We start from the raw sequence: 57,671 nt of genomic DNA, 5'->3' as shown, positions 1-57,671 counted from the left end.
GCCGCACCCTGGCCGACGGGCCGGTCGACAGCCACCGCCTGGCCCAGGTCGTGCGGCGCACGGTGGGCACCTGGGTGGCGACCACCCACCGCCGCCGCCCGATGATCGTCCCCACCGTGCTCGAGGTGTAGCACCGGCCGGAGGCCGTGTGCGACCGTCGGTGCGGGGGACGGAGTCCTCCCGCCGGCGGCGCACGTGCGGGCTCCGCGCAGCCGCCGTGGCACGTGGCCGCGGTGGGAGCGCGGAGCGCGACGGTGTGCTCAGGGCCGCACGACCTCGATCGGGACGATGCCCTCCTCGGGCGGCAGGTCGAAGCCGAGCACCTGGGCGTAGAAGGACAGCTCGCCGTCCAGGGCGGCCCGGATGTTCTCCGCCCGTCGGAAGCCGTGCTGCTCGCCCGGGAAGAGCAGGTAGGCGTGCGGCACGCCCTTCTCCCGCAGCGCGGCCACCATCATCTCGGCCTGCTCGGGGGGCACCACGCGGTCCTCCGACCCCTGGAACACCGCCAGCGGGGTGGCGAGGGCGTCGACGTGGTGGATGGGCGAGCGCTCGGCGTACACCGCCCGGCCGGACGGCCACGGGGCGATCAGCCCGTCGAGGTAGCGGGACTCGAAGGAGTGCGTGTCGGCGGCCAGCGCGGCGAGGTCGGCGACGCCGTAGTGGCTGGCGCCGGCGGCGAAGACCCCCGGGCGGAAGGTCAGCGCGGCCAACGTGGTGTACCCGCCGGCCGAGCCGCCGCGGATGACCGCCCGCGCCGGGTCGACCCGCAGGTGTGCCGGCGCGGCGGCCGAGGACAGGTGGCGTACGCAGGCCACGACGTCGTCGAGGTCGGCCACGCCCCAGCGGCCCTGCAGGGCGTCGCGGAAGGCCCGGCCGTAACCGGTCGAGCCCCGGTAGTCGACGTCGGCGACGGCGAACCCGCGCGAGGTCCAGTACTGCACCGCCGTGGACAGGACGGGGGAGGCGGCCGCGGTGGGTCCGCCGTGCACGACCACCACCACCGGCGGCAGGTCGCCCTCGGGGCCCCGGACCTCGGGGTTGGTCGGCGGGTACACCAGCGCGTGCGCCTCGGCGACGCCGTCCAGGTCGGTGCTGGGGAAGGTGACGAGCTCGGGGCGGGAGAACCAGGCCGCGTCGACGTCGGCCGGTGCGGGGCGCAGCACCTCGACCCCGCCGCCGTCGACGTCGACCCGCACCACCTCGGCCCTCGTGGTGGGGCCGCCGGCCACGCAGACCACCGCGGTGCCCTCGGCGCGCAGCTGGGCGAAGGAGGCGTAGCGGGTGGGCAGCTCCCGCGGCCCGTCGGCGTCCAGGACGGCGAGGCGGTCCGCGCCGTCGCGGCCGTAGGCCACCACCAGCCGGCCGTCGGCCAGCTCGGCGTACCGGCTGGCGCCGAACACCCACTGCGGGCCGGCCATGTCCGAGCCCGGGTCCAGCAGCAGCTCGGGCTCCCCGCCGGGCCGCCAGCGGTACAGCGCCCACACCCCCGTGCGGTCGGCGAAGAACAGCAGCGAGCCGTCGGCGGCCCACGAGGGCTGCACCACCGACTCGCCGGCGCCCCCGGCCACCACGGTCTCGGTGCCGTCGACGGCGCGGACCACCAGCTGCGCGGCGTCCCAGGGCATGTCCGGGTGCTGCCACTGCAACCAGCTGAGCGCACCGTCCGGGCCCAGGCGGGGGTCGGAGACGAAGTCCGGGCCGCTGACCAGCACCTCGGTCGTGCCGTCCGGGGCGACCACGACCACCTCGTGCACCACCTCGGCGGCCACGCCGGAGGCCGTGTGCGTCTCGCGGACGCAGAGCACCTGCCCGCCGGGGGTGACCGAGAGGTCGGCGAAGCGCACGCCGGCCGGGATGTCGGGGGCCGCCGTGAGCGGCTCGGGGCCGGCGCCGGGCACCACCCGGTACAGCCGCTGGTCCGAGAACTCCGTGCAGAACACCTGCCCGGCCGCCACGGTCCAGGCCCCGCCGCCGTACTCGTGCACCCGGGTGCGTGCGTTCCACGGCTCGGGCAGCAGGTCGGTCGTCGACCCGTCGGGCCCCCGGCGGACCAGCACGGTGCGCCCGCCCTCGCTGGCCCGCGACTCGGCCCACCAGACGTCGGCGCCGTCGACGGCGACCTCCCCGAGGCGGGCCGCGGCGCGCACCACCAGCTCGGAGGTGATCGGGGTCGGCCAGGATCCGAAGGGCAGCGTCCGCATGCCCCGTGACGCTAGTCCGCGGGTCAGACACGCTCTCCCGCCTGCCACACGGGCACCACGCGCGCGATTACCGTCGACGACATGCCTGCGCGCTCGACCACGTCGACCCGCCGGTCGACTGCCGGCGGCTCGTCGCGCAGCCGCCCGGCGACCACCGCCGCCAAGAAGAAGGCCCCCGCCAAGCGGGCGCCGGCCAAGCGGGGGAGCACCACCGCCGCCCGCCGTCCGGCACCCCGGCGCCGCTCGGTCGGCGCCGGCCTGTGGTCGGCCGCCAGCGGCACCTGGTCGCTGCTCGCGCGCGGGGCCGGTGGGCTGGCCCGCTCGGTCGCCCGGCCCGAGGAGGCCGAGCCGCTGGCCCCCGAGCACCGTCGCGACGGCGTCGGCCTCGCCGTGCTGGGCCTGGCCATCGTGCTCGGCGTCACCGCCTACGTCGGCGACGTCGGCCCGGTCGGGTCGACCATCGTCGAGGCCTTCCGCTGGGCCTTCGGCGCGCTCACCTACCTCCTCCCCGTCGTCCTGCTGCTGGCCGCCGTCCGGCTGCTGCGGCACGGACCCCGCCCGGAGGCCCGGGGCCGGCTGATCATCGGCTGGGTCTGCGTCGTCCTCCCCGTGCTCGGCATCGCCCACCTGGTCACCGGCTCGCCCACCGGCGAGGACCGCGGCACCGGCGGCGGGGTCGTGGGGTGGGCGGTCGGCAACCCCGTCGGCGCCGGCGTCGGCACCGCCGTGGGCGTCGCCCTGTTCCTGCTCGTCGTGTTCTTCGGCGTCCTGGTGGTCACCGCGACCCCGGTCCACCAGGTGCCCGAACGCCTGCGCGGGTTCGTCGACCGCGTCACCGGCCGCGGCGACGACGAGTACGACGAGGACGACGACGCCGAGGACGACGAGTTCGTCCCCGACCTGGGCGAGGACGCCGACCCGCCGAAGCCGCGGGCGGTCCGCCGCGGTCGTGCGCAGGCCGCGATGGACGCCCTGCAGTCCGCCGCCGACACCACCGAGACCGGGGTCATCGACACCGGGGACGTCGACGGCGCCGGGGACGCGGTCGCGGTCGAGCCGACGACGGGCACCGCGCTGCGCCGTCCGCCCGTGGTGGAGGACCGCACCCGCCGCGTCGAGCCCGAGCTGCCGCCGATCACCGAGCCCGAGCAGATGGTCATCGAGCCGGTCGAGGGCGACTACGTGCTGCCCTCGCTGAACTCGCTGCGGCCGGGCGACCCGCCCAAGGCCCGGTCGAAGTCCAACGACATCGCCATCGAGGCCATCACCGGCGTCCTCGAGCAGTTCAACATCGACGCCGCGGTCACCGGGTTCACCCGCGGCCCGACGGTGACCCGCTACGAGGTCGAGCTGGGGCCCGCGGTCAAGGTCGAGAAGATCACCGCGCTGACCCGCAACCTGGCCTACGCCGTCGCCAACGACAACATCCGCATCCTGGCGCCGATCCCGGGCAAGTCCGCGGTCGGCATCGAGGTGCCCAACGTCGACCGCGAGAAGGTCAGCCTGGGCGACGTGCTGCGCTCGGGGGCGGCCAAGCAGGACCCGCACCCGATGCTGGTCGGCCTGGGGAAGGACATCGAGGGCGGCTTCGTCTGCGCCAACCTCGCCAAGATGCCGCACCTGCTGGTCGCCGGTGCGACCGGCGCCGGCAAGTCCTCGTGCGTGAACTCGCTGCTGACCTCGCTGCTGCTGCGGGCCACCCCCGACCAGCTCCGGATGATCCTCATCGACCCCAAGATGGTCGAGCTGACGCCCTACGACGGCATCCCGCACCTGATCACGCCGATCATCACCGACCCCAAGAAGGCAGCCACCGCGCTCGCCTGGCTGGTGGAGGAGATGGAGCAGCGCTACCAGGACATGCGGGCCACCGGGGTGCGGCACGTCGACGACTTCAACCGCAAGGTCGAGCGCGGCGAGGTCACCGCTCCGCCCGGCAGCGAGCGGGTCTACCGGCCCTACCCCTACATCCTGGCCATCGTCGACGAGCTGGCCGACCTCATGATGGTCGCGGCCCGCGACGTCGAGGAGTCCATCGTCCGGATCACCCAGAAGGCCCGCGCCGCCGGCATCCACCTGGTGCTGGCCACGCAGCGGCCCTCGGTCGACGTCGTCACCGGCCTGATCAAGGCCAACGTGCCCTCGCGGCTGGCGTTCTCCACCTCGAGCCTCACCGACAGCCGGGTCATCCTCGACCAGCCCGGCGCGGAGAAGCTGATCGGCATGGGCGACGCCCTGTTCCTGCCCATCGGGGCCGGCAAGCCGCTGCGCGTGCAGGGCGCGTTCGTCTCCGACGCCGAGATCGAGGCGGTCGTCGAGTTCACCAAGCGGCAGGCCGAGCCCGAGTACCGGGAAGAGGTCTTCACCGCGGCCAGCGGTGAGCAGAAGGAGATCGACGAGGACATCGGTGGCGACCTCGACCTGCTGGTGCAGGCCGTGGAGCTGGTGGTGACCAGCCAGTTCGGCTCCACCTCGATGCTGCAGCGCAAGCTGCGCGTCGGGTTCGCCAAGGCCGGCCGCCTGATGGACCTCATGGAGAGCCGCGGCATCGTCGGCCCGTCGGAGGGGTCCAAGGCCCGCGACGTGCTGCTCAAGCCCGACGAGCTCGAGGGCGCGCTGTACCTGCTGCGCGGCGGTGACGCCTGAGCGACGGCCCGTACCATGGACCGGTGCCAGCTGTGCCCGCTCTCCCTCTCGCCGACCTCCCCGCCGACGCCACCAAGGTGGCGATGGTGACGCTGGGCTGCGCCCGCAACGAGGTCGACTCCGAGGAGCTGGCCGGCCGGCTGGCCGCCGACGGCTACGAGCTGGTGGCCGACGCCGCCGACGCCGACGCCGTGCTGGTCAACACCTGCGGGTTCATCGAGACCGCGAAGAAGGACTCCGTCGACGCCATCCTGGAGGCCGGGGACGGCGGGGCGAAGGTCGTGGCGGTGGGGTGCATGGCCGAGCGCTACGGCAGCGAACTGGCCTCCGCGCTGCCCGAGGCCACCGTGCTCGGCTTCGACGACTACGGCGCCATCGGCGAGCGGCTCGACGACGTCCTGGCCGGTCGTCCGCTGGTGCCGCACACCCCGCGCGACCGCCGCACCCTGCTGCCGATCAGCCCGGCCGACCGCACCCGGGCGGCCGTCGCCCCGACGTCGCCGGCCATCCCCGGGCACGACTGGCTCAAGCGCACCCGGCTCACCACCGGGCCGACCGCCTCGCTGAAGCTGGCCTCGGGCTGCGACCGCCGGTGCGCGTTCTGCGCGATCCCGGCCTTCCGCGGCGCGTTCGTGTCCCGCCCGGTCGCGGAGGTGCTCGGTGAGGCGCAGTGGCTGGCCGGGCAGGGCGTGACCGAGCTGGTGCTGGTGAGCGAGAACTCCACCTCCTACGGCAAGGACGTCGGCGACCTGCGGTCGCTGGAGAAGCTGCTGCCGCAGCTGGCCGCGATCGAGGGCCTCGCCCGAATCCGCGTGGCCTACCTCCAGCCCGCGGAGCTGCGCCCGGGGCTGCTGGAGACCATCGCCACCACGCCCGGGGTGGCCCCGTACTTCGACCTGTCCTTCCAGCACAGCTCGCCCACCCTGCTCCGCCGCATGCGCCGCTTCGGCGGCACCGAGGACTTCCTGGCCCTGGTCGAGCGGGCGCGGGCGTTGGCGCCGACGGCCGGCTTCCGCACCAACGTCATCCTCGGGTTCCCGGGGGAGACCGAGGAGGACGTCGCCGAGCTCGAGCGCTTCCTGGTGGCCGCCCGGCTCGACGCGGTCGGCGTGTTCGGCTACTCCGACGAGGAGGGCACGGAGGCCGCCCGCCTCGACGGCCACCTGCCCCAGCACGAGGTGGACGCACGGGTGGCCCGCATCACCGACCTGGTCGAGGAGCTCACCGCCCAGCGCGCCGAGGAGCGCATCGGCTCCACCGTGCAGGTGCTGCTCACCGAACGCCAGGCCCCCGGCGTCTGGACCGGCCACGCCGAGCACCAGGACCCCGACGCCGACGGCACCACCACCGTCACCGGGGTCGGCCCCGACGCGGTGCCCGGCGAGGTGGTGCCCGCCGAGGTGACCGACACCGAGGGCGTGGACCTCGTGGCGGCGTGCCGGGTGCCGGTGGGGGCAGGTCCCGACCGCGCATGAGCAGCGTCCTGCCCGACCCGGCCGCCACTCCGCCCCAGACGGCGAAGCTGGTGAACCTGCCCAACGCGCTGACGGTGCTGCGGCTGGCCGTGGTGCCGCTGTTCGCGTGGCTACTGCTGGCCGACGGCGGCATGGACGAGGCCCGACGCTGGTGGGCGACGCTGTTCTTCGCCCTGGCGATCATCACCGACCGCTACGACGGAATGATCGCCCGGCGCACCAACCAGGTCACCGAGTTCGGCAAGATGGCCGACCCGATCGCCGACAAGGCGCTCACCGGGTCGGCCCTCATCGGGCTGTCGGTGCTGGGCCTGCTGGCCTGGTGGGTCACCCTGGCCATCCTCGTGCGCGAGCTGGGGGTGACCCTGCTGCGGTTCTGGGTGATCCGGCACGGGGTCATCGCCGCCAGCCGCGGCGGCAAGGCCAAGACCGTGGTGCAGGCGCTGGCCATCGGCCTGTACCTCATGCCGCTCACCGGGGTGCTGGCCTCGGTGCGGTGGTGGTTCATGGGTGGTGCCCTGCTGCTGACGCTGGTCACCGGTCTGGACTACGTCGTCCGGGCGGTCCGGCTGCGGCGCACCAGCGCCCGGGCCATGCGCAACGCGGCTGCCCGCCGGGCCGCGGCCGGGCACGACGTCGGCGACGCCGGACGCCGCACCGACACCGCGGCCTAGTCGGGGCCCGGTCGGGGCCTGGTCGGGGCCCGGTCGGGCGCGGTCGTGGGCGGTCGCGCGCCGCCGTGCGCGGCCGGCTCCGGGAAGGACGCACACGCCTCCGGCGTTCTGCCGTGAGCGGACGCGGGCCGCTCCGAGGGGTCCACTCGGCCACCCGCGCGTACCGTGGGACCACGATCACCGATCGGGACAGGAGACGGCGATGACGCTGCTGCGCACCCAGCTCGGCACCACCCTGCGCGGCCACCGGTTGAGCCAGCGGCGCACGCTGCGCGACGTCTCCGGCGCCGCCCGCGTCAGCCTGGGGTACCTCTCCGAGGTCGAGCGCGGGCAGAAGGAGGCCTCCTCGGAGCTGCTGGCCTCCATCTGCGACGCCCTCGACGTGGAGCTGGCCGACCTGCTCGCGCAGGTGAGCGACGAGCTGCGGGCCGGTTCGGCCCGTCCGGAGATCACGCCGCTGGTGCCCGCCGCGCCCGTCGAGGAGCCGGCCGAGCAGTCGACGGAGCCGGCTCTGGCGCTGGTCGGTGCACCCGCCCGCCGGCGCGACCCGGTGGCCCTCGCCGCCTGATCCCTCGCCGCGTGATCCCTCGCCCCTTGATCCCTCGCCGCCCGGACCCACGGCCGGGTGGTGCGGGTGGGGCGACACGAGCGCTGCTCACCGTCGACGTCCTTGACCCTGGGTGAGCGTGATGGGACACAGTGTGGGTGAATCCGCTGCCGCTGCCCGACCGGTACTCCCCGCGCACCATCGAGGACACCGGCACCGTGCTGACCGCGACCCCGCCGGCCGAGGAGACGGGCCGCCACTCCACGGTGGTGCTCGGCGAGCTCCCGTTGCTGCGCCCGCCGGCGGGTCAGGCGCCGCCCAGCAAGGCCGGGGCGACCGTCGCGCGCACCCGCCGCGGGCTGCTGGCCGGCGCCGCGGTCGCGTTCGCCGAGCACGGCCTCAAGCGGACGACGATGCAGCACGTGGCGTCGGCGGCCGGCGTCGCGAAGGCCACGCTCTACAACCACTTCCGCACCAAGGACGACGTCGCCGGCGCCCTGCTGGAGGCCGAGCTCGTGCGCCTGGCCGGGTTGGCCGCCGGCCTGCCGCGGGAGCGCGCGCTCCTGGCGCTGGCCGAGGAGGTCGGGGGGCACCCGGTGCTGCGCCGGTTGGCCCAGACCGAGCCCGAGGTGCTCGCCCGGCTGCTGCAGGCCGCCGACCAGGGCAAGGTGGCCCAGCGGCTGCGGTCGGCGCTCTTCCTGGACGAGGACACCGCAGCCGTCGTCCTGTCCTGGCTGGTCGGCCTGGTGCTGCGGCCGGGGACGCCTGAGCAGCGGGCCCGGCAGGCCGCCACGGTGGCACGGGTCGCGCCCGGACGGTGAGCCCGGGCCGGTAGATTCCCACCGCGTGCGCTACCTGTTCCGGCCGCCGGCCACCGAGGCGGCTGCGCTGCTGACGCTGCCGTGGGAGCAGCCCCTGGCCGAGTGGGACCCGGAGCTGCTGCTCGAGGTGCCCCAGCGGGGCATCTCCCGGCACGTGGTGCGGTTCGTGGCGGCCGAGGGGGCGGTGTTCGCCCTGAAGGAGATCGCCGAACCGCTCGCCCGCAAGGAGTACGCCCTGCTCGGCGAGTTCGTCGAGGAGGGGCTGCCGGCGGTCTCGGTGCTGGGCATCTGCGTGGACCGGCCCGGCGACCAGGAAGCCGTGCTGGTCACCCGGTACCTCGAGTACTCGATGTCCTACCGGCACGTGTTCTCCAGCCCGCGCACCCAGTACTCGACGTCCAAGCTGCTGGACACGATGGTCGTGCTGCTGGTGCGGCTGCACCTGGCCGGGGTCTTCTGGGGCGACTGCTCGCTGTCCAACACCCTCTTCCGCCCCGACGCCGACGGCCTGACCGCCTACCTCGTGGACGCCGAGACCGTCGAGCGCCGCCCGGAGCTGAGCCCGGGCATGCGGCGCTACGACGTCGACCTGGCCCGGGAGCGCGTGGGGGCCGAGCTGATGGACCTGCAGCACGGCGAGCTGCTCAGCCCCGAGATCGACCCCGTCTCCGTCGCGGAGTCCCTGCCCGGGCGCTACGAGGCCCTCTGGGACGCCGTCACCCGGGAGGAGGTCTTCCAGCGCGACGAGCAGCGCTACCGGGTGGCCGAGCGGCTGCAGTGGATCAACGAGCTGGGGTTCGACACCGGGGAGATCGAGCTCAGGCACACCCCCGAGGGCGTGCGCCTGCGGGTGCAGACCCGGGTCGCCGAGCCCGGGCAGCACCGGCGCGAGCTGTTCCGGCTCACCGGTCTGGAGGTGCAGGAGAACCAGGCCCGGCGGTTGCTCAACGACCTCCGCAGCTACCGCGCCTGGTTGGAGCAGGACAAGGGCGCCCCGGTGCCCGAGCCGGTGGCCGGCCACCGGTGGATGGCCGAGGTCTACCTGCCGGTGGTGCAGGCGGTGCCCCGGCACCTGGCCGGCCGCATCGCGCCCGCGCAGCTGTTCCACGAGGTGCTCGAGCACCGGTGGTTCCTCTCGGAGCAGGCCGGGCGCGACGTCGGGACGACCGCCGCGCTGGCCTCCTACCTGGACTCGGAGCTGCCGCGCACCCCGGCCGAGCTGACCACGCCCGCGGTGCTGGCCGGGGGCCCCGAGCCCGAGTCCTGACCCCTCCGGTCCGCGCCCAGGTCACGACCGTGCAACGGTGCCGGTCTCGTATTGCGGCTCGGCGTGTGCTGCGCCACAGTCGGCTCACAGCTGGTGATCATGCGTCACCGGACGTCCGCGGCTCTGCCGCCCGAGTCCACCGGAGGCGGTCGAACGGTGCCTTCCAGGGAGTTCCACCCACGACGAAGGGGAGCCGGCCGCTCACCCGGTCTGCGCGCGCTGGGCGCCGGGGCCGCGGCCGTCGTCCTGGCCTCGGGCCTGGCCGCCTGCGGCGGCGGCGACGGCGGCGTCCCCGTCCTGAACTGGTACACCAACCCCGACTCGGGCGGTCAGGCCGAGATCGCGGCCCGGTGCACCGAGGCAGCCGAGGGCCGCTACACGATCAGCACGTCGGTGCTGCCGCGGGAGGCCTCCGCGCAACGGGAGCAGCTCGTGCGCCGGCTGGCGGCCAACGACTCCTCGATCGACATCATGAGCCTGGACCCACCGTTCATCCCCGAGTTCGCCCAGGCCGGCTTCCTGGCCCCGGTGCCCGGGGACGTCGCCGAGCGGGTCACCGAGGACGTCGTGGAGAGCGCGGTCGAGGGCTCCACCTGGGACGGTGAGCTGGTCACGGTCCCGTTCTGGGCCAACACCCAGCTGCTGTGGTACCGCACGTCGGTGGCCGAAGCAGCCGGGCTGGACATGTCCCAGCCGGTCACCTGGGACCAGATCATCCAGGCCGCGCAGGACCAGGACGTGCTGATCGGCGTCCAAGGCATCCGTGCCGAGGCGCTGACCGTGTGGTTCAACGCCCTCATCGAGAGCGCCGGCGGCTCGATCATCGCCGAGAACTCCACCGACCCGGAGCAGATCCAGCTGGGCCTGACCAGCGAGGCGGGGATCCGCGCCGCCGAGGTCATGCGGGACATCTCGACGTCGGGCCAGGTGGGCCCGGCGTTGTCCACGGCGAACGAGGACTCCACCGCTACCGGGTTCGAGAGCGACCAGGGTGGCTTCATGGTCAACTACCCGTTCGTCTACCCGCGCGGGCTGGCGGCGGTCGAGGCCGGGACGCTGGACCAGGCCACGGTCGACGACTACGCCGCGACGGTCTACCCGCAGGTCGACGCGGGCACCGAGTCGGCGCCGCCCTACGGCGGCATCAACCTGGGCGTGGGTGCCTTCAGCGAGCACCCGGACCTGGCCTACGAGGCCACCGAGTGCATCACCACCACCGAGAACCAGTCGTACTACTTCACCACCAACGGGAACCCGGCCTCGGACTCCACCGTGTACGAGGACCCCGAGGTCCTCGAGGCGTTCCCCCAGGCGCCGGTCATCCTGCAGTCGCTGCAGCAGGCGGCTCCGCGGCCGCAGACCCCGTACTACAGCGAGGTCTCCGGCGGCATCCAGCGCGTCTACCACCCGACGTCGTCCATCGACCCCGAGCAGACGCCGCAGGACGCGACCGAGCTCATCGAGGCCGTCCTGCGGAAGGAGCAGCTCCTGTGAGTACGACGACCCTTCCGCCGGCGGGCAAGAAGACCGAACCGGTCTCGGCCCCCGAGCGGCACACCAGCGACCGGGCGAAGGCCGAGCGCAAGCTCGGGTGGCTGCTGGCCGGCCCGGCCCTGGCGGTCATGTTGCTGGTCACCGCCTACCCGATCGCGCAGGCGTTCTACGACTCCCTGTTCGACTACCGCCTCACCGACCCGGAGAACCGGTCGTTCACCGGGCTGAGCAACTACGGGGTCATCCTCAGCGACCCGCTGTGGTGGACGGCGATGGGCGTCACCGCGCTGATCACCCTCATCACGGTCGCCGTCGAGCTGGTCCTGGGCTTCGCGCTCGCCCTGGTGATGAACAAGGCGTTGCGGTCCATCCGACCGGTCCTGCGCGCAGCGATCCTCATCCCCTACGCGGTCATCACGGTGGTGTCGGCCTTCGCCTGGCAGTTCGCCTTCGACATCAACACCGGGTTCGTCAACAGCTGGTTCGCCTGGCTGCCGGGGGTCGACCCGTCGACCGACTGGTTCGGCGACTTCGGCACGTCGATCTTCGTGATCTGCCTGGCCGAGATCTGGAAGACGACCCCGTTCATCTCGCTGCTGCTGCTCGCCGGCCTGGCCCAGGTGCCCGAGGTGCTGCAGGAGGCCGCGCAGGTCGACGGCGCCACGTGGTGGCAGCGGATGCGGCGGGTGACGCTGCCGAACATGAAGGCCGCGATCATGGTGGCGCTGCTGTTCCGCACGCTGGACGCCTTCCGGGTCTTCGACTCCATCTTCATCATGACCGCGGGTGCCAACAGCACCGAGTCGGTGTCGTTCCTGGCCTACCGACAGACCATCTCCAGGCTGGAGATCGGGCTGGGCTCGGCGGTCTCGGTCCTGCTGTTCCTGGTGGTCGTGCTGATCGCCTTCAGCTTCATCAAGGGGTTCAAGGTCGACCTGGCCCAGGCTCGAGGGGAGCGCTGATGTCCACCAAGGAGCGGACCGGCTGGATCATCGGCGGCGTCCTGATCGTCGTCTACTGCCTGGCGCCGATCGCGTGGATCGTGTCGTTGTCGTTCAAGGCGCCCAGCGACCTGGCCAACGGGTCGTTCCTGCCCTCGGCGTTCACCGGGGAGAACTACGCGCTGATCCTGAACGGCAGCGCCAGCGACCTGTTCCTGCCGGCGTTGCGCAACTCGTTCGCGATCTGCCTGATCGCCACGTTCATCAGCTGCGTGCTGGCGATGTTCGCCGCCTACGCCATCGCACGGCTGGACTTCCCGGGCAAGAAGTTCATCCTCGGCACCGCACTGGCGGTGGCCATCTTCCCGGTCATCTCCATCGTCACGCCGCTGTTCAACCTGTGGCGCAACATCGGCCTGTACGACACCTGGCCCGGGCTGATCATCCCGTACCTGTCGCTGACCCTGCCGCTGTCGATCTGGACCATGTCGGCGTTCTTCCGCGAGATCCCCTGGGAGATGGAGCAGGCCGCCCAGGTCGACGGCGCGACCACCTGGCAGGCCTTCCGCAAGGTGATCGTCCCGCTGGCAGCACCAGGGGTGTTCACCACCGCGATCATCGCCTTCTTCATCGCGTGGAACGACTTCGTCTACGGCATCTCGCTGACGTCGACCGAGGCCTCCCGGCCGGTGCCCGCCGCGCTGGGTCTGTTCTCCGGCGCCTCGCAGTTCGAGGACCCGACCGGGGCGATCGCCGCGGCCGCCGTCATCGTCACCATCCCGGTCGTCGTGCTGGTGCTGGTCTTCCAGCGCCGCATCGTCGCCGGTCTCACCAACGGGGCCGTCAAGGGCTGACCCGCCCCCAGCCCACTCCGACCCGAGAACAGGAGACACCGATGGCCTCCATCGAGATGAAGAACATCGTCAAGAAGTACGGCGACGGGTTCCCCGCCGTGAACGACGTCAGCCTGGACATCGCCGACGGGGAGTTCATGATCCTCGTGGGCCCGTCCGGCTGCGGGAAGTCGACCCTGCTGCGGATGATCGTCGGCCTGGAGGACATCACCTCCGGCGACATGGTCATCGGCGGCACCCGGGTGAACGACAAGGCGCCCCGGGACCGCAACCTGTCGATGGTGTTCCAGAACTACGCCCTCTACCCGCACATGAGCGTGTACGAGAACATCGCGTTCCCGCTGCGGCTGTCCAAGACCCCCGACGCGGAGGTCGACAAGCTGGTCAACGAGGCCGCCGACGTCCTCGAGCTGCACGAGCACCTCGAGCGCAAGCCGGCCAACCTCTCCGGTGGGCAGCGCCAGCGGGTGGCCATGGGCCGGGCCATCGTGCGGCAGGCCGAGGCGTTCCTGTTCGACGAGCCGCTGTCCAACCTCGACGCCAAGCTGCGCGGCCAGATGCGCACCGAGATCGCCCGCCTGCAGCGGCGGCTGGGCATCACGACGGTCTACGTCACGCACGACCAGACCGAGGCCATGACCCTGGGCGACCGGGTCTGCGTGCTGCGCAAGGGCTCCATCCAGCAGGTGGCCTCCCCGCGTGAGCTGTACGAGCAGCCGGTCAACCTGTTCGTGGCCGGCTTCATCGGGTCCCCGCCGATGAACTTCCTCCCCGCGACCGTCAAGGGGTCCACCCTCGAGACCCCCTTCGGCCCCATCGAGCTCGACGAGAAGCGGGCGGCCGCCGTGGCCGGGCACGAGCTGCTGCTGGTCGGGATCCGCCCGGAGTACTTCGAGGACGCCTCGATGGTCGACGAGGCCAAGAAGCACGTGGGGACGACGTTCACCGCGAAGGTCGACGTCACCGAGTGGCTGGGCGACCAGCAGTACGCCTACATCCCCTACGAGGCCCCCGACCGCATCCGCACCCGGCTGCGCGACCTGTCCAAGGAGCTCGACAGCGAGGAGCTGCGCACCCAGGCCATCGTGTCCATCGACGCGACCAGCCGCATCCGGGAGGGCCGCGACGCCGAGTTCTGGCTGGACACCCGCAAGGTCCACGTCTTCGACCCCGAGTCGGGCGAGAACCTCACCCGCGACGCCGAGGCCGGTGCCGAGCTGACCCGGTTGGCCGACGAGGACCGGCAGGAGCAGGTGGCCGGGGCATCGGGCGGGCTCACCGGGGAGGGGTCGGCGGGGGCGGCGTGACCCCGGCGGCCCGGCCGTCGCCGCCGTGGTGGCGGCGGGCCGTCGTGTACGAGGTGTACCCGCGCAGCTTCGCCTCGTCCGGCGCGCACCCGGGGGGGCTCGGCGACATCGCCGGTCTGCGGTCCCGGCTGCCCTACCTGGCCGGACTCGGCGTCGACGCGCTGTGGATCACCCCGTGGTACCCCTCACCGATGGCCGACGGGGGGTACGACGTCGCCGACCACTGCGCCGTCGACCCCCGGTTCGGGACGCTGGCCGACGCCGAGGGGCTGGTGGCCGCCGCGCACGCCGCCGGGTTGCGGGTGCTGGTCGACCTCGTGCCCAACCACACGTCCATCGAGCACCCCTGGTTCGCCGAGGACCCGGGTCTCTACGTCGTGCGGCCCGGGCGCGGGGACGGCCCGCCCAACGACTGGATCTCGGCGTTCGGCGGCCCGGCCTGGTCGCGGCTGCCCGACGGTCGGTGGTACCTGCACACCTTCGCCCCCGAGCAGCCCGACCTCGACTGGTCGAACGAGGAGGTGCGCCGGCGGTTCGACGAGATCCTGCGGTTCTGGCTGGACCGGGGCGTCGACGGGCTGCGGGTGGACGCCGTCCCGGCCATCGGCAAGGACATGGCGCTGCCCGACGCCGGGCACGCCCCCGGTGCGCTGTTCGAGTCGGCGCGGTGGACCGACAGCCCGCAGTGGGACGGCGACGGCGTCCACGAGGTGGTCCGCCGGTGGCGGTCGGTGGTCGACGAGTACCCCGGCGAGCGGGTGCTGGTCAGCGAGTCGGTGGTGGCGGGCCCGGCGCGGGCTGCCCGCTACGTGCGTCCAGGGGAGATGCACACAACCTTCAACTTCGACCACCTGCGCTGCCCGTGGGACGCGGCTGCGTTGCGGTCGGTGGTCGACGACACGCTGGCGGCCCTGGCGCCGACCGGTGCGCCGGCGACGTGGGTGCTGTCCAACCACGACGAGACCCGGCACGTGACCCGCTTCGGTCGCGCGGTCACCGGGGCCGGCGTCATGGGCTTCGACTCGGGCGGGCCGGCCGACCTGGACCTCGGGCTGCGCCGGGCGCGCGCGGCAGCTCTGCTGATGCTGGCGCTGCCCGGCAGCGCCTACCTCTACCAGGGCGAGGAGCTGGGCCTGCCCGAGGTCACCGACCTGCCCGATCACCTGCTGCAGGACCCGACGTTCCGCCGCTCCGGCGGCGCCGTCCGGGGCCGCGACGGCTGCCGGGTCCCGCTGCCGTGGTCGGGCACCGCCCCGCCGTTCGGGTTCGGGTGTGCCCAGCCCTGGTTGCCGCAGCCACCGTCCTGGGCCGGGCTGACCGTCGCCGCGCAGGACGGGGACCCGGGTTCGACGCTCACCCTGTACCGGGCCGCGCTCGCGCTGCGCCGCGCGCGGCTGCGGGACGAGGAGTTCGCCTGGGACGACGACGCCGACCCGGTGCTGTCGTTCCGACGGGGCGGGGGAGTGCGCTGCACGGTCAACCTGGGCCAGGTACCGGTGCCGGTGCGCGGTGAGGTGCTGCTGATCAGCGGTCCCCTGCAGGACGGTCTGCTGCCTCCCGACACCGCGGCCTGGTCGGCCGCCGAAGGGTGCACGTAGGGGTGCAGCCGGCCGGCGGCCCCGGTCAGCCGCGTGCGGCGTCGAGCTCGGCGCGGGTCGGCGGGTCGGCCCCCACCCGGGTGCAGCACAGCGCAGCCACGAGGGAGGCGTCGGCGGCGATGCGCTCGAGCCGCTCGTCGTCCAGGGCGTCCAGGGCGGCGCGCGTGGTGACGCCGTCCTCGAGCAACCCGGTGAGGAAGCCGGCGGCCAGGGAGTCGCCGGCCCCGACGGTGTCGGCGATGGTGACCGAGGGTGGCTGCACCTGCAGCAGGGGCCGGCCCCGGCGGGCCACCCGCAGCGGTGCGCCGCCGTCGGTGAGAAGAGCGACGCCGGGTCCGCGGTCGGCCCAGCGCTGGGCCACCTCGTCGAGGTCGGTGGCGCCCGGCTCGAGCCAGGCGAGGTCCTCGGCGCTGACCTTCACGACGTCGGCGACGACCAGCAGCCGGTCCAGGCGGGCGCGGACCTCGTCGGCGGTGTTGCCGAACCCCTCGGCGAGCGCGACCCGGATGTTGGGGTCGACGCTGACCAGGGCGGTGCCGTCGGCGTGCAGCCGCTCGGCCAGGCCGGCGATGGCGTCGCACCCGGGGGCGGTCCACGAGGAGATGGAACCGACGTGCAGGGCCTGGCTGCCGGGGGGCCAGGCGGCGGCCAGCTCGTCGTCGGTCCACTGCCAATCGGCCGCGCCCAGCACGTGGAACCCGTAGTCGGCCGACCCGTCGGCGGCCAGGCCGACGACCGCCAGGCTCACCGGGTCCTGGCTGTCCACCGAGCGGGACAGGTCGACGCCCGACAGCTCGGCGTGCCGCCGCAGGTTGCCCGCCAGCGGCCCGGTGCCGAAGCGGGCGAGCAGGTGCACGGGGTGGCCCAGGCGGCCGGCGGCCACCGCGACGTTGAGCGCGTTGCCCCCGGGGCGGGCGACCAACCGCGGTGCGGTGCCCTCCGGGCCCGCGTCGGCGGTGGGGTCGGGGATGAGGTCGACGACCAGCTCGCCGAGGACGGTCAGCATGCCGGGGACAGTAGTGGCGCGGGTCCGACGCCCACGGGGCCCACCGAGCGGTGGCGCGGACTGGGTGGCCCCGCGTGCGGGGGTGCTGGGACGATGGACGACGACGATCAACCCGCCGTGCGCACCGGCCCTCCCCCGAGGGGCGTGCACCCGACCAGGAGGAAGCATGCCCAACCCGTTCGTGAAGCTCTGGAAGTACCTGACGGCCTCGGCCAACGCGCAGATCGACGAGCGGGCCGACCCGAAGATCCAGATCCAGCAGGCGATCGAGGGTGAGCAGCAGCGGCACCAGGCCCTGGCCAACCAGGCCGCGGCGGTGCTGGGCAACCAGCGCCAGCTCGAGATGCGCCTGAACCGTCAGCTGGGCGAGGTCGAGCAGCTGCAGTCCTCCGCGCAGCAGGCCCTCGCGCTGGCCGACCAGACCCGGGCGAGCGACCCGGCCAAGGCCGCCGAGTACGAGCAGGCCGCGCAGGCCTTCGCCACGCAGCTGGTCAGCGCCGAGCAGTCCATGGAGGACCTCAAGCGCAGCCACGACGAGGCGCTGCAGGCCGCCGAGCAGGCCAAGGGCGCGGTGGAGCAGAGCCGCATGCGGCTGCAGACCATCCTCGCCGAGCGCACCAAGCTCCTGTCGCAGCTGGAGCAGGCGAAGATGCAGGAGCAGGTCTCGGCCTCGCTGCGGTCGGTGAACGAGCTGTCCGCGCCGGGGAACACCCCCAACCTGGGCGAGGTGCGCGACAAGATCGAGCGCCGCTACGCCAACGCGCTCGGCCAGGCCGAGCTGGCGGAGAGCAGCGTCGAGGGGCGCATGGCCGAGGTGCAGAAGGCCACCCTCGACGTGGCGGGCGCGTCGCGGCTGGCCCAGATCCGCGCCGGCATGTCCGGCGGCGCGACCGGCGGTCAGCAGGCGGTCTCCGGTGGCAGCCAGCCGGCCGGCGCGATCGAGCAGGGCACTCCGCAGGTCCAGCAGCAGGTGCAGCAGCCCGCCGAGCAGCCCGCCGACCGCCCCCACCAGTGACCCGCCCGTGCGGCGCCACCCCGCCCGCCCCGCGGTGACCGTCAGCTGACGCTGGGGACCCGTTCCCGCTCCGGAACGGGTCCCCGGCGTCGTGTGACGCCGGCCGGGTGGGGCGTGGGGCCGTTCGATCAGTAGCGGGCGCGACGCGGCTCGGTGCCGGGCAGGCCGGTGCGGGCGCGGGGGTCGACCGGGACGGGCTCGGCCTGGCAGCGCGGGCACCACCACGTGACCCGCTCCTGGAGGTCGGGACCCTGGTCGCCGAGCACGATGGGGGTGCGGCAGCGGCGGCAGGGGCGGCCCTTGCGCCCGGCCACCCAGTGGTCCTGGCCACGCCGGGTGTCGCCCGTGGTGCTCTGCTCGGGTCGGTGCCGGTTGGCGAGCATGAGGGTCCGGGCACGTTCGACCAGGCCGGGCAGGTCGGGGACGTCGGCCACCCGGGCCCACGGGTTCACCCCGCACAGGAACAGCGACTCGACCTTGTAGAGGTTGCCGGGGCCGGCCAGGTTGCGCTGGTCGAGGATGGCGACGCCGATCTGCTCGTCGGGGTGCGACCGCAGGCGGCGCACCGCCTCGTCGAGGTCCCAGTCGGGGCCGAGCACGTCGGGGCCCAGGTGGCCGACCAGCTGGTCCTCCTGCGCGGTGGGCACGATGGCCATGTCGTGCAGGCGGTAGCCGACGCATTCCCACGACGGTGTGGCGAGCACAGCGCGGATGCTGTGCCCGGGGCCGCCCCGCCACCGGGTGCCGGGGCGGTAGACGTGCCAGCTGCCGTCCATCCGGTAGTGGGTGCGCATCGTGCGGCCGTCGGCCAGCCGGATCAGCATGTGCTTGCCGCGGGGGACGACCTCGGTGACCGTGGCGCCGGTGAGGTCGACCGCGGCCAGCTGGGGTACCCGCAGTTCGCCGCGGGTGAGGGTGGCGCCGTGCAGGGCGGTGTCCATGCGTTGGGCCGCCAGCCAGACGGTGTCTCCCTCGGGCACGGTCCCATCCTCCCTGGTGGGGAGGGGGAATGCCGGTCGGTGTGAGGCCTACGACATCGGGAAGACACACGAATGTCTCAGTGCTGAGATATGTCCGTGAGCACCAGGACGACGTCGAGCACCCCGCAGCCGGTCACCGTGACCGCGGCGCGCGTGGTGCGCCACGACCGCCGCGAGGCCTTCGAGGAGTGGGCCCGCGATGTGCAGGCGTTGGCGGCCACCTACCCGGGGCACCTGGGCTCCTCCACGCTGCGACCGGGTGCGGGCAGCGACGAGTACCACCTGGTCTACCGCTTCGCCGATGCCGACTCGCTGGCGGCCTGGGAGCGGTCGGCCGAGCGCGCGCAGCTCATGACGCGCCTGGCCGACCTGGTCGAGGACGAGCGCTACGCCCGGGTCGAGGGGCTGGAGGGCTTCTTCGGCCGCACGACGCCCGCGGTGCCCGTCTGGCGCCTGGTGGTGCTGACCGTGCTCGGCGTGTTCCTGCTGACGTCGTCGTTCCACCTCGTGGTGGACCCGTTCGTGGCGGACTGGCCCTGGCCCGCACGGCTGCTGCTGTCCGCGGCGGTGGTGGTCAACGGGCTGCGGTTCGTCGTCATGCCGGCCCTGACCCGGGTGTTCGGCAGCTGGCTGCGGTCCGGTCCCGGTCGCTGACCGCGATGCGCAGGTCGACAGGTCGACACGTCGACACGTCGACTACCCGCGCAGCCGCAGGCCGCGCGGGGTCGCGCTGAACCCGGCCGCCTGCAGGGCGGCCGACAGCGGGGTGGACTCGTGCACGGAGGCGCCGTCGGCCTTCTGCACGGTCATCCGACCCAGTGCCCCGGCCGCGACGGCTCCGGCGAGGGCGGTCGACGCCTCCTTGAGCGCGACGTCGTCCTCGGTCCAGGAGAGCAGGGTCTTGCCTCCCCGCTCGACGTAGAGGACCAACTCGCCGTCGACGAGGACGACCAGTGCGCCGGCCTTGCGCCCGGCCCGGTGGCCGCTGGCGCTCCGCTTGCGCACCGGGGCGCCGTCGTCGCCCTCGCCCAGGCCGACGGCGTCGGCTGCCGGGTTGCCGTCGGCGCCGGGGCGGTCGGGCCACGGCAGCGCCGCCCCGTACACGTTGGCCGGGTCGGTGGCGGCCAGCACGACGGCCGGGCTGGGCGTGCGGTCGGGGCTGGCGAAGCTGCGCAGGCGGTCGATCGAGCCGGGGGTGCCGAACTGGGCCGCGCCCAGGGTCTCCACGAAGTAGCCACGGCGGGCCCGGCCGTTCTCCTCGTAGGCCCGCAGGATCGGGTAGACCGCGGAGAAGCCGCCCAGCACCTGCTCGGCCATGACCGCGCCCCGGGTCAGGACGCCGTGCCGCTCCAGCAGCGACTCGGTGCGGGCGTTGTTCCGCTTGGTGGCGTTGGTCTCGAGCTCGGGCAGCCGGGACCAGCGGCCGGCCACCATCGGCGGGCCGGTGCGGCTCGGCATGGCCGGGCGGCCCACCCGGGTGCGTCCGTACCGGGTGCGGTCGAGCCGGGCGCGGGGTGCCGGCGCCGACTTCTTGTGGGCCCCGCCGCCGGCCAGACGTGCTCGCAGGGGTGCCAGCGTGTCGTTGGTCAGGGCACCGGCCCAGACCAGGTCCCACACGACCTCGGCGAAGGCCTGGTCGTCGGTGGCCCCGACCCGGTCGGACAGCCCCCGGAAGAACAGTGCCTGCCCGCCGGCGAGCTCGTCGAGCACCTGCTGGGCGACCCCACCCTCGTCGCGGGCACCCAGCGGGGGTTCGGGCAGCAGCAGCTCGGCCAGGTCGGCCGGCACCAGGGTGAGCCACCCGTCGCCGCCCGCCAGCCCGCCGGCGCCTGCCCAGAGCACCTCGCCGGCGCTGGTCAGCTCGTCGAGCATGCCCGGCTGGTAGCCCTGCACCCGCGAGGGCAGCACGAGGGTCTCCAGGGCCGAGGCCGGTACCAGGGCGCCGGCCAGCTGCTCGACGACGGCGAGCACGCCGTCGACACCGCGCATGCGGCTGCCGACCGACTGCCACGACGGGGTGTAGCGGGCCAGCGTCGTCGTGGGGACCGGTTCCACCTCCTGGCGCAGCTTGGCCAGGGAGCGCCGGCGGATGGAGCGCAGCACGTCGGCGTCGCACCACTCCTGGCCCACCCCGCCCGGTCGGAACTCGCCGGTCACGATGCGCCCGGTGCCCACCAGTCGCGCGACGGTCGTGGTCACCACGGCCACCCCGAGGCCGAGCCGGTCGGCGACCTCGCTGGGCACGAACGGGCCGTGCGTGCGGGCGTAGCGGCCCACGAGGTCCCCGAGCGGGTCGGCGACGGGTTCGGTGAACACCTCGGGGACCCCGACGGGCAGGGCGGTGCCGAGCGCGTCGCGGAACCGCCCGGCGTCCTCGATGGCGATCCACCGGTCCTGCCCGGCGATGCGGACCTGCAGCGCCCGGCGACCGGCGACGAGCTCGTCGAGCCACGCCTGGGGGACACCACGGGCGGCGGCCTCGGTGGCGGTGAGGTCACCGACCACCCGCAGCAGGTCGGCACCGGCGTCGACGTCGCGGGGGTGCCGGTCGGCCGGCAGGCGCTGCAGCTCGGCCTCGATCTCACCCAGGGCGTCGCCGTCGAGCAGCTCCCGCAGCTCCGAGCGGCCCAGGAGCTCGGCGAGCAGGCCGGTGTCCAGTGCCAGTGCCTGGGCGCGCCGCTCGGCCAGCGGGGCGTCCCCCTCGTAGATGAACTGGCCGACGTAGCCGAACAGCAGCGACTGGGCGAACGGTGAGGCGGTCTGGGTCTGCACGTCGGCGACCCGCACGCGGCGCGCGCGGACGTCGCTCATCAACTCGACCAGTCCGGGTACGTCGTAGACGTCCTGCAGCACCTCCCGCACCGCCTCCAACGTGATGGGGAACCCGGAGAACTCGCTGGCGACGCTGAGCAGCTGGGCGGCGCGCTGCCGTTGCTGCCAGAGCGGGGTGCGGCGTCGGGGGTCGCGGCGGGGGAGGAGCAGGGCGCGGGCGGCGCACTCGCGGAAGCGGCTGGCGAACAGTGCCGAGTTGCCGACCTCGGCGGTGACCTCGCGCTCGACGTCGTCGGGGTCGAGGATGGCGAGGTCGGCCTCGGGCGGTTCGCCGGTCGTGTCGGGCAACCGGAGCACGATGCCGTCGTCGGCGTGCATGGAGGCCACGTCGACGCCGTACCGCTCGCGCAGCCGGGCGGCGAGCACGAGGGCCCACGGCGCGTTCACCTGGGCGCCGAAGGGGGAGTGCACGACCAGCCGCCAGTCGCCCAGCTCGTCGCGGAACCGCTCGACCAGCAGGGTGCGGTCGTCGGGCAGGTGACCGGTGGCCGCCTTCTGCTCGGCCAGGTAGGCCTGCAGGTTGGCAGCGCCCCACTCGTCGAGGCCGGCTGCTCGGGCCCGCGCGAGGCCGACGTCGGCGGTGGCGCCACCGACCTCCCGCAGGAAGGCGCCCAGTGCCCGCCCCAGCTCCAGCGGGCGGCCGAGGGTGTCGCCGTGCCAGAACGGCATCTTCCCGGGCTGACCGGGGGCGGGGGTCACCAGCACCCGGTCGTGGGTGATCTCCTCGATGCGCCACGAGGAGGAGCCCAGGAGGAACACGTCGCCCACCCGCGACTCGTAGACCATCTCCTCATCGAGCTCCCCGACGCGTCGGCCACCGGTCTCGCCCCCGCCGGAGACGATGAAGACGCCGAACAGCCCCCGGTCGGGGATGGTGCCGCCGCTGGTGACGGCCAGCCGTTGGGCGCCGGTGCGGGCGGTCAGGGTGTCGGTGACCCGGTCCCAGGTGAGCCGGGGGCGCAGCTCGGCGAACGCGTCGGAGGGGTAGCGGCCGGCCAGCATGTCCAGCACGGCGTGCAGCGCGGAGTCCGGCAGCGAGGCGAAGGCTGCCGAGCGTCGCAGGACGCCGGCGACCTCGCCGACGGTCTTCGGCTCCTCCGCGACGATGGCAACGATCTGCTGGGCCAGGACGTCGAGCGGGTTGCGCAGGTAGCGGATGGACTCGATCTGGCCCGCCTTCATGCGCTCGGCGACCACGGCCGACTGCACGAGGTCCCCGCGGAACTTGGGGAACAGCACACCGCGGCTGACCGCCCCGACCTGGTGCCCGGCCCGCCCCACGCGTTGCAGCCCGGCGGCGACGTTGGGCGGGGACTCGACCTGCACCACCAGGTCGACCGCACCCATGTCGATGCCCAGCTCCAGCGACGAGGTGGCGACCACGGCCGGGAGCTGGCCCGACTTGAGCGCTTCCTCCACGACGGCCCGCTGCTCGCGCGAGACCGACCCGTGGTGGGCGCTGGCGACCGGTTTGGCGTCGGGTGGCAGCCCGCCGCCCCCGCCGGACTGGGCCATGAGCTGTGCTGCGTCCGCGCCGGCGGGGACGGTCTCGCCGGTGGCGCGTTCGTACGCGAGCTCGTTCAGCCGGCTGGTCAGGCGTTCGGCCAGCCGCCGGGAGTTGGCGAACACGATGGTGGACCGGTGGGCCTCGATGAGGTCGAGCACGCGTTCCTCGACCGCCGGCCAGATGGAGCTGCGCGGCTGCGACCCCGAGGCGGAGCCGTCGAGCTCACCGGTCGGCTGCCCCAGCTGGCTCATGTCCTCGACCGGGACGACGACGGAGAGGTCCCACTCCTTCTCCGACGGCGGGGCCACCACCTGCACCGGCCGGCCGCCGGCCAGGAAGGTGGAGACCTCCTCGATCGGCCGCACGGTGGCCGACAGACCGATCCGCTGAGCCGGCTTGTCCAGCAGCGCGTCCAGCCGGTCGAGGGAGACCGCCAGGTGCGCCCCGCGCTTGCTGCCGCAGACCGCGTGCACCTCGTCGAGGATCACGGTCTCGACCCCCCGCAGGGCCTCGCGGGCCTGGCTGGTGAGCAGCAGGAACAGCGACTCGGGCGTGGTGATGAGGATGTCGGTGGGGCGCCGGGCGAAGGCGCGCCGCTCGTCGGCCGGGGTGTCGCCGGACCGGATGCCCACGCTGATCCCCGGCCGCGGGAGCCCCAGGCGCGCGGCGGCCTGCCCGATGCCGGCCAGGGGAGCCCGCAGGTTGCGCTCGACGTCGACGGCCAAGGCCTTGAGCGGGGAGACGTAGAGGACCCGGCAGGCGCGCTTCTCGTCGGCCGGGGGCGTGCTGGCCAACCGGTCGAGGGACCAGAGGAAGGCGGCCAGGGTCTTGCCCGACCCGGTGGGGGCCACGACCAGCGCGTGCTCACCGCTGCTGATCGCCGTCCAGGCGCCCTCCTGGGCCGCCGTCGGGCGGTCGAAGGCACCGGTGAACCAGGCCCGGGTGGGCTCGGTGAACCGGTCGATCGCGGACGGCGCGGTGGGCACGGGACGAGTGTCCCCAGGGGGTCCGACATTTACGCAGGGGGCTAGAAACAGTCAGCGTTGTCTGCCACAGTCGCCGGCATGCGCTCCCACCTGTACGAGGCCGACCACGACGACTTCCGCGCCAGCGTGCGCACGTTCGTGGAGAAGGAGATCGCGCCCTTCCACGCCCAGTGGGAGAAGGACTCCATCGTGCCCCGTGAGGTGTGGACCGCCGGTGGCGAGCAGGGCTTCCTCGGCATCGACCAGGAGGAGCGGTACGGCGGCGGGGGCGTGCGCGACTTCCGCTACCAGGCGGTGCTGGCCGAGGAGATGGTCCGGGTGGGGGCGTCCGGCGTCGGGTTCGGTCTGCACAACGACGTCGTCAGCCCCTACCTGCGCGACCTGGCCACCGAGGAGCAGAAGGAGCGCTGGGTCCCCGGCTTCTGCTCCGGCGAGCTGATCACCGCCATCGCGATGACCGAGCCGGGCACGGGCAGTGACCTCCAGGGCATCACCACCACCGCCCGCCGTGACGGCGACGACTACGTGCTCAACGGCAGCAAGACCTTCATCACCAACGGCATCAACGCCGACCTCGTCGTCGTGGTCGCCCGCACGAACCCCGACGCCCCGGCGTCCAAGGGCACCAGCCTGCTCGTCGTCGAACGGGGCATGGCCGGCTTCGAGCGCGGCCGCAACCTGGAGAAGGTCGGCCTGAAGGCCCAGGACACGGCCGAGCTGTTCTTCACCGACGTCCGGGTGCCGGCGGCCAACGTCCTGGGCACGGTCGACCGGGGCTTCCTGCACCTGATGGAGAACCTGCCGCAGGAGCGGCTGTCGATCGCGATCGGCGCGGTGGCCGCCGTGGAGACCGTGCTGGCCCAGACGGTGGAGTACGTGAGCAGCCGGACGGCGTTCGGTCGTCCCGTCGGCAGCTTCCAGAACAGCCGCTTCACCCTCGCCGAGCTGCAGACCGAGGCGACGATCGCGCGCGTGTTCGTCGACGAGTGCATCCGGCAGCTGGATGCCGGCACCCTCACCGCCGTCGACGCCGCCCAGGCCAAGTGGTGGTGCTCGGACCTGCAGAACCGGGTCGCCGACAAGTGCCTGCAGCTGCACGGCGGCTACGGCTACATGGACGAGTACCCGGTCTCCAAGGCGTGGCGCGACGCGCGGGTGCAGTCCATCTACGGCGGCACGAACGAGATCATGAAGGAGATCATCGGGCGCTCGATGGGGCTGTGACCCTCACCGACGGCGGCGCCACATGATCAGCAGGGAGACCGCCAGCAGGCAGGCCAGGGCGACCTGCCCGACGGTGTCCCAGGTGGCCGAACCGGTGCTGGGGATCATGCGAGCACGCTAGCCGCGGGTACCGTCGACGGGGTGCGACTGCAGGAGTTCTGGGGACAGCTGCGGGAGCAGTTCGGCGACGTCCGCGGGGAGGCGATCGCACGCGACCACGTCTTCTCGGCGTTCGAGGGCCGCACCGCCGTCGGTGCCATCGACAGCGGGGTGCCCGTGCGCACGGTCTGGTTGGCCATCTGCGAGGAGTTCGACGTCCCGGCGCAGGCCCGCTGACCTGCGCCGGGACGTCGGCCCGGTCCGGCGGGTCAGCGGCCCAGGACGAGGGCGACGTGCTCGGCCAGGGTGCGGGTCGGACGCCCGGTGAGCGAGGAGATCCCGCCCTGCCCGGCGTCGAGCTCCCCCGCGGCGATGTTGCCGTCGAGGGCCACGACGAACCCGGCTGTCCCCTCGTCCAGCCCGGCCGCCAGCAGCGCTGCGCGGTGCTCGTCGGGCGTCAAGTCGGCGTAGGCGACCTCGGTGCCGGTCTGCCTGCCGACCTCGGCGGCGAGGTCGGCCAGGGTGAAGGCCTGGTCGCCACCGAGTTCGAGCACGCCGGTCCCCGGCTGCTCGGCGGTCAGGACGGCGACGGCCGCGGCGGCGAAGTCCGCCCGCGACGCCGGCCATGCGCGGCCGCTGCCCGAGCTGCCGGTGAGCTGCCCGGTGGCCGCCGCCTGCTGCACCTGGGCGTCGTAGTTCTCCCAGTACCAGTTGTTGCGCAGCACGAGCGCCGGAACCCCGCTGGCGGCGATGGCCTCCTCGGTGGCCTGGTGCTCGGGGGCCAGTACGAGCGTCGTGTCGTCGGCCTTCGGGGCCGAGGTGTAGACCAGCAGGCCGACCCCGGCCGCCGCCGCGGCGGTGACGACGTTGGTGTGCTGGGCCACCCGCTGCCCCACCTCGCTGCCGGACACCAGGAGCAACCGGTCCACGCCCTGCAGGGCGGTCTGCAGACCGGCCGGGTCGGTGTAGTCGGCGACGGCGACCACGACGCCGCGGTCAGCGAGGTCGGCTGCCTTGGCCGGGTCGCGCACGACGGCGGTGACCCCGGACGCCGGGACCCCGGCATCCAGGAGGCCGGTGACGACGAGCCGGCCGAGCTGCCCGGTGGCTCCGGTGACGGCGATCATGTGCTTCCTCCTCGTAGTGCACTAACCATTCGTTAGTGCTGCGATGGGGAACGTACACTGCAGGACGTGGACGACGACGTGCGGGGCGCGGGCGACGAGGTGGACCCGGTCGAGGCCATCGCCGCCGACGTCTTCTCCCGGGCCTGCACCTCGCGCGGTGCCCTGGAGCACGTCACCGGCAAGTGGTCCCTGCTGGCGCTCACCGCCCTGCTCGACGCCCCCCACCGCTTCGGTGAGCTGCGCCGCCGCGTCGACGGGGTCAGCGAGAAGATGTTGTCGCAGGGCCTGCAGGCCCTGGAGCGGGACGGCTGGGTGCACCGCGAGGTCCGTTCGAGCATCCCGCCGCACGTGGAGTACCGGTTGACCCCCGCCGGCGCGGACCTCGCCCCGCGGCTGCTGGACCTCGTGCGGTTCGTCGAGGACCGGATGCCCGACGTGCACCGGGCCCGCGAGGTCCACGACTCGCGCACCTGATCCGCGACACGCCGGTCGATCCGGCGTGTCGCTGGCTTCGAACACGTGTTCGTCCTACCGTGGCTGTCCACAGACCTCGTGCGGATCCACAGCTCCGTCGGTCCGACCGTTTTTGTCGGACCCCCGGCCTACCGTCGGGACCGACCCGCAGACAGCGACTCGAAGCGACCACAGAAGGTGGACACCATGGCAACCCTGGACCGCGACAAGGCCCTTGACATGGCCTTGGCCCAGATCGACAAGCAGTTCGGCAAGGGCTCGGTCATGCGGCTGGGCGACTCGCCCGAGGTGGCCATGAAGGTCATCCCGACCGGCTCCATCGCCCTGGACATCGCCCTGGGCGTCGGCGGTCTGCCGCGCGGGCGCATCGTCGAGGTCTACGGCCCCGAGGCCTCCGGCAAGACGACGGTCGCCCTGCACGCGGTGGCCAACGCGCAGGCTGCCGGCGGCATCGTGGCCTTCGTCGACGCCGAGCACGCCCTCGACCCCGAGTACGCCCGCGCCATCGGCGTCGACACCGACGCGCTGCTGATCAGCCAGCCCGACACGGGTGAGCAGGCGCTGGAGATCGCCGACATGCTGATCCGCTCCGGCGCGCTCGACCTGATCGTCATCGACTCGGTGGCCGCTCTGGTGCCCCGCGCCGAGATCGAGGGCGAGATGGGTGACAGCCACGTCGGCCTGCAGGCCCGGCTGATGAGCCAGGCGCTGCGCAAGATCACCGGCGCGCTGAGCAACTCGAACACGACCGCGATCTTCATCAACCAGCTGCGCGAGAAGGTCGGTGTCGTCTACGGCTCGCCCGAGGTCACCACTGGTGGTCGGGCGCTGAAGTTCTACTCCTCGGTCCGGCTCGACGTCCGCCGCATCGAGACGCTCAAGCAGGGCACCGACGCCGTCGGCAGCCGGGTGCGCGTCAAGATCGTCAAGAACAAGGTGGCGGCCCCGTTCAAGCAGGCCGAGCTCGACCTCATCTGGGGCACCGGCTTCAGCCGCGAGGGCGGTCTCATCGACATCGGCGTCGAGCAGGGCTTCGTGCGCAAGTCCGGCGCTTGGTACACCTACGAGGGCGACCAGCTCGGTCAGGGCAAGGAGAACGCGCGGGGCTTCCTCCGCGACAACCCCGACCTCGCCAACGAGATCGAGAAGAAGATCAAGGAGAAGCTCGGCATCGGTCCGCGGCTCGACGCGCCCGTCGACGCCGTGCCCGCCGACTTCTGAGCGGTCCGGTGAGTGGCCCGGTGGGTGGTTCCGCCGAGGTGCCCGACCCCGACGTCGGGGGTTCCGGTCGGCGACAGCACGTCCCGACCGGAACCCCGCCCGGGCCGTTCGAGGTCGTCGACTTCGATCTGCTGCACGCATCCCTCGCCGCGCGCACCACCGACGTGGTCGACTTCGATGCCTTCGTCGAGGGTGCCGAGGAGGTGGTGTCGGCGTCGCCGGGGCCCGGGGGGTCGGCGGGTACGGCACCGCCGGACCTCCTCGGGGTGGACGAGGTCGCGCGCGGGCGGTCGGTCCGCGGGACCGAGGTCGCTGACCTGGAGGGCGGAGACGACGTCCCCGCGCGGGTGGAGGTCGTGGACATCCGGTCCCTCGACCGCGACGGTCCCTCGACCAGGTCGCGCGCGGTCGGCCGCAGTTCGTCGCGGAGCGCTGCGCGGAACACCGCGGTTGCCGCCGACGTCGAGCGACCCCAACCGGCCGTGCCGGATGACGGCCCCGCCGACGAGGCAGCCGACGACGGGTCGACCGCACGCCGACGGTCGGGCGGTCGTGGTCGAGCGGGTTCGTTAGGTCGACCACGCCGGTCGGCCGGTGACCCCCCGACCGAGTACGACGACCCCGAGCAGGCAGCCCGGCAGATCTGCCTCACCGCGCTCACCGGGGCCTCCCGTACCCGGCACCAGTTGGCCGAGCTGCTGGCCTCCCGGGACATCCCGGCCGACACCGCCGAGGCCGTGCTCGAGCGGTTCGCCGAGGTCGGGCTCGTCGACGACGCCGCCTTCGCGGCGGCGTGGGTGAGCTCCCGGCAGTCCGGGCGTGGGCTGAGCCGGCGGGCGCTGGCCGACGAGCTGCGCCGCAAGGGGGTCGACAAGGAGGTGGCCGCGACGGCGCTGGAGGCGGTCGACCCGCAGGACGAGTGGGACGCCGCGCGGGCACTCGTGGCCCGCAAGGTCCCCGGGATGCGCCGTCTGGACACGGTCACCGCCACCCGTCGCCTCACCGCGCTGCTCGGTCGCAAGGGTTACGGCGCCGGGTTGGCTGCCTGGGTGGTGCGGGAGGCCTTGGAGGCCGACGGCAAGGCCGAGGACGCCGCCGCGGAGGCCGATGACGCCCCACCCGACCTGTCGGGTGGGTACGAGCCGCCTCGCCGGGGGCTGTGGTCAGGGCGCCCGCTGGAGGAACCGGGTGAGGTCGGCGAAGGCCTGACCGTTGACGGGTGGGCGAGGACGAGGCGACCCGGCCGCTCGCGGTGAGGCCGGGCGGTGAGGCCTCGCGGTGAGGCCGGGCGGTGAGGCCTCGGGGTGAGGCCGGGCGGTGAGGGCGGGCGGTGAGCCGGCGTCGGTCCACCACCCGTCGACGTCCCCACCCCGCGATCAGGTGGACAGCCAGGCCGCCACGTCGACGGCGGTGCCGGCCGGGGAGTCCTCGTCGGGGACCAGCCACAGCGGTGACTCCGGTCGGCCCTCGGTGAGCCAGGCCTGGATGGCCGCGTCGAAGCCGGAGGTGGTGACGGTCAGGGCGGCCGGCCCTCGACTGGGGTCCACCGCCCGACGCGCGGGCCCGAGGAACGTGACGTCGGACTCGACGCCGTCCTCCCACCGCAGCACCACGCGGCACCGCGACCGGCGGTGCCGCGCCGGCGGGACGGCCTCGCGCACCACCGCCGACTGAGCACCGGCGGCCGCCGCGAAGTGCGTCGCCGACGAGCGCAGCTGGGTCACGAACAGCTGCTCCGGGTCGTCACCTACCAGGTGCAGGTGGGTGGCGTCCGACGCGTCGGAGGGGTGAGCGGCGAAGGCGGCGGTGTCCATGGTCCCGCCAGTCTCGTACGTCCCGACTCGCAGTGCGCGAAACGGCACGCCGTGTCACACCCCGGTGATCACGCCGGGACGGCGACCCCGCAGCCCGGCCCAGCGGGACCGGGCTGCGGGATGGTCGGACCGCTCAGAGACCGGATCAGAGACCGGAGTTGTTGCCGCTGTCGAAGCGCACGGCCGCCACGCTCGGCGTGGGGGCACCGCTCGCCTTGGCGGAGGACCGGGTGCGCTTCTCCACCAGCTTGGCCACCTGCGAGAGCAGCACGTTGATGAGGATGTACAGCAAGCCGGCGCCGACGTAGATCTGCAGCGTGTAGATGTTCCCGAAGTTGAAGTTGAGGAACTCGACCAGGCTGCGCGCCTGCCTGAGCAGCTCGAAGTACCCGATGATGAAACCCAACGAGGTGTCCTTGAGCAGGACGACGATCTGGGCGATCAGCACGGGCAGCATGCGACGCGTGGCCTGGGGGAGCAGCACCAGCGTCATCACCTGCGTCTTGCGCATGCCCAGTGCGTAGGCCGCTTCGCGCTGCCCCTTGTCCACCGAGAGGATGCCGGCCCGGAAGATCTCGGCCAGCACCGCCATGTTGTAGAGCGTCAACCCCAACCCCAGCGCGGCGAACGCGCTCAGGTCCGGCCCGAAGGCCGGCAGCACGAAGTACAGCGCGAAGATGACGACCAGCAACGGGATGGCGCGGAAGAACTCGATCACGGTGGTGACGGGGATGCGCACCCACCGGTGGTCGGAGAGCCGACCGACGGCCAGCAGCACGCCGAGGACGGTGGCGGCGACCATGGCCACCGCAGCCACCCGGAGGGTCCGCACCAGTGCCTCACCGAGCGCCTGCGGCACACCGGAGTTCGGGTCGAAGAGGATGGCCCAGCGCGCAGGGTCGAGCTGACCGTTGCCGTTGAGCCGCACCAGCACGAAGGCCAGCAGCGCGAGCACCAGCAGGATCCCCACGCCGGTGCCGATGCGGATGCGTGCCATGGCCTTGGGGCCGGGGAGGTCGAACAGGACCGGCGCGCTCATCGGAGGATCGCCACCCGTCGCTCGAGCCGGTTGACCGCGTAGGCCATCGGCACCGTGATGATCATGTACCCGACGACGACGCCGAGCAGCACAAGGAGCAGCGCCCCCGCGTCGGCGTTCACCAGTCGGGGCAGGGTGGAGGAGAGCTCGCTGGTGGAGAACCCGGCGGCGATGGAGGTGTTCTTGACCATCGCGATGAGCACGCTGCCCAGCGGCGGGACCACGGTGCGGAAGGCCTGCGGCAGCACGACCTCGCGCAGGGACTGCCCGAAGCCCAGGCCCAGTGCGCGAGCCGCCTCGGCCTGACCCGGGCTCACCGAGTTGATCCCCGAGCGCACGGCCTCGGCCACGAAGGCCGCCGTGTACATGCCGACCGCGATGACGGCGCCGGTGAAGAAGGAGACCACCGTGTCGATCTGCGGCAGCCCGAAGATCACGAAGAAGAACACCACGGTCAGCGGGGTGTTGCGGAACGTCTCGACGTAGAACGTCGCCAGCCCGCGCAGCGGCGGGATCGGGCTCACCCGCATGGAGGCCAGCAGCACTCCCAGGACGAGGGCGAGCACGCCCGACAGCACGCTCAACAGCAGGGTCTGGCCGAAGGCGTCCCGGAGGACGTCGAAGTTGTCGATGAAGAACTGCACTGCGCCTCCCTCCGGGAGTGGTCAGGAGGTGCACCTGCCGGCCGGGGCGCGCCCGGCCGGCAGGTGCACCGGTGGTGCTGGGTCAGTAGCGGTCGACCGACGGCGGCTCGGGGGCGGGCTCACCGGTGATCTGACCGGCGGTGGAGTCCCAGGCGTCGGCCCACGAGCCGTCGTCGAAGGACTCCTCGAGGACGTCGTTGACGAAGTCGCGGAAGTCCGAGTCACCGAGCTGCAGGCCGATGCCGTAGGGCTCCTCGGTGAACGGGTTGCCGACGAGCTCGAAACCGTCGGGGTTGCCGGCGACCAGCCCGGTGAGGATGACGTTGTCGGTGGTGACCGCGTCGACCTGACCGTTGGTGAGGGCGTCGGCGCACTTGGAGTAGACGTCGAACAGGGTCAGGGTGGCCTCGGGGTAGTTGTCCCGGATGTTCTGCGCCGGCGTCGAGCCCTCGACCGAGCAGACGTTCTTGCCGGCGAGGTCGTCGGGCCCCTCGATGCCCTCGGGGTTGCCGGAGGCGACCATGATGTCCTGGCCCGCCTCGTAGTACGGGCCCGCGAAGTCGACGAGCTCCTTGCGGGTGTCGTTGATCGTGTAGGTCGCGATGACCAGGTCGACCTGACCGTTCTGGATGAAGGACTCGCGGTTGGCCGAGACGGTCTCGACGAACTCGATCTGGCCCTCGTCCAGCCCCAGCTTGGCGGCGATGATCTTGCCGATCTCCACGTCGAAGCCCTCGGGCACGCCGCTGGGGTTGAGCAGACCGAAGCCGGGCTGGTCGAACTTGGTGCCGATGGTGATGGAACCGGCGTCGGCGATCTCGGCCATGGTGGTGCCGGCCTCGAACTCGACGTCCTCGGCCACCTCGGGCGCGTTGTCGGACTCCTGGGCGGCCTGGTTGCCGGCCTCGGACGAGCAGCCGGCGAGCACGACGCCGAACACCGCGGCGGTGGCCGCGATCCGAGCGGGACGGGTGGTGAGACGCATGGGTCCTCTTCTCCTGGGGGGGGGTGCGGTCGATCAGTGGTTGAGGATCTTGGACAGGAAGTCCTTCGCCCGGTCGCTGCTCGGGGTGGTGAAGAACGTCTCGGGGGCGCTGGACTCCACGACGCGGCCGCCGTCCATGAACACGACCCGGTTGGCGGCCCGGCGGGCGAAGCCCATCTCGTGGGTGACGACGACCATCGTCATGCCCTCGCGGGCCAGCGAGGTCATGACGTCGAGGACCTCGTTGATCATCTCGGGGTCCAGGGCGGAGGTGGGCTCGTCGAAGAGCATCACCTTGGGGTCCATGGCCAGGGCGCGGGCGATGGCCACGCGTTGCTGCTGACCACCGGAGAGCTGGGCGGGCACCTTGTCGGCCTGGTGGCCGACGCCGACCCGGTCCAGCAGCTCGCGGGCGCGCTTCTCCGCGTCGGCCTTGCTCTTCCCGCGCACCTTGACCGGACCGAGCATGACGTTCTCGAGGATCGTCTTGTGCGCGAACAGGTTGAAGCTCTGGAACACCATGCCCACGTCGCTGCGCAGCGTGGCCAGCGCCTTCCCCTCGGCCGGCAGCGGGGTGCCGTCGATGGTGATCTCCCCGCGGTCGATCGACTCGAGCCGGTTGATCGTGCGGCAGAGGGTCGACTTGCCCGACCCGGAGGGCCCGATGACGACGACGACCTCGCCGCGGTCGATGGTGAGGTCGATGTCCTGCAGCACGTGCAGATCACCGAACCACTTGTTGACCCCGGCGAGGCGGACGAGGGGTTCTCCTGCGGCAGCGCTGGTCACGAGAGGGGACACTAGGGTCCCTCGGATACCGCGGACCCATCGCGGCCATCACGAAGCTGTAACGAACCTGTAGAGCGACCAGGAGTTCCCGGTGCGGGGCCTCGATCCGGTCACGATCGATGGGCCCGCTGGGCGCCGTACCCTCGCTGGTGCCATGACGAGCACTGAGAAGCGCACCTACCGCGTGCGCACGTACGGCTGCCAGATGAACGTCCACGACTCCGAGCGGCTGGCCGGCCTGCTAGAGGACGCCGGGTACACCGCGGCGCCCGAGGGCGACTCCGCCGCCGACGTCGTGGTGCTCAACACGTGCGCGGTGCGCGAGAACGCCGACAACAAGCTCTACGGCAACCTCGGGCACCTACGCCCGGTCAAGGACGCCCGCCCAGGCATGCAGATCGCCGTCGGCGGCTGCCTGGCCCAGAAGGACCGGGCCTCCATCGTCGACCGGGCACCGTGGGTCGACGTCGTCTTCGGCACCCACAACGTCGGGTCGCTCCCGGCGCTGCTCGAGCGTGCCCGGCACAACGACGAGGCGCAGGTCGAGATCAAGGAGGCCCTCGAGGTCTTCCCGAGCTCCCTGCCGGCCAAGCGCGACAGCGCCTACGCGGGCTGGGTGTCGATCAGCGTGGGGTGCAACAACACCTGCACGTTCTGCATCGTCCCGGCGCTGCGCGGCAAGGAGGCCGACCGGCGCCCCGGCGACGTCCTGGCCGAGGTGCAGGCCCTGGTCGACCAGGGCGTGCTCGAGGTGACGCTGCTGGGGCAGAACGTCAACGCCTACGGCTCCGACCTCGGCCACCGGGGGGCGTTCGCCGACCTGCTGCGGGCCACCGGTGCCGTCGAGGGCCTCGAGCGGGTCCGGTTCACCAGCCCCCACCCGCGCGACTTCACCGACGACGTCGTCGCCGCGATGGCCGAGACCCCCGCGGTCTGCCACCAGCTGCACATGCCGCTGCAGAGCGGCTCGGACGACGTCCTGCGGCGGATGCGCCGCTCCTACCGGCGGGACCGGTACCTGGGCATCATCGAGCGGGTCCGCGCGGCCATGCCCGACGCGGCGATCACCACCGACGTCATCGTCGGCTTCCCGGGCGAGACCGAGCAGGACTTCGCGGACACCCTGGACGTCGTGCGGCAGGCCCGGTTCGCCAGCGCCTTCACCTTCCAGTACTCCAAGCGGCCGGGAACCCCCGCCGCCGAGATGGACGGCCAGCTGCCCAAGGAGGTCGTGCAAGAGCGCTACCTGCGGCTGACCGCTCTGCAGGAGGAGATCAGCTGGGCGGAGAACCGCGCCCTGGTCGGTACCGACGTCGAGCTGCTGGTCGCCGCGGGGGAGGGCAGCAAGGACGCCGACCGCGGGCGCATGTCCGGCCGCGCCCGTGACGGCCGGCTCGTGCACTTCGCCTCGGTCCCGGGCGTCCGCCCCGGCGACGTGGTCGAGACGGTGGTGACCGAGGCCAAGCCGCACTTCCTCATCGCCGACGCCGGCCTGCGGTCGCACCGCCGCACCCGCGCCGGTGACGCCGCCGAGAGCGGGGTGCGACCCACCACACCCGGGGTCAGCCTCGGCATGCCCGGCGTCGGCCGGCCGGCGCCGCTCCCGGTCGCCCCGGCCTGCGGCTGATGAGCTGGGACGTCTGACGCTCTAGCACAGCGGGCGGCTGCGTCTCCACAGGCGGGCGCGTCGTCCACAGATGTCGCTTCGCCGTTCCGGCGGTCACCGGCCGCGGCGAGGCTGCCGGCATGCCCGCTCCCCGCCGTCGTCCCGCCCCGCGCCGTGCCTCCCGTGCCTCCCGTGCCGCCGTCCCGCCCGCACCCCGCCCGCGCCGCCGCGAACCGGAGTCGGTGCTGCGCGGCCGGGCCGAGGAGTTCGCCGCCGCCCTGCCCGAGCTGCTCGGCTTCCCACCGGTCGAGTCGCTGGTGCTGCTCTTCCTGGGCGGCGACGGCCGTCCCGACCGCCGGATGAGCCTGACCCTCCGGCTCGACCTGCCCCCCGCCGAGCACGACCGGGAGGTGGCCCACCAGGTCGTGGCCCGGGCCGCGGCGCTGCGCCCGGCCGGGGCGCTGCTGTTCGTGGTGACGGAGGACCCCGACGTGCAGGTCGACGTCGTGGCACCCGACCCCTGGCGGGACACCCCGCCGCGCGTCGACTCCGCCGAGCGGCCCACCGTCCCCGACCTGCCCCGGCGGCCCCTGGTGCACGCGGTCATCGAGGAGCTGTCGGCGCACGGCACGCAGACGGTCGACGCGGTGCTCGTCCGCGACGGCCGGTGGTGGAGCTACCCCGACGTCGCACCGGCCACCGGCGCCGGTGCCGGCACCGCCCTGGACCCGGCCGCCTCCCGCCTCACCGGCATCGCGGCGCTGCTCGGTGAGGTCGTCGACCCCGACCGGGACGCCGTGGTCGCCCGCGCGTGGCCGACCCGGCCCACCTCTGCAGAGCTGACCCTGCTCTGCCGGCGCGCCGACGCCCAGCTCGACGTGCGGATCGCCCGGGGCGCAACGCTCGACGAGCTCACCGACGAGGGGTGGGCCGTGGTCAGCGAGGCCGTCGGCGCCCACATCCCGGGGGCCCGGACGCCCATGACCGACGCGGACCTGGCCAGGGTCGGGGTCGCGCTGACCCTGGTGACCGTGCGGGACCGGGCGCTGTCCCTCTGCGCCGGTGACGACGACGACCTGCTCGCCGCCGCCGAGGCGCTGTGGACCGAGCTCAACGACCGGCTCCCCGAGGAGCTGGCGCCGGTGCCGGCGATGCTGCTGGGGCTGTCGGCGTGGCTGCGGGGTGCCGGCGTGCTCGCCGTCGCCGCCCTCGAGCGGTCACGGCACTGCGGCCACGACGCGATGGCGGAGCTGCTCCTGCAGGCGGTGGCGGCCAACACCGAACCGGCGGTCCTCCGGGCGCTGCTCGCCGACCCGGAGGACCCGCCGGTCGTACAGGTCAGCGGCGGGAGCCGGCCTTCTCCGCCGCGGCCAGGAACTCCTGCCGGCTGGCCAGGTTGGCCTCGGCCTCGCTGATCCGCTTGGGGTCGCCGGCTGCCTTGGCCTTGGCCAGCTGGTCGGCGGCCTTCTCGGCCGCGGCGCGCAGCGAGGTCAGCATGGGGTTCTCCGCGACCGCCCGCGGCCGGCCGGCGTCGGCGGCGCCGCGCACCTTCTCCTCGACGGCCTGCATGCGGTCCTCCAACGAACGCATGACCTCGCGGGGCACGTGGCCCACCGCGTCGTAGCGCTCCTGGATCTTGCGCAGGGCGTTCTGCGCGCCGCGCAGGTCGCGGGTCGGGTCGATCTTCTCCGCCTCGGCGAGCAGGGCCTCCTTCTTCTCCTGGTTGGCCTTCTGCTCGGAGTTGCGGACCTTGTCCGACTCCGACCGGGCGTTGAAGAAGACGTCCTGGGCGGCGCGGAACTTCTTCCAGAGGTCGTCGTCGGTGTCCCGGCCGGTGCGCGGCACGGCCTTCCACCGGTCCATCAGACCGCGCATCGCCGCCGACGTGGGCCCCCACTCGGTGGAGGTGGACAGCTCCTCGGCCTCGGCGATGAGGGCGCTCTTGGCCGCCCGGGACTCCGACCGCTGCACGTCGAGGGCGGCGAAGTGCGAGCCGCGCCGGCGACCGAAGGCGTCGCGGGCCGCGGCGAACCGGGTCCACAGCGCCTCGTCGGTCTTGCGGTCGATGCCCTTGATCGTCTTCCACTCCTCGACGATGGCCTTGAGCCGGTCGCCGGCCGCCTTCCACTGCGTGGAGTCCGCGGCGATGGTCTCGGCCTCGGCGACGAGGGCCTCCTTGCGGGCGATCTGCTCCCCGCGCACCTTGGCCTTCTCGGCCCGGGCCACGGCCGCGGCGGCCTCGGAGGCGTCGATGATCGTGCCCAGCCGCGACGCCAGCGCCGGCAGGTCACCGACGACGTCGGCGGTCGGCACCTGCTCGGCCAGGGCCTGCGCCTTGGCCCGGATCTCGGCGGGGTTGCCGGTGTGCGCCCGCAGGCGGGCCTCCAGCAGGCCGACCTCGGTGGCCAGGTCGTCGTAGCGCCGGCCGTAGTGCGCCAACCCCTCGGCGGGCTCACCGGCCTGCCAGGAGCCCACCGCGCGCTCGCCGCCGTCGGCGGTGCGGACGTACACGGTGCCCTCGTCGTCGACGCGGCCCCACTGGGTGGGGTCCGAGGAGGGGGCGACCGGTGCGGGGGTGGGCGGGAGGCCGGGGACGGCGTCGTCACCGGAGGCGGTGGTCGAGGCGGTCGTCGAGGTGGTCGTCGAGGTGGCGGCGGTCGGCACGTACTCGGCGGTGACGGGGGTGTCCGCGGCGTCGGTCACGGCGGTCTCGGCGGGCACCTGCTCGGCCGCACCGCCCTCGTCGGACGCGCCGACCGCGTCGGTGGTCTCCGCGGTCTCGGACACGTCGAGCACGTCGCCGGCGGCGGGCACGTCGGCCGAGGCCACGACCTCGGCGGTGTCGGGCACCTCCACCGGTTCCTCCGCCGAGTCCTCCGCCGAGTCCTCCGCCGGCGTCCCCACCGGTGCCGCCTCCTCGGCGGGCGCGTCCGTGGTGGGGTCGGCCAGGGCGGCGTCCGCGGGTTCGGCGGTGGCCGGGGTACCGGCGTCGGGGGTGACGGCGTCCGACCCGGCGGCCGGGGTGGCCTCCTCCGGCTGCGGGGTCACGTCTGCGGTGTTCTCCGTGCTCGACACGCAGGCAGTCTCCCACGGTGCGATCGGCGACACTCGCCCCGTGAGCCCCGAGCCGTCCACCACCTCCGTCGCGGTCGCCTTCTGCCCGCACCCGCCGCTGCTGCTCCCCGGTGTCGAGGGGGCGCCGGGGGTGGAGACCGACCGGCTGCGGGTGGCGTGCGGCGAGGCGGTGCACACCCTGCTGGGGCTGCGTCCCGACGTCGTCCTGGTCGTGGGGGAGGGCCCGCCCGGGGTGCGCTACGGCACCGGGGACGCCGCCGACCTGGCGTCGTGGGGCGGCGCGCGTGGACCGTTGCCCTTCGCCGGCGGGGTGCGGCCGGGCGGGCGCCCCCTCCCGCTGGCCCACGCCGTCGGCGCGCACCTGCTCGACGCCGCCGGCCACGCGGGCACCCGCCTCGGCGTCGCCCCGGACGACCTGGCCGACGCGTTGGCCGAGCTGCCCGGTCCGGTCGGCATCCTGGCGATGGGGGACGGTTCGCCCCGGCGCACCGTGAAGGCTCCCGGCGCCCTGGACCCGGCCGCGGCCGGGTTCGACGCCGTCGTCGCCTCGACCCTGGCCGCGGCGGAGCCGGCCGGGCTGGCCGCGCTCGACGTCGTCGAGGGTGACCGGTTGCTGGCCGCCGGCGTGCGCACCTGGGCAGCCGTCGGCCGGGCGCTGGCCGGACGGTCGGCCACCGGCCGCCTGCTGTTCGACGAGGCCCCGTTCGGCGTGGGCTACCTGGTCGCGGACTGGCTGCTGGCCGAGGTGCCCGACGGCGTCCCCGGGTGGCTGCAGCCGTGACGGCACCGCCGGTCGTCGCGGTCGTGGGCCCCACCGCGACGGGGAAGACGGCGCTCGCGGTGGAGCTGGCGACCCGGCTGGGCGGGGAGGTGGTCAACGCCGACTCCATGCAGCTCTACCGCGGCATGGACATCGGCACCGCCAAGCCCACGGATGTCGAGCGCGGCGGGGTGCCCCACCACCTCATGGACCTGTGGCACGTCCGGGAACCGGCCAGCGTCGCCGACTACCGGCTGCGGGCCCGGGCGGAGATCGACCGGCTCAGGGCGGCGGGCGTCGTCCCCCTGCTGGTCGGGGGGTCGGGGTTGTACGTGCGGGCGGTGCTCGACGAGCTGGAGTTCCCCGGCACCGACCCGGGCCTGCGGGCGCGGTTGGCCGCCGAGCTCGACGAGGTCGGCCCCGCGCGGCTGCACGAGCGGCTCGCCGGTGTCGACCCGGCCGCGGCGCAGGCCATCCTGCCCAGCAACGGACGACGCATCGTGCGTGCCCTGGAGGTGGTCGAGCTGACCGGCCGGCCCTTCGCGGCCTCGCTGCCCGAGCCCCGACCGCACTACCCGGCCGTCGTCCTGGGCGTCGACCGCGAGCCCGCCGAGCTCGACGAACGCGTGGCCCTGCGCGTCGAGCGCATGTGGGCGGCCGGTTTCGTCGCCGAGGTGGCCGCGCTGGCCGCCGACGGGCTGCGCGAGGGGCCGACGGCGTCGCGGGCGCTGGGCTACGCCCAGGTGCTCCGGCAGCTCGACGGCGTCCTGGACCCGGTGGCGGCCCGGGAGGAGACGGTGCGCACCACCCGCCGGTTCGTCCGCCGGCAGCGGTCGTGGTTCCGCCGGGACGCGGCGGTGACCTGGTTCGACGCCGCCGACCGCGACCTGGTCGGGCGCGCGCTCTCTACGATCGGGGCGTGATCGACGCGAGCGGGCCCCGGGTGCTCAAGGGGCACGGGACCGAGAACGACTTCGTGGTGCTGCCCGACCCCGACGGCACCGTGTGGCCCGAGAGCCGGCTCGACCCCGCCCTCGTCCGCCGGCTCTGCGACCGCCGGGAGGGTCTGGGCGCCGACGGCGTGCTCCGGGTCGTGCCCAGCGCCTGCGTGCCCGACGCCGCCGAGGTGCTGGGCGACGCCCTGGACGAGTGCGCGTGGTTCATGGACCACCGCAACGCCGACGGCTCCCACGCCGAGATGTGCGGCAACGGCATCCGGCTGTACCTGCACGTGCTGCTCGCCGAGGGGTTGCTGGACGCCCAGACCGCCCGCGCCGGGGTGCTCGTGGGCACCCGGGGCGGACCGCGCCGCGTGGGCCTGACCACCCAGGACCCTGCGATGCCCGGCTACTGGGTGGACATGGGCCCGGCGCGCCCGCTGGGCCGTGGGGAGGCTCGGCTGGGCGGGGTGTCCTACCCCGGCACCGGGGTCTCGATGGGCAACCCGCACCTGGTCTGCCTGACCGACGCCGTGCTGGAGGGCCTGGACCTGACCACCGCCCCGGCGGTCGACCCGGTGCTGTTCCCCGACGGCGTCAACGTCGAGCTGGTCAACGTGCTCTCCGCCGAGGAGGGGCCGGCGGGGACCACGGCGCACGTGCGGCTGCGGGTGTCCGAGCGCGGGGTGGGGGAGACCCGGTCCTGCGGCACCGGGGCCTGCGCCGCCGCCTGGGCCGCCCTCGACGCCGGGGGCCGGTCGGCGGGCGCCGTGACCGTCGACGTCCCCGGTGGCCGGCTGTCGGTCGAGGTGTCCCCGCAGACCACCGTGCTCACCGGGCCGGCGGTGGTGGTCAGCTCGGGGACGCTGACCCCCTCGTGGCTGGGCTGGTCCCGGGGCTGACCTCAGGGCCCGTGGTCGCGTCGAGCTCGTCGGGCAGGTCCCGCATCCCGGTCAACGGGCTGAGCACGACGGGCAGCGCGGCCAGGAGCTGACCGGCGGCGGCCACCCACAGGGCCGGCACGACCCCGGTCGCCGTCCCCAGGACCCCGCCGAGCAACCCGCCCACCGGCATGGTGCCGAACACGACGAACCGCACCGAGGCGTTCATGCGGCCGAGCAGCCGTGGTGGGCACAGTCGCTGCCGGAAGCTCACCTGCAGCACGTTGTAGACCACCGCCGCCCAGCTGACCCCGATGCCGCCGGCCACCAGCAGCACTACCCGGGCGGCCCCGTCGACGGCCGCGGCGAGCGGCGTCAGGGCGGCGGCGAGGCCGAAGACCACCGCCGAGAGCGGGATGGCCCGGCCCTCGCCGACCAGCCGGGCCACCCGGGACGCGGTGAACGCCCCGACCAGCCCACCGGCGGCCCCCGCGGAGAGCACCAGCCCCAGGGTGGACTCCGACAGGCCCAGCGTGCGCAGCACGTAGAGGGCGAGCAGGGTGTCGGTGATCGCGCCGAACAGGTTGCCGGTGCCCGTGCAGGCCACGATCCGGCGCAGCAGGCGGTGCCGGGCGACGAAGCCCAGCCCCTCGGCGATCTCTGTCCGCAGGCGCCGGCGGGAGGACCGGTCGGGGACGACGTCGGTCTGCCGGATCCGGCTGACGAAGAACGCCGACAGCAGGTAGCCGACGGCGGTCACCACGACGAGCACCGGGGCGGCGAGCACGCGCAGCAGCACCCCGGTGAGGCCTGGACCGGCGACCTGGGCCACCGCGCGGCTGATCTCCAGCTTGCCGTTGCCGTCGGTGAGCTGGCTGCGGTCGACGATGGTGGGTAGGTAGCTCTGGTAGGCCACGTCGAAGAACACCGTGGCCGTGCCGACGACGGCGGCGACGGCTCAGAGCTGCCCGAGGGTGAGGGCGTCCAGCAGGTAGGCGACCGGGATGGTGGCCAGCGCCGCCGCCCGCACGGTGTCGGCCCGCACCAGGACGCGCTGTCGCCGCCAGCGGTCCACCCAGGCCCCCGCCGGCAGGGCCACGAGCAGGAAGGCGGCGGTCTCCAGTGCCGTCAGGACACCCATCTCCAGCGGCGTCGCGGCCAGCACGGCGACCGCGACGACGGGCAGGGCGACCCCCACGACCTGGGTGCCGACGTGGCTGGCGGTCTCGGCCACCCACAGCTGCCGGAAGTCGTGGTGCCGCCAGAGGCTGGTCATGGCGGGCAGCCTGGACCCGGTGCTCGGGAGGGGCAATTCCTTTGGTCCCCGGGCGTGCCGCGCGCCGGGCGCGGCGCGGCGCGGCGCGGACGGGGAACGGTGGTCGGTCCACCTCGGGTCCACCCGCAGGAATGAGCGGGGGCCCTGTGCCGGTTGTGCAGGGAGGAATCAAGGTGCTCCCCACCGCGGGGGCGTGTCACGCTGGGAGACGATGACCACAGCACAGAACCGGGCCGTTCTCGAGGACGCCGCCGCACGCGCCGCCAAGGCCGCCGTGCCCACCGCCGTCCCGACCGATCCCCGCCCCGCGCCGCGCGGGCAGTGGGACGCCCCGGACGACACCACCGGCAGCTACGCCCTCGAGGAGCGCGGCGCGCTCCGGCGGGTGGCCGGGTTGTCGACCGAACTGGACGACGTCACCGAGGTCGAGTACCGCCAGCTGCGCCTGGAGCGCGTCGTGCTGGTCGGAGTCTGGACCGAGGGGACGGCGGCCGACGCCGACCGTTCGCTGGCCGAGCTCGCCGCCCTGGCCGAGACCGCCGGGTCGCAGGTGCTCGAGGCGGTGAGCCAGCGCCGCGACAAGCCCGACGCGGGCACCTACGTGGGCTCGGGCAAGGCCGCCGAGATCCGCGAGGTCGTGGCCGCGACCGGCGCGGACACTGTCATCTGCGACGGCGAGCTCACCCCCGGCCAGCTCAACCAGCTGGAGAAGATCCTCAAGGTCAAGGTGGTCGACCGCACCGCCCTGATCCTGGACATCTTCGCCCAGCACGCCTCGTCCCGGGAGGGCAAGGCGCAGGTCGAGCTCGCCCAGATGCAGTACATGCTGCCGCGGCTGCGCGGCTGGGGTGAGTCGCTGTCCCGGCAGGCCGGTGGCCGCGTCGCCGGCGGTGGGGGCATCGGCACCCGCGGCCCGGGTGAGACCAAGATCGAGACCGACCGTCGGCGGATCCGCGCCCGGGTGAGCAAACTGCGCCGCGAGATCGCCGGGATGGCCACCGCCCGGGCCACCCAGCGGTCGGGGCGGGACCGCAACAAGGTGCCCTCGGTCGCCATCGCCGGTTACACCAACGCCGGCAAGTCCAGCCTGCTGAACCGGCTCACCGACGCCGGCGTGCTGGTGCAGGACGCGCTGTTCGCCACCCTGGACCCCACGGTGCGTCGGGCGCAGACCCCCGACGGCCGGGACTACACGCTCACCGACACCGTCGGCTTCGTCCGCCACCTGCCCCACCAGCTGGTCGACGCGTTCCGGTCGACCCTGGAGGAGGTGGCGGCCGCCGACCTGCTGGTGCACGTCGTCGACGGCTCCGACCCCGACCCGCTCGGCCAGATCGACGCCGTGCACGTGGTGCTGTCGGAGATCGACGCGGCCGCGGTGCCCGAGCTGGTCGTGGTGAACAAGGTCGACGCGATGGCGCCCGACGACGTCCTGGCGCTCCGCCAGGCGCTGCCGGGGGCCCAGTGGGTCTCGGCGGCCACCGGTGAGGGCGTGGCCGAGCTGCGGGAGGTCATCGCCGGGCGCCTGCCGCACCCCGACGTCGACGTCGACGTGCTCGTGCCCTTCGACCGGGGCGACCTGGTCTCCCGGGTGCACGCCGACGGCGAGGTGCTCAGCGAGGAGTTCTGCGCCGAGGGCACCCGGCTGCACGCCCGGGTGGACGGCGCCCTGGCCGCCGCGCTCGGTGAGTTCGGCGCCGCCCGGTCCTGAGGTGCGGTCCCCGCCGTCCCACCGGACCCGGCGCTCAGCGAGGTCACGGGGAGGTCACGGCCGGGCGGTACCGTGACGGCGTGAGCACCCCGAGGGCCGAGGCGCCCGCTCGGCGCGCACCCGCGGTCATCGGTCCCGGCCGGCCGGCGTGGTGGGCCGTCGGCCTCGGCGTGCTGGTCACGGTGCTGGTCACCGTCGACCTGCTCGGCCGGGGCGCGCTGGAGCGGATGGACCTGCGCGTGTCGGAGGTGGTCAGCGACTGGGGCCTGCGCGACTCCGCCGCCTACTGGCCGGTCTGGGTGCTCACCCAGGCCGGCGGTCGGGTCACCATCCTCGTGGTGCTGGCCGGGTTGGTGGGGTGGATCGCGGTGCGCCGGCGGAGCCTGCTGCCCCTGGTGCGGGTGCTGGTGGCCCTCGTGTTGCTGACCGCGGTCGTCTACGGGTTCAAGTACGGCACGGGCCGCACCGCGCCCGCCTACCCGGGGTCCTTCTTCCACCGCGACGGCGCGTCCTACCCCTCCGGGCACGTGGCCAACGCCGTGCTGATGTGGGGTGTGGCGCGCTGGCAGGCGGTCGACTTCGCGTTGCCGGCGGCGGCGCAGCGCGCGTTCTGGCTGCTCGCCGTGGTCGGCCCGGGTGTGACGGGTGTGGCCATGGTGGCGCTGAACTTCCACTGGGTCACCGATGCACTCGTGGGAGCTGCCGTGGGCATGGTCCTGCTGGGCGTGGTGCATGCACTCGACGCAACCGTGCTGTCACGCTTCGTACGTGCTCCTCGACGGCGAACCGCTGCCTGAGGCCACGGCCCGGCGGTCGTGGCCCCGGTCGGTGCTGACCGCGGCCGCGCTCAGCGCCGCCGTCCTGGCCGGGCCGTTCCTGCCGGGTTCGTTCCTCGCCGCCGGGTCCCCGGGACCCGAGGTGCAGACGGCGGCCGCCGAGGAGACGGTCCTGTTCGGCGACCCCACCGACGTCTGCTCGGTGACCGACGCCCGGTTGCCGGAGATGTCGGGTCTGGCGGTCGCCGGGTCGACCACCCTCGCGATGAACGACGGCGGGGACTCGGTGGTGGTGCACGAGCTCGACGGCGCGTGCGCGGTGGTGGGCGAGCGGACCGCCGCGGTCGACCCCTACGACCCCGAGGACCTCGCGCTGGGAGCCGACGGCACGGTGTGGGTGGCCGACACGGGGGACAACCGTCTGGGCCGGACCACCGTGGCCCTCATCGCCCTGCGCCCCGACGGCAGCTCGCCGGTGTACCGCCTGACCTACCCGGACGGCCCGCACGACGCGGAGGCACTGCTGCTGGCCCCGGACGGCACGCCCTACCTGGTGACCAAGGAGGTGCTCGGCGCCAGCGCCGTCTACCGCCCCGCCCAGGCGCTGGACGCCGAGGCGGCCGTGCCGATGGAGAAGGTGGCCGACCTGTCCTTCACCCTGACCGGCACCCCCGGCGGGCCGGTCGGTCGGGCGGGGCAGCTCATGGTCACCGGTGGCGCCGTCAGCCCCGACGGCGCCCTGCTGGCGCTGCGGACCTACACCGACGCGTACGTGTGGTCGATGGCCGGGTCCGACGTCGTCGGCGCGCTGGCCGCACCGCCGGTGCGGGTGGCTCTGCCCGAGGCCCCCCAGGGCGAGGCGATCGCGTTCGCCGCCGACGGGCGCAGCCTGCTGGTGACCGGCGAGGGTCTCCCGGCCGCACTGACCCTGCTGCCGGCCGTGGGGGCGTTGTCCCCGGCCGCGGCGACGGCAGGGACCGACCCGGCCGTCGCCGGCACGGCGACCGACCCGGCCCGGCCCCGCCTGTCGCCGTGGACCGCCGGGGCGATCGCCGTGGTCGCCGCGGCCGTGCTGGTCGCCGGCGTGGGCCGACTCCGCCGGCGCTGACGGAGGCCGACCCGGCGCCGGGTCAGACCCGGCGCAGGACCGTGACGACGCGGCCGAGCACCGTGGCGTCGTCACCGGGGATGGGCTCGAAGGCAGGGTTGTGCGGCAGCAACCACACGTGCCCGTCCCGCCTCTTGTAGGTCTTGACGGTGGCCTCGCCGTCGATCATGGCCGCGACGATCTCGCCGTTCTCCGCGGTCGCCTGCTGGCGGACGACGACCCAGTCGCCGTCGCAGATCGCGGCGTCGACCATGGACTCACCGGTCACCTTGAGCATGAACAGCGTGCCCTCGCCCACCAGCTCCCGCGGGAGCGGGAAGACCTCCTCGACCGCCTGCTCGGCGAGCACGGGCCCACCAGCGGCGATGCGGCCCACGAGCGGCACGTAGGTCGGTGCGGGGACGCGGGGGTCGTCGACGCCCGAACCCGCCCCGGTGGCCGCCAGGCCCGCGCCGGAGGGGTCGGCCTCGGGGTGGTCGCCGGGCAGCCGGACGTCGAGCGCGCGGGGCCGGTTGGGGTCGCGGCGCAACCAGCCCTTCTTCTGCAGCACCGACAGCTGGTGGGCGACCGAGGAGGCCGAGGACAGCCCGACGGCCTCGCCGATCTCGCGCACGCTCGGCGGGTAGCCGCGACGCTCCACCGAGTCGCGGATGACCTCCAGCACGCGTCGCTGGCGCTGCGTGAGGCCGTCGCCGGCCTCCCCGCGCTCGGGGAACTCGCGCACCGAGCCGCGGTCGGCCTCGGCCGTGCCGGACGTCGAGGACGTGCCCGCCCTCGACCGCGCGGTGCGCTTGCCGGTGCTCGTCCCGCCGGGGGTGTCTCCCGAGCTGGCCACGTGTCCTCCTCGTCGGTCGCGGTGGCGCGACCGTGCTGTGCGGTCGACCGGCTGCGGTCCGGGGACCGGTGGGCCGACCAGGTCGATCGAGCGGTGGATCGATCAGGGGTTGATCAGTACGCACCGTAACGCCTCGCGGCCGCCAGTTCAAACACGTGTTCGAAGTTCCACCCGTGTCATCTCGATTTTGTCGGAGGGGTGCGGTAGACATCGGACAGACGTTCGATCGAACAGCCGTTCGAGCGTGCCGGGCCCCGCGTGGGGGTCCGGACGAGCGACAGGAGTGACCCACCATGGCCGGTACCGCGCCCCACCTGCACACCGTCCCTGCCCCTACCCCTGCCCCTGCCCCTGCCCCTGCCCCCGCTCCTGCCCCGGCGCCCGCCGCCGTCCGGCGCCGGGGCAACCACCCCGCCGGTCGCGCGCTGGTGGCGGCGTCGACGGTCCCGGCGGGTGGGGCAACCAAGCTCCCGCTGCGTCCGGGGTCGGCTGACGTCGTCGGACTGCGACCGAGGCCGGTGGCCCGACCGCGCATCGCACAGCCGCCGCAGCGCGCCGCGCAGGCGCCGGTGCGGTTGACCCGCCGCGGCCGGCGGGTGCTGGCCGGGCTCGGGGTCGGCGCCGTCGTGGCCGTGTCCGCGGTCGTCGGGTCCGCGGTGCTGGGGTCGGCCGACGAGCCGGCGCTCGAGCTGGCCGGGCGGTCCAGCGTCGTGGTGCACAGCGGCGACACCCTGTGGTCGATCGCCCAGTCGATCGCGCCCGACGTCGACCCGCGCGCGGTGGTCGACGCCCTGCAGGAGGTCAACGGGCTCACCGATGCCTCGCTGGTGCCGGGCCAGGTGCTGCTGCTGCCGTGACCCCGCAGCGACGCCGCCGAGCGCGCCGGCGTGGCGGTGCCACGTGCGGTGCCCGGTCTTGGCAGGAGCTGTGGTCGGCGTGGGGCGGGTGGGACCGCTGGCGTGCTCCGTGGCGTCCACCTGCGGGTACGCGTCCGGGGAAGACGACACGCCGGTACGGAGTTGCGCACCTGTAGGGGTGCGGAGCTAGTCTGACCACAACATCTAGTAGTTACAGAGATGTCGTTCCGTCCACATGCTGTTCCCCAGGTTTCCCCGAGGTCGTCCACCGGATGTCCCCCGCGGGGTCCACAGGGAGCCCGTCGCAGGGAGGAGACCACCCGGTGCGCTGCCCGTTCTGCCACAACCCCGACAGCCGGGTCGTCGACTCCCGCGAGACCGATGAGGGCGCGACGACGCGTCGCCGCCGCTCCTGTCCCGGGTGCGGTCGCCGGTTCACCACGGTGGAGGAGGCGGTGCTCGCCGTCGTCAAGCGCAGCGGGGTGACCGAGCCGTTCAACCGCGCCAAGGTCATCGCCGGCGTGCGGCGCGCCTGCCAGGGCCGCCCGGTCGACGAGGACCAGCTGGCGGTGCTGGCCGCCCAGGTCGAGGACGCCGTGCGCTGCAGCGGGTCGGCCGAGGTGCCCAGCCACGACGTCGGGCTGGCCATCCTGCGCCCGCTGCGCGACCTCGACGAGGTGGCCTACCTGCGGTTCGCCAGCGTCTACCGCTCCTTCACCTCGGCGGCCGACTTCGAGAAGGAGATCGCCGAGATGCGGGCCAAGGCGGCCTCGGTGGCCGAGATCGCCTCGGCCGACCTGCCGCCTCCAGTCATCCCGCGCGGCGGAGCCGCCCCGCACGCCGCCCCGCACAGCGCCGTCGTCCCCGCCGACTGACCGCCGACCCGCCACCTCACCGACCGCGTGCTGCGCCCTCCCCGTCGCAGCCGCCCGATGCACCTCCGACCGGCTCGTGTCCCACCCGACGTCGTCCGGTCACCGCGCCACCAGCTCCGCACGCTCCTTGCACCCGGTCCACCGGCCAGGTGTCGACACACGAACCCCAGGGGGAGTCTTGACCGAGACCACCGACCGCATCTCGTCCGGCCGCAAGCGCAACGGCAAGGCCGTCGGCCGCAAGGGCATCACGGTCGAGCGGGTGTTCACCACCGCCGACGTGCACCCCTACGACGAGGTGACCTGGGAGCGGCGCGACGTCGTCATGACCAACTGGCGCGACGGGTCGATCAACTTCGAGCAGCGGGGCGTGGAGTTCCCCTCGGAGTGGTCGATCAACGCCACCAACATCGTCACCACGAAGTACTTCCGCGGCGCCGTGGGCACCCCGCAGCGCGAGACCAGCCTGCGCCAGCTCATCGACCGCGTGGTCCTCACCTACACCGAGGCCGGCCGCGAGCACGGCTACTTCGCCACCGAGGGCGACGCCGAGCTGTTCGAGCACGAGCTGACCTGGATGCTGCTGCACCAGTACTTCAGCTTCAACTCGCCCGTCTGGTTCAACGTCGGCACCGCGTCGCCGCAGCAGGTCAGCGCCTGCTTCATCCTCGCCGTCGACGACACGATGGACTCGATCCTGAACTGGTACCGCGAGGAGGGCCTGATCTTCAAGGGCGGCTCCGGTGCCGGCCTGAACCTCTCCCGCATCCGCTCCTCCAAGGAGCTGCTGTCCTCCGGCGGCACCGCCTCGGGCCCGGTCTCCTTCATGCGCGGTGCCGACGCCTCGGCCGGGACCATCAAGTCCGGTGGCGCCACCCGTCGCGCGGCGAAGATGGTCGTGCTGGACATCGACCACCCCGACATCGAGGAGTTCGTCGAGACCAAGGCGCGCGAGGAGGACAAGATCCGCGCGCTGCGCGACGCCGGGTACGACATGGACCTCGGCGGCAAGGACATCACCAGCGTCCAGTACCAGAACGCGAACAACTCGGTCCGGGTCAACGACGAGTTCATGCGCGCGGTCGAGGAGGGCACCGGGTTCGGCCTGCGGTCGCGGTCGGACGGCTCGGTCATCGAGACCGTCGACGCCAAGGAGCTGTTCCGCAAGGTCACCACCGCCGCGTGGGAGTGCGCCGACCCCGGCATCCAGTACGACGACACGATCAACGACTGGCACACCAACCCCGAGACCGGCCGCATCAACGCGTCCAACCCGTGCTCGGAGTACATGAGCCTGGACAACAGCTCGTGCAACCTGGCCTCGCTGAACCTCATGAAGTTCCTGAAGGCCGACGGCACGTTCGACTCCGCCCGCTTCACCCGCGCGGTCGAGCTGATCATCACCGCGATGGACATCTCCATCTGCTTCGCTGACTTCCCGACCGAGCCGATCGGCGACACCACCCGCGCCTACCGGCAGCTGGGCATCGGCTACGCCAACCTGGGTGCGCTGCTCATGGCCACCGGGCACGCCTACGACTCCCGCGGCGGCCAGACCCTGGCCGCGGCCATCACCTCGCTGATGACCGGCACCGCCTACCGCCGCTCGGCCGAGCTGGCCGGCGTCGTGGGCGCCTACGACGGCTACGCCCGCAACGCCACGGCCCACGCCCGGGTCATGCGCAAGCACGCCGCCGCCAACGACGCCATCCGCCCGGTCGGCGCCGACGACGCCGACGTGCTCAAGGCCGCCACCGCGCAGTGGCAGGACTGCCTGGCGATCGGCACGACCAACGGCTGGCGCAACGCCCAGGCCTCGGTGCTGGCCCCCACCGGCACCATCGGCTTCATGATGGACTGCGACACGACCGGCATCGAGCCGGACTTCTCGCTGGTCAAGTTCAAGAAGCTGGTCGGCGGCGGCTCGATGCAGATCGTGAACCAGACGGTGCCGCGGGCGTTGAAGAGCCTGGGCTACCAGGACGAGCAGGTCGAGGCCATCGTCGAGTTCATCGCCGAGCACGGCCACGTCGTCGACGCCCCGAGCCTGCGGCCGGAGCACTACGAGGTGTTCGACTGCGCCATGGGCGAGCGGGCCATCTCCCCGATGGGCCACGTGCGCATGATGGCCGCGGTGCAGCCGTTCATCTCCGGCGCGATCTCCAAGACCGTCAACATGCCCGAGACGGCGACGGTCGAGGACGTCGAGAACATCTACTTCCAGGGCTGGAAGATGGGCATCAAGGCCCTGGCCATCTACCGGGACAACTGCAAGGTCGGTCAGCCGCTGTCCGACGGCGGCAAGAAGAAGGACAAGGTCGAGGAGGTCGCAGCGGCCCCCGCGCCGGCCCCGACGCTGGCCCACCCGGTCCGCAAGCGGCTGCCCAAGAAGCGCACCAGCATGACCACGTCGTTCTCCGTGGCCGGTGCCGAGGGCTACATGACCGCCGGCATGTACGAGGACGGCAGCCTGGGCGAGGTCTTCCTCAAGCTGGGCAAGCAGGGCTCGACCCTGGCCGGTGTCATGGACGCCTTCTCGATCGGCATCTCGCTGGCGCTGCAGCACGGTGTGCCGCTGGAGACCTACATCTCCAAGTTCACCAACATGCGCTTCGAGCCCGCCGGCATGACCGACGACCCGGACATCCGCATCGCCCAGTCGGTGATGGACTACATCTTCCGTCGCCTGGCGCTGGACCACCTGCCGGTGGAGAAGCGGGCCAACCTCGGCATCTTCACCGCCGAGGAGCGCGCCGCGCAGGTCGCCGGGTCCTACGGCTCGGCCTCCACCGCCACCGTCGAGGAGGACGTCGACCTCGAGGCCCTGCGCGGGTCGGCCCCCACCGAGACCAAGGCCGAGGAGAAGGTCACCCCGGCCGGTCCCGCCTCGGTCAAGGAGGCCCACTCGTCGGCCGAGCTGCTCGAGCTGGTGACCGGCACCGCCACCGACGCGCCGCTGTGCATGACCTGCGGCACGAAGATGCGCCCCGCGGGCAGCTGCTACGTCTGCGAGGGCTGCGGCTCCACCAGCGGCTGCAGCTGACCTGACGGCGCCGACGCCCCGGTCACCCCGCACGGGGTGACCGGGGCGTCGGCGTACCCGCCACCCGGCGGGCAGCTGCCGCCGGGTGGCGCTGGGCGCGACCGAGTCCGCCGGGCACGATGGTGACCGCGGTCACCGAGGGCCGCTCCCGGCCCGAGGAGGACCCGTGACGACGACGTCGCTGCCCCGTCCGCCCTTCGACCCCCAGGTCGCCGCCGCGCTCGAGGCCCTGGGGGAGGCGCTGCCGCCGTCGCTGACCCCGGAGATGATCCCGCTCCTCCGTCAGCCCAACCCCGCGCTGCCGCCGCCCACCGACGAGGAGCTCTCCCAGGGCGGCGCCCTGGACGTCGGCACCCGCACGGTCCCCGGCCCCGACGGCGAGGTCGAGGTCATCGTGCTGCGCCCGACCCGCGCCACGAGCCCGGTACCGGCCATCGTGCACACCCACGGCGGCGGGATGATCATCGGCGACGCCCGGTCGGGGCTGATGGAGGTGGCCGGCTGGGCGGCAGAACTCGGTCTGGTGGTCGTCTCCGTGGAGTACCGGCTGGCCCCCGAGACGCCGCACCCGGGACCGGTCGAGGACTGCTACGCCGCGCTGCGGTGGACCGTCCAGCAGGCCGGCGAGCTCGGTATCGACCCGCAGCGCGTCCTCGTCGCCGGAGCCAGCGCCGGGGGCGGGCTCGCGGCCGCCCTCGCCCTCATGGCCCGGGACCGCGGCGACGTGGCGCTGGCCGGCCAGGTGCTCGTCTACCCCATGCTCGACGACCGCAACGACTCCGGCTCGTCCCACCGGATGGCCGGCGTCGGTGTCTGGGACCGCACCTCCAACCAGACCGGGTGGGGAGCCCTGCTCGGCGACGCGGCCGGCGGCCCCGACGTCTCCCCGTACGCCGCGCCGGCCCGGGCCACCGACCTGTCCGGCCTGCCTCCCGCGTTCATCGACGTCGCCTCGACCGAGACCTTCCGCGACGAGGACGTCGCCTACGCCTCCCGCATCTGGGCGGCCGGCGGCGTCGCCGAGCTGCACGTGTGGCCCGGCGGCTGCCACGGCTTCGACCTGTTCGTCCCCGACGCGGACATCTCCCGCGCCGCCCGGGCTGCCCGCATCGCCTGGCTGCGCCGGCTGCTGGCCGGGTGATCCCCCGACGGGCCGTCCCGGTCTCCCGGCTCCGCGGCGTCGTCGTGACCTCGGCGTGACCTCGGCGTGACCTTGTGCTGACTACAGTGACCCGCCGTGGCAGGTGGTGTGGCGCACGACCCGGTGTCCCGGGGCCTGGAGGTGCTGCAGCGCCGTGGCCTGGACGCGACCGGTGTCAGCATCACCATCTCCGACCCCCGTCTGCCCGGGAACCCGCTGCTGTGGGTCAACCCGGCGTTCACCGCGACCACCGGGTACACCGTGGAGCAGTCCGTCGGCCGCAACTGCAGCTTCTTGCAGGGCCCCGACACCGACCCCGCCGAGGTCGCCCGCATCCGCGCGGCCATCACCGCACGGGAGTCGGTCACGGTCACGCTGCTCAACCACCGGGCCGACGGCAGCCCGTTCTGGAACCGGCTGAGCATCGACCCGATCCTGGACGGCGATGACCTGGTGGGCTTCGTCGGCGTGCAGACCGACGTGACCGCCGAGATCGTCGCCGCCACCGAGCGCGACGCCGCCCGGGCGGCCAGCGAGGCCGCCCTGGCCCGCGAGACGGCGGCCCGCATCTCCCTGCAGTCGGCCCACCAGCGGCTGCAGCTGATGTCCGCGGCCACCACCACCCTGTCGGCCTCGTTGGACCCCCAGACGGTCGTCGACCAGCTGGTGGACCTCTGCGTGCCGCAGCTGGCCGACTGGGTGTTCGTGGCCGAGACCGACGAGGCCGGCATCGTCGTCCGGGTCACCACCCGCCACCACGCCCCCGAGGGCCGGGAGGCCGAGCTGGCCGAGGTGGCCCGCGTCTACGAGGGCCGGCCGCTGCCGCAGGTGGCGCCGGCCGCCCAGGCCGTGCTCACGGGCGCCACGGTCGCCGTCGCCGACCTGACCCCGGACCGCCTGGCGCCCTACGGCCGCGGGCTGACCGACTCGGTCTACGCCCGGCTCGGCACCCGCGCGCTGGCCGCCGTCCCCCTCGCCGCGCCCGACAGCACCTGGGGCGCCATGGTGCTCGTGCGGGCCACCCCGCACGCGTTCCCGCAGGGGGACCTCGAGGTCGCCGCCGACCTCGGCCGGCGCGCCGGGCAGGCGCTGGCCAACGCCCGCCGCTACACCCGCGAGGCCACCGTGGCCGAGACGCTGCAGCGTGCCCTGCTGCCCGGCCTGCCCGACCTCCCGGGCGTCACGGCGGCTGCCCACTACAGCAGCGCGGTCATCGGTGCCGCCGTCGGCGGCGACCTGTACGACCTCATGGACGTGCCCGGCGACGCGGTCGGCGTCGTGGTCGCCGACGTGGCCGGGCACGACGTCGACGCCGCCGCGACCATGGGCACCCTGCGCGACCTCGTCCGCGCGCAGAGCTGGGCGACGCCGGCCCCGGACCCGGCGCAGGTGCTCACCGGCGTCGACCGGCTCATGGACGTGCTGCACGTGCCGGCGCTGGCGACCGCCGCCGTCGTGCAGGCCCGGCGCCCCTCCGCCGACCAGCCGGGGTGGACCCTGCGCTACGCCAACGCCGGCCACCCCCCGGTCCTCCTGCGGTTGCCGGGCGGCGCGGTCGAGGTGCTCGACCCCGTGCGCGACCTGCTCCTGGGGGCCGACCCGGCGCGGCCGCGCCGGGTCGTCACCCGGGTGGTGCCCGCGGGCAGCCAGCTCGTGCTGCACACCGACGGCCTGGTCGAGCAGCCGGGCCCCGGCGGTGGGCCGGCCCGCGACCTGGACGAGGGCACCCGGCGCCTGGTCGACCGGCTGCGGGCCCTGCCGCCGGGGACCCCGCCCGAGGACGTCGTCGAGGACCTGCAGCAGCTCGTCGTGCAGCGGCTCGACGACACCGCCCTCCTCGTCGTCCAGCTCGGTTCTGGGAACCTGTCCGGGTGACCGACGACCTCTACCTGCCGTTCGCCGAGCGCACCCCCGACACCCAGTACGCCGACGTGCTGCGGGCGATCGTCACCGAGGGGGAGCGGACGGCGACTCGGCAGGGCGTCGAGGCGCTCACGCTCATGCAGCAGACCACCCGCTACCCCCTGCGCAACGGCTTCCCGCTCATCACCGAGCGGTCGATCGGGAGCTTCTGGCCCAAGGCCGTCGGCGAGCTGTGCGCCTTCATCAACGGCGCCACCACGATCGACGAGCTGGCCGCGTTCGGCTGCGACTGGTGGGACGCCTGGGCGACGCCTGCGAAGACCCGCAAGCGCGGCCTGCCCGACGGCGACCTCGGCCCGGGCTCCTACGGCGGCGCGTTCCACGACTTCCCGGCCCCGCCCGGGCGCGAGCCGATGGACCAGTTCACCCACCTGGTCGAGCAGGTGCGCGAGCTCCCCGAGCTGCGCACCCACTTCGTCTCGCCGTGGATCCCGCAGTACCAGGTGCGCGGCGAGGGCAAGACCCCCGGGACGACGATCGCGCCCTGCCACGGGTGGGTGCACGTGCGGGTCCTGAACGGCACGCTGCACCTGCACATGTTCCAGCGCTCGGCCGACGTGCCGGTCGGGGTGCCGGCGAACATGGTGCAGTACGCCGCGCTGACGCTGATGCTCGCGCAGCTCACCGGTACGCGGCCGGGCACGTTCCACCACACCATGAGCGACGCGCACGTCTACGTCGACCAGCTCGACGCCGTCCACGAGATGCTCGCCCGCGAGCCCCGCCGGCTGCCCACCCTCACCCTCACCGACGAGGGCCGGCAGGTCACCGACGTCCACGACTTCCGCGGCACCCACTTCGAGCTCGCCGACTACGAGCCGCACCCCTCGATCCGCGGCATCCCGGTCGCGTCGTGAGCGGGCCCGCGACCCAGCTCTCGATCGTCGTCGCGGTCGCCGACAACGGGGTCATCGGCGACGCGGACGGGCTGCCCTGGCACATCAGCGAGGACCTGCGCCGCTTCCGCGAGCTCACCACCGGCCACGTGGTCGTCGCCGGCCGGCTCACCCACCAGTCGGTGGTCGCCCGGCTCGGCCAGCCGCTGCCGCGCCGGCACACCGTCGTGGTCAGCCGCCGCACGCCCCCCGGCGGGCCGCAGGTGTGGACCGCCGGAGCGGCCACCACCGTCGGCGACCTCGACTCCGCGCTCGCGCTGGCGGCCCGGCTGGCCCCCGACGCCGAGCACCCGGAGGTCGTGGTCATGGGCGGCGCCCAGCTGTACGCCGCAGCCCTGCCGCAGGTCGGCACGGTGCACCTCACCCGCGTGCACCTGGAACCCGACGGCGACACCCGCATGCCCGAGGGCTGGCTCGACGCGTTCACCGTCGTCGACAGCCGCGACCTGGCCACCGCCTCGGGCGCCGACGTCACCTTCGAGACGCTCACCCGTGGCTGACCTCTACTGCCCGGCCAACGCCCGCATGCCCGAGCAGGTCGCCCGCATGGCCGACCTCGAGGCCCGGGGCGTGTGCCTGTTCTGCGCCGACGCCGGCTCCGAGGTCGGCGGGGGAGACCTGGTCGCCGAGACCGAGCACTGGCGCGCCGTCCGCAACGACTTCCCCTACCGCGGCGCCGCCGAGCACCTGCTGCTGGTGCCGCGCACGCACGTCACCGACGTCCTCGACCTCGACGACGCAGCCCGGGCGGAGCTCTGGGACGTGCTCCGCACCGTGCGGGGCGGCTCCACGGGGCCCTACGGGCTGGGCATGCGCAACGGGCCGTGCGAGGGCACCGGCGGCACCATCGCCCACGTGCACCTGCACGTGCTGGTGCCCGACGGCGAGCAGCCGCTGCGCATGCGGTTCAGCTCGGCGCGCTGACGCCCCCGGCGCCGAGGTCGACCCAGACCAGCTCGGTGCCGGCGCCGGCGAGGATCTGCTCGGCGTCCAGCAGCGAGTACGAGCCGCGGAAGAAGCAGCGGGCGAACCGGGCCTCGGCGACCAGGTAGGCGCACGCCGGGCACGGGAACGCCGAGACGTAGAGGTCGGCGCCCGCGGTGTCGAAGGCCCCGGCCGCGGCCTGGCCCACCAGCGAGGCCTCGGCGTGGATCGCCGTCGACAGGTCCGCCCGCAGCCCCCGGGAGAACTCGTTGCGGGGGTCGCCGTCGACGTAGGGCGCGTGCTCGGTGGGCCGGTGCCGGTTGTGCGCGGTGGCCAGCACCTGGCCGTCCCGGGCGGCCAGCGCCCCCACCTGGCGCCACCAGTCCGAGGACCGGTCACCGGCGGCCATGGTCTGCCGCATGAGCGCCACGTGCACGGGGTCCGTCGTCGTCGCGGCGGTGGCCCCGGCGGGGCGTTCCTCGGTGGCCCACTGCCGGTCCCAGCGCAGGAACACCGGCACCAGGCGCCACTGCACCTGCGGGTGGTCGCCGGCCAGCTCCCGGGTGACGGACTCGTCGGGGGCCAGGACGACGTCCTCCAGCGCGGCCGGCAGGTCGGCCGGCTGCACCACCCGGACGTCGACCCCGTGCTCCAGCGCGAGGATGCGGCCCACGGTCGCGGCGTCCAGGCCGCGGATCTCCTTGCGCATCGCCGGGAAGCGCTCGGCGAACCCCTCGCCCAGCAGCAGCACCTCCTCGACGTCGGGGTGCTGGTCGAGCAGGCGACGGTGCCCGGCGTGGTAGACCGGCGCGTGCAGCAGGAGCTGGGTCATTCGCCGGCGGACTGGGCGGCGTCGGCGAGGTGGATCAGCCGCAACCGGGCCGACGTGCTCACCGTCGACATCCTGTCCAGCACCTCGACCCGTCCGCAGTACTGGCTCTCCAGCTGGGCGACCTCGTCGTCGGTGTAGGTCTCGGCGGTGGCCACCAGCACCGCTGGACGCACCGCCTTGATCAGCGCCCACTGCTCGTGGTGCACGTGCTTGAGGGTCACGATGCCCACCCCGCGCTGGTGGGTGACCATGCGCAGCCGCTCCATCTCGGGGACGGCGGGCCGGCTGGGCCCCTTGCGCCGGCGCACCTTCTCGTCGCTGTCCACCCCGACGATGAGGAACCCGCCCAGGGACCGGGCGTGCTCGAGGTAGCGGCTGTGGCCCTCGTGGATCATGTCGAACGAGCCGCTGGTCAGCACCACGCGCAGGCCGAGGGTCTTCAGTGCCGAGCTCATGGCGGCCAGCCGGTCGAGGTCGTCGACGAACCGCTCCTCGAAGTGCGAGGCGTCCTGGAACAGGTCGCTGTAGAGCCGACCCGGCTCCCGGTCCCCACGGTCCTGGCCCACGGACCGAAGGCTACCGACCGGCCCCGGCGGACCTGGGTGACGGCGTCACGGCCCGGTGACGGGCGACCCGGCGAGATCACG

Annotated in this window: 51 protein-coding genes and 1 pseudogene (1 of these 52 only partly in view); 35 read left to right on the top strand and 17 right to left on the bottom strand. The window is 73.8% G+C overall.

The features are described 5' to 3' along the window. Positions 1–131: the 3' end of a ribonuclease J gene (locus TEK04_RS13265; protein WP_336404823.1), read on the top strand. It extends 1,546 nt beyond the left edge of the window; 131 of the gene's 1,677 nt are visible here — the last part of the coding sequence; its start codon lies beyond the left edge, outside the window; its stop codon occupies positions 129–131. Between the two features lie 129 nt (positions 132–260). On the opposite strand, the gene TEK04_RS13260 is transcribed toward TEK04_RS13265, so the two are convergent. Next, the gene (locus tag TEK04_RS13260) at positions 261–2,201 is read right to left on the bottom strand and encodes a dipeptidyl-peptidase 5 (protein ID WP_336404822.1); all 1,941 of its coding nucleotides are present in this window, start codon (positions 2,199–2,201) and stop codon (positions 261–263) included. Positions 2,202–2,282: 81 nt separating this feature from the next. On the opposite strand from TEK04_RS13260, the gene TEK04_RS13255 reads away from it, so the two are divergent. From TEK04_RS13255 to TEK04_RS13205, 11 genes are all read left to right on the top strand, one after another. Further along, positions 2,283–4,847: a DNA translocase FtsK gene (locus TEK04_RS13255; RefSeq protein ID WP_336404821.1), complete on the top strand. Its 2,565-nt coding sequence runs from the start codon at positions 2,283–2,285 to the stop codon at positions 4,845–4,847. A gap of 23 nt (positions 4,848–4,870) precedes the next feature. Beyond that, the gene (gene rimO / locus TEK04_RS13250; protein WP_336404820.1) at positions 4,871–6,322 is read left to right on the top strand and encodes a 30S ribosomal protein S12 methylthiotransferase RimO; all 1,452 of its coding nucleotides are present in this window, start codon (positions 4,871–4,873) and stop codon (positions 6,320–6,322) included. Continuing rightward, complete coding sequence (gene pgsA, locus TEK04_RS13245; RefSeq protein ID WP_336404819.1) at positions 6,319–6,996, top strand: CDP-diacylglycerol--glycerol-3-phosphate 3-phosphatidyltransferase; 678 nt, start codon at positions 6,319–6,321, stop codon at positions 6,994–6,996. The genes rimO and pgsA overlap by 4 nt, the downstream gene beginning before the upstream one ends. A 202-nt stretch (positions 6,997–7,198) precedes the next feature. Further along, on the top strand, positions 7,199–7,564 hold the full coding sequence (locus tag TEK04_RS13240) for a helix-turn-helix domain-containing protein (RefSeq protein ID WP_336404818.1): 366 nt from the start codon (positions 7,199–7,201) through the stop codon (positions 7,562–7,564). A gap of 137 nt (positions 7,565–7,701) precedes the next feature. Next, the gene (locus TEK04_RS13235; RefSeq protein WP_336404817.1) at positions 7,702–8,364 is read left to right on the top strand and encodes a TetR/AcrR family transcriptional regulator; all 663 of its coding nucleotides are present in this window, start codon (positions 7,702–7,704) and stop codon (positions 8,362–8,364) included. 25 nt (positions 8,365–8,389) lie between these two features. Next, positions 8,390–9,631, top strand: coding sequence for a DUF4032 domain-containing protein (locus TEK04_RS13230; RefSeq protein WP_336404816.1), 1,242 nt, complete (start codon positions 8,390–8,392; stop codon positions 9,629–9,631). Positions 9,632–9,787: 156 nt separating this feature from the next. Continuing rightward, a complete protein-coding gene (locus tag TEK04_RS13225) occupies positions 9,788–11,125 on the top strand; it encodes an extracellular solute-binding protein (protein WP_336404815.1) in 1,338 nt (445 codons plus the stop codon). Next, entirely contained in the window at positions 11,122–12,087 is a 966-nt protein-coding gene (locus TEK04_RS13220) for a carbohydrate ABC transporter permease (protein ID WP_336404814.1), read from the top strand. Before TEK04_RS13225 ends, TEK04_RS13220 begins: the two co-directional genes overlap by 4 nt. Continuing rightward, positions 12,087–12,920 carry a carbohydrate ABC transporter permease gene (locus tag TEK04_RS13215; protein ID WP_336404813.1) on the top strand — a complete coding sequence of 278 codons (834 nt, stop codon included), beginning with the start codon at positions 12,087–12,089 and terminating at the stop codon, positions 12,918–12,920. Before TEK04_RS13220 ends, TEK04_RS13215 begins: the two co-directional genes overlap by 1 nt. A 41-nt stretch (positions 12,921–12,961) precedes the next feature. Next, the gene (locus TEK04_RS13210; RefSeq protein WP_336404812.1) at positions 12,962–14,227 is read left to right on the top strand and encodes an ABC transporter ATP-binding protein; all 1,266 of its coding nucleotides are present in this window, start codon (positions 12,962–12,964) and stop codon (positions 14,225–14,227) included. Continuing rightward, positions 14,224–15,825: a glycoside hydrolase family 13 protein gene (locus tag TEK04_RS13205; RefSeq protein ID WP_336404811.1), complete on the top strand. Its 1,602-nt coding sequence runs from the start codon at positions 14,224–14,226 to the stop codon at positions 15,823–15,825. The genes TEK04_RS13210 and TEK04_RS13205 overlap by 4 nt, the downstream gene beginning before the upstream one ends. Before the next feature lie 25 nt (positions 15,826–15,850). Here TEK04_RS13205 and TEK04_RS13200 read toward each other — a convergent pair whose 3' ends face one another. Continuing rightward, positions 15,851–16,831, bottom strand: coding sequence for a PfkB family carbohydrate kinase (locus tag TEK04_RS13200; RefSeq protein ID WP_336404810.1), 981 nt, complete (start codon positions 16,829–16,831; stop codon positions 15,851–15,853). 166 nt (positions 16,832–16,997) lie between these two features. Between TEK04_RS13200 and TEK04_RS13195 the strand changes: the two genes are divergently transcribed. Further along, complete coding sequence (locus TEK04_RS13195; RefSeq protein ID WP_336404809.1) at positions 16,998–17,846, top strand: PspA/IM30 family protein; 849 nt, start codon at positions 16,998–17,000, stop codon at positions 17,844–17,846. 128 nt (positions 17,847–17,974) lie between these two features. Here the strand turns inward: TEK04_RS13195 and TEK04_RS13190 are convergent, their stop codons facing one another. Further along, positions 17,975–18,826 carry a DNA-formamidopyrimidine glycosylase family protein gene (locus TEK04_RS13190; protein WP_336404808.1) on the bottom strand — a complete coding sequence of 284 codons (852 nt, stop codon included), beginning with the start codon at positions 18,824–18,826 and terminating at the stop codon, positions 17,975–17,977. A gap of 96 nt (positions 18,827–18,922) precedes the next feature. Here TEK04_RS13190 and TEK04_RS13185 point away from each other — a divergent pair, with 96 nt between their 5' ends. After that, a complete protein-coding gene (locus TEK04_RS13185; RefSeq protein ID WP_336404807.1) occupies positions 18,923–19,480 on the top strand; it encodes an antibiotic biosynthesis monooxygenase in 558 nt (185 codons plus the stop codon). Between the two features lie 42 nt (positions 19,481–19,522). On the opposite strand, the gene TEK04_RS13180 is transcribed toward TEK04_RS13185, so the two are convergent. After that, positions 19,523–24,151, bottom strand: a complete 4,629-nt coding sequence (locus tag TEK04_RS13180; protein ID WP_336404806.1) for an ATP-dependent helicase — start codon at positions 24,149–24,151, stop codon at positions 19,523–19,525. A 78-nt stretch (positions 24,152–24,229) separates the two neighbouring features. On the opposite strand from TEK04_RS13180, the gene TEK04_RS13175 reads away from it, so the two are divergent. Beyond that, entirely contained in the window at positions 24,230–25,375 is a 1,146-nt protein-coding gene (locus tag TEK04_RS13175) for an acyl-CoA dehydrogenase family protein (protein WP_336404805.1), read from the top strand. A gap of 3 nt (positions 25,376–25,378) precedes the next feature. Here the strand turns inward: TEK04_RS13175 and TEK04_RS13170 are convergent, their stop codons facing one another. Then, complete coding sequence (locus TEK04_RS13170; RefSeq protein WP_336404804.1) at positions 25,379–25,483, bottom strand: LPXTG cell wall anchor domain-containing protein; 105 nt, start codon at positions 25,481–25,483, stop codon at positions 25,379–25,381. 33 nt (positions 25,484–25,516) lie between these two features. On the opposite strand from TEK04_RS13170, the gene TEK04_RS13165 reads away from it, so the two are divergent. After that, a complete protein-coding gene (locus TEK04_RS13165; RefSeq protein WP_336404803.1) occupies positions 25,517–25,711 on the top strand; it encodes a DUF3046 domain-containing protein in 195 nt (64 codons plus the stop codon). Positions 25,712–25,743: 32 nt separating this feature from the next. Here TEK04_RS13165 and TEK04_RS13160 read toward each other — a convergent pair whose 3' ends face one another. Next, on the bottom strand, positions 25,744–26,601 hold the full coding sequence (locus tag TEK04_RS13160) for an NAD(P)H-binding protein (protein ID WP_336404802.1): 858 nt from the start codon (positions 26,599–26,601) through the stop codon (positions 25,744–25,746). A 66-nt stretch (positions 26,602–26,667) separates the two neighbouring features. On the opposite strand from TEK04_RS13160, the gene TEK04_RS13155 reads away from it, so the two are divergent. The 3 genes from TEK04_RS13155 (at position 26,668) to TEK04_RS13145 (ending at position 29,552) form a co-directional block, all read left to right on the top strand. Beyond that, entirely contained in the window at positions 26,668–27,075 is a 408-nt protein-coding gene (locus TEK04_RS13155; protein ID WP_336404801.1) for a winged helix-turn-helix transcriptional regulator, read from the top strand. 186 nt (positions 27,076–27,261) lie between these two features. Then, positions 27,262–28,296 carry a recombinase RecA gene (gene recA / locus TEK04_RS13150; RefSeq protein ID WP_336404800.1) on the top strand — a complete coding sequence of 345 codons (1,035 nt, stop codon included), beginning with the start codon at positions 27,262–27,264 and terminating at the stop codon, positions 28,294–28,296. A 20-nt stretch (positions 28,297–28,316) separates the two neighbouring features. Continuing rightward, on the top strand, positions 28,317–29,552 hold the full coding sequence (locus TEK04_RS13145) for a regulatory protein RecX (protein WP_336404799.1): 1,236 nt from the start codon (positions 28,317–28,319) through the stop codon (positions 29,550–29,552). 120 nt (positions 29,553–29,672) lie between these two features. Here TEK04_RS13145 and TEK04_RS13140 read toward each other — a convergent pair whose 3' ends face one another. The 5 genes from TEK04_RS13140 to TEK04_RS13120 form a co-directional block, all read right to left on the bottom strand. Next, complete coding sequence (locus TEK04_RS13140; RefSeq protein WP_336404798.1) at positions 29,673–30,110, bottom strand: hypothetical protein; 438 nt, start codon at positions 30,108–30,110, stop codon at positions 29,673–29,675. 145 nt (positions 30,111–30,255) lie between these two features. Next, positions 30,256–31,149, bottom strand: a complete 894-nt coding sequence (locus tag TEK04_RS13135) for an amino acid ABC transporter permease (RefSeq protein ID WP_336404797.1) — start codon at positions 31,147–31,149, stop codon at positions 30,256–30,258. Next, positions 31,146–31,793: an amino acid ABC transporter permease gene (locus TEK04_RS13130; protein ID WP_336404796.1), complete on the bottom strand. Its 648-nt coding sequence runs from the start codon at positions 31,791–31,793 to the stop codon at positions 31,146–31,148. Before TEK04_RS13130 ends, TEK04_RS13135 begins: the two co-directional genes overlap by 4 nt. Positions 31,794–31,875: 82 nt before the next feature. Then, the gene (locus TEK04_RS13125) at positions 31,876–32,778 is read right to left on the bottom strand and encodes a glutamate ABC transporter substrate-binding protein (protein WP_336404795.1); all 903 of its coding nucleotides are present in this window, start codon (positions 32,776–32,778) and stop codon (positions 31,876–31,878) included. Positions 32,779–32,811: 33 nt separating this feature from the next. Continuing rightward, positions 32,812–33,567: an amino acid ABC transporter ATP-binding protein gene (locus tag TEK04_RS13120; protein ID WP_336404794.1), complete on the bottom strand. Its 756-nt coding sequence runs from the start codon at positions 33,565–33,567 to the stop codon at positions 32,812–32,814. A gap of 154 nt (positions 33,568–33,721) precedes the next feature. Here TEK04_RS13120 and miaB point away from each other — a divergent pair, with 154 nt between their 5' ends. Beyond that, entirely contained in the window at positions 33,722–35,194 is a 1,473-nt protein-coding gene (gene miaB, locus TEK04_RS13115) for a tRNA (N6-isopentenyl adenosine(37)-C2)-methylthiotransferase MiaB (RefSeq protein ID WP_336404793.1), read from the top strand. A gap of 119 nt (positions 35,195–35,313) precedes the next feature. Beyond that, positions 35,314–36,588 carry a DUF4192 domain-containing protein gene (locus tag TEK04_RS13110; RefSeq protein ID WP_336404792.1) on the top strand — a complete coding sequence of 425 codons (1,275 nt, stop codon included), beginning with the start codon at positions 35,314–35,316 and terminating at the stop codon, positions 36,586–36,588. Here the strand turns inward: TEK04_RS13110 and TEK04_RS13105 are convergent. Next, the gene (locus TEK04_RS13105; protein ID WP_336404791.1) at positions 36,512–38,248 is read right to left on the bottom strand and encodes a DUF349 domain-containing protein; all 1,737 of its coding nucleotides are present in this window, start codon (positions 38,246–38,248) and stop codon (positions 36,512–36,514) included. The genes TEK04_RS13110 and TEK04_RS13105 overlap by 77 nt on opposite strands. A 40-nt stretch (positions 38,249–38,288) precedes the next feature. On the opposite strand from TEK04_RS13105, the gene TEK04_RS13100 reads away from it, so the two are divergent. From TEK04_RS13100 to dapF, 3 genes are read left to right on the top strand one after another with little or no spacing between them, the layout of a single operon-like run. Then, entirely contained in the window at positions 38,289–39,029 is a 741-nt protein-coding gene (locus TEK04_RS13100) for a class III extradiol ring-cleavage dioxygenase family protein (RefSeq protein WP_336404790.1), read from the top strand. Further along, entirely contained in the window at positions 39,026–39,931 is a 906-nt protein-coding gene (gene miaA, locus TEK04_RS13095) for a tRNA (adenosine(37)-N6)-dimethylallyltransferase MiaA (protein WP_336404789.1), read from the top strand. Before TEK04_RS13100 ends, miaA begins: the two co-directional genes overlap by 4 nt. Further along, positions 39,928–40,848, top strand: coding sequence for a diaminopimelate epimerase (gene dapF / locus TEK04_RS13090; RefSeq protein WP_336404788.1), 921 nt, complete (start codon positions 39,928–39,930; stop codon positions 40,846–40,848). The genes miaA and dapF overlap by 4 nt, the downstream gene beginning before the upstream one ends. Here dapF and TEK04_RS13085 read toward each other — a convergent pair. Together TEK04_RS13085 and TEK04_RS13080 are read right to left on the bottom strand one after the other, a co-directional pair. Next, positions 40,799–41,770, bottom strand: a pseudogene (locus TEK04_RS13085) (MFS transporter); the annotation flags it as partial. The gene dapF and the pseudogene TEK04_RS13085 sit on opposite strands and share 50 nt — an antisense overlap. Before the next feature lie 15 nt (positions 41,771–41,785). After that, positions 41,786–42,103 carry an MFS transporter gene (locus TEK04_RS13080; protein WP_336404787.1) on the bottom strand — a complete coding sequence of 106 codons (318 nt, stop codon included), beginning with the start codon at positions 42,101–42,103 and terminating at the stop codon, positions 41,786–41,788. Positions 42,104–42,314: 211 nt separating this feature from the next. Here TEK04_RS13080 and hflX point away from each other — a divergent pair, with 211 nt between their 5' ends. The 3 genes from hflX (at position 42,315) to TEK04_RS13065 (ending at position 45,698) form a co-directional block, all read left to right on the top strand. After that, positions 42,315–43,814: a GTPase HflX gene (hflX, locus tag TEK04_RS13075; protein WP_336404786.1), complete on the top strand. Its 1,500-nt coding sequence runs from the start codon at positions 42,315–42,317 to the stop codon at positions 43,812–43,814. A gap of 80 nt (positions 43,815–43,894) precedes the next feature. After that, complete coding sequence (locus TEK04_RS13070; RefSeq protein WP_336404785.1) at positions 43,895–44,611, top strand: phosphatase PAP2 family protein; 717 nt, start codon at positions 43,895–43,897, stop codon at positions 44,609–44,611. After that, entirely contained in the window at positions 44,583–45,698 is a 1,116-nt protein-coding gene (locus TEK04_RS13065; protein WP_336404784.1) for a hypothetical protein, read from the top strand. Before TEK04_RS13070 ends, TEK04_RS13065 begins: the two co-directional genes overlap by 29 nt. Positions 45,699–45,720: 22 nt before the next feature. Here the strand turns inward: TEK04_RS13065 and lexA are convergent, their stop codons facing one another. Continuing rightward, entirely contained in the window at positions 45,721–46,533 is an 813-nt protein-coding gene (lexA, locus tag TEK04_RS13060; protein WP_349257749.1) for a transcriptional repressor LexA, read from the bottom strand. Positions 46,534–47,051: 518 nt separating this feature from the next. Here lexA and TEK04_RS13055 point away from each other — a divergent pair. The 8 genes from TEK04_RS13055 to TEK04_RS13020 all read left to right on the top strand — a co-directional run bounded on the left by TEK04_RS13055 (position 47,052) and on the right by TEK04_RS13020 (position 56,192). Then, a complete protein-coding gene (locus TEK04_RS13055; protein WP_336404783.1) occupies positions 47,052–47,390 on the top strand; it encodes a LysM peptidoglycan-binding domain-containing protein in 339 nt (112 codons plus the stop codon). A 323-nt stretch (positions 47,391–47,713) separates the two neighbouring features. Continuing rightward, on the top strand, positions 47,714–48,265 hold the full coding sequence (gene nrdR, locus TEK04_RS13050; RefSeq protein ID WP_336404782.1) for a transcriptional regulator NrdR: 552 nt from the start codon (positions 47,714–47,716) through the stop codon (positions 48,263–48,265). A 178-nt stretch (positions 48,266–48,443) separates the two neighbouring features. Next, positions 48,444–51,308: a vitamin B12-dependent ribonucleotide reductase gene (locus TEK04_RS13045; protein ID WP_336404781.1), complete on the top strand. Its 2,865-nt coding sequence runs from the start codon at positions 48,444–48,446 to the stop codon at positions 51,306–51,308. A 166-nt stretch (positions 51,309–51,474) separates the two neighbouring features. Continuing rightward, entirely contained in the window at positions 51,475–52,449 is a 975-nt protein-coding gene (locus TEK04_RS13040) for an alpha/beta hydrolase (RefSeq protein ID WP_336404780.1), read from the top strand. Between the two features lie 96 nt (positions 52,450–52,545). Continuing rightward, positions 52,546–54,324, top strand: a complete 1,779-nt coding sequence (locus TEK04_RS13035; RefSeq protein ID WP_336404779.1) for a SpoIIE family protein phosphatase — start codon at positions 52,546–52,548, stop codon at positions 54,322–54,324. Continuing rightward, positions 54,321–55,229: a thymidylate synthase gene (gene thyA / locus TEK04_RS13030; RefSeq protein ID WP_336404778.1), complete on the top strand. Its 909-nt coding sequence runs from the start codon at positions 54,321–54,323 to the stop codon at positions 55,227–55,229. The genes TEK04_RS13035 and thyA overlap by 4 nt, the downstream gene beginning before the upstream one ends. Beyond that, positions 55,226–55,768 (top strand): dihydrofolate reductase, encoded by a 543-nt coding sequence (locus TEK04_RS13025; protein WP_336404777.1) that lies wholly within the window; start codon positions 55,226–55,228, stop codon positions 55,766–55,768. The genes thyA and TEK04_RS13025 overlap by 4 nt, the downstream gene beginning before the upstream one ends. Beyond that, positions 55,761–56,192, top strand: coding sequence for an HIT family protein (locus TEK04_RS13020; RefSeq protein ID WP_336404776.1), 432 nt, complete (start codon positions 55,761–55,763; stop codon positions 56,190–56,192). Before TEK04_RS13025 ends, TEK04_RS13020 begins: the two co-directional genes overlap by 8 nt. Here the strand turns inward: TEK04_RS13020 and TEK04_RS13015 are convergent. Both TEK04_RS13015 and TEK04_RS13010 read right to left on the bottom strand, forming a co-directional pair. After that, complete coding sequence (locus TEK04_RS13015; RefSeq protein WP_336404775.1) at positions 56,176–57,024, bottom strand: deoxycytidylate deaminase; 849 nt, start codon at positions 57,022–57,024, stop codon at positions 56,176–56,178. The genes TEK04_RS13020 and TEK04_RS13015 overlap by 17 nt on opposite strands. Further along, the gene (locus TEK04_RS13010) at positions 57,021–57,590 is read right to left on the bottom strand and encodes an adenylyltransferase/cytidyltransferase family protein (RefSeq protein WP_336404774.1); all 570 of its coding nucleotides are present in this window, start codon (positions 57,588–57,590) and stop codon (positions 57,021–57,023) included. Before TEK04_RS13010 ends, TEK04_RS13015 begins: the two co-directional genes overlap by 4 nt. Positions 57,591–57,671: the final 81 nt, after the last annotated feature.

The sequence above is a fragment of the Klenkia sesuvii genome, assembly GCF_037083825.1.
In the GTDB taxonomy this organism is placed as follows: domain Bacteria; phylum Actinomycetota; class Actinomycetes; order Mycobacteriales; family Geodermatophilaceae; genus Klenkia; species Klenkia sesuvii.
This window is presented reverse-complemented; position numbering and strand designations above follow the sequence as displayed.

What these genes read in the sequence shown, in the direction of transcription:
- TEK04_RS13260 (WP_336404822.1), bottom strand. Translation starts at nt 2,201, where the DNA reads ATGCGGACGCTGCCCTTCGGATCCTGGCCGACCCCGATCACCTCCGAG.
- TEK04_RS13255 (WP_336404821.1), top strand. Translation starts at nt 2,283, where the DNA reads ATGCCTGCGCGCTCGACCACGTCGACCCGCCGGTCGACTGCCGGCGGC.
- pgsA (WP_336404819.1), top strand. Translation starts at nt 6,319, where the DNA reads ATGAGCAGCGTCCTGCCCGACCCGGCCGCCACTCCGCCCCAGACGGCG.
- TEK04_RS13240 (WP_336404818.1), top strand. Translation starts at nt 7,199, where the DNA reads ATGACGCTGCTGCGCACCCAGCTCGGCACCACCCTGCGCGGCCACCGG.
- TEK04_RS13215 (WP_336404813.1), top strand. Translation starts at nt 12,087, where the DNA reads ATGTCCACCAAGGAGCGGACCGGCTGGATCATCGGCGGCGTCCTGATC.
- TEK04_RS13210 (WP_336404812.1), top strand. Translation starts at nt 12,962, where the DNA reads ATGGCCTCCATCGAGATGAAGAACATCGTCAAGAAGTACGGCGACGGG.
- TEK04_RS13200 (WP_336404810.1), bottom strand. Translation starts at nt 16,831, where the DNA reads ATGCTGACCGTCCTCGGCGAGCTGGTCGTCGACCTCATCCCCGACCCC.
- TEK04_RS13195 (WP_336404809.1), top strand. Translation starts at nt 16,998, where the DNA reads ATGCCCAACCCGTTCGTGAAGCTCTGGAAGTACCTGACGGCCTCGGCC.
- TEK04_RS13175 (WP_336404805.1), top strand. Translation starts at nt 24,230, where the DNA reads ATGCGCTCCCACCTGTACGAGGCCGACCACGACGACTTCCGCGCCAGC.
- TEK04_RS13170 (WP_336404804.1), bottom strand. Translation starts at nt 25,483, where the DNA reads ATGATCCCCAGCACCGGTTCGGCCACCTGGGACACCGTCGGGCAGGTC.
- TEK04_RS13160 (WP_336404802.1), bottom strand. Translation starts at nt 26,601, where the DNA reads ATGATCGCCGTCACCGGAGCCACCGGGCAGCTCGGCCGGCTCGTCGTC.
- recA (WP_336404800.1), top strand. Translation starts at nt 27,262, where the DNA reads ATGGCAACCCTGGACCGCGACAAGGCCCTTGACATGGCCTTGGCCCAG.
- TEK04_RS13140 (WP_336404798.1), bottom strand. Translation starts at nt 30,110, where the DNA reads ATGGACACCGCCGCCTTCGCCGCTCACCCCTCCGACGCGTCGGACGCC.
- TEK04_RS13135 (WP_336404797.1), bottom strand. Translation starts at nt 31,149, where the DNA reads ATGAGCGCGCCGGTCCTGTTCGACCTCCCCGGCCCCAAGGCCATGGCA.
- TEK04_RS13125 (WP_336404795.1), bottom strand. Translation starts at nt 32,778, where the DNA reads ATGCGTCTCACCACCCGTCCCGCTCGGATCGCGGCCACCGCCGCGGTG.
- miaB (WP_336404793.1), top strand. Translation starts at nt 33,722, where the DNA reads ATGACGAGCACTGAGAAGCGCACCTACCGCGTGCGCACGTACGGCTGC.
- TEK04_RS13110 (WP_336404792.1), top strand. Translation starts at nt 35,314, where the DNA reads ATGCCCGCTCCCCGCCGTCGTCCCGCCCCGCGCCGTGCCTCCCGTGCC.
- TEK04_RS13080 (WP_336404787.1), bottom strand. Translation starts at nt 42,103, where the DNA reads ATGACCAGCCTCTGGCGGCACCACGACTTCCGGCAGCTGTGGGTGGCC.
- hflX (WP_336404786.1), top strand. Translation starts at nt 42,315, where the DNA reads ATGACCACAGCACAGAACCGGGCCGTTCTCGAGGACGCCGCCGCACGC.
- TEK04_RS13015 (WP_336404775.1), bottom strand. Translation starts at nt 57,024, where the DNA reads ATGACCCAGCTCCTGCTGCACGCGCCGGTCTACCACGCCGGGCACCGT.